45 protein-coding genes (1 of these 45 only partly in view) are annotated in these 46,276 nt (G+C 52.7%); 32 read left to right on the forward strand and 13 right to left on the reverse strand.

Features of this window, described 5'->3' with window-relative positions:
* Positions 1 to 56, forward strand: partial view of a class I adenylate cyclase gene (locus BL249_RS10855; protein ID WP_099705799.1) — the final stretch only. It extends 2,497 nt beyond the left edge of the window; the window shows 56 of its 2,553 coding nt (coding positions 2,498-2,553); the start codon falls outside the window, past its left edge; the stop codon is at positions 54 to 56.
* Between the two features lie 101 nt (positions 57 to 157).
* Here the strand turns inward: BL249_RS10855 and cyaY are convergent, their stop codons facing one another.
* Complete coding sequence (gene cyaY / locus BL249_RS10860; protein ID WP_099705847.1) at positions 158 to 487, reverse strand: iron donor protein CyaY; 330 nt, start codon at positions 485 to 487, stop codon at positions 158 to 160.
* Between the two features lie 175 nt (positions 488 to 662).
* Here cyaY and lptM point away from each other — a divergent pair, with 175 nt between their 5' ends.
* From lptM to uvrD, 6 genes are all read left to right on the forward strand, one after another.
* Complete coding sequence (gene lptM, locus BL249_RS10865; RefSeq protein ID WP_099705800.1) at positions 663 to 860, forward strand: LPS translocon maturation chaperone LptM; 198 nt, start codon at positions 663 to 665, stop codon at positions 858 to 860.
* Positions 861 to 888: 28 nt separating this feature from the next.
* The gene (gene dapF, locus BL249_RS10870; protein ID WP_099705801.1) at positions 889 to 1,713 is read left to right on the forward strand and encodes a diaminopimelate epimerase; all 825 of its coding nucleotides are present in this window, start codon (positions 889 to 891) and stop codon (positions 1,711 to 1,713) included.
* Positions 1,710 to 2,414 (forward strand): DUF484 domain-containing protein, encoded by a 705-nt coding sequence (locus BL249_RS10875; protein WP_099705802.1) that lies wholly within the window; start codon positions 1,710 to 1,712, stop codon positions 2,412 to 2,414. The genes dapF and BL249_RS10875 overlap by 4 nt, the downstream gene beginning before the upstream one ends.
* Complete coding sequence (gene xerC, locus BL249_RS10880; RefSeq protein ID WP_099705803.1) at positions 2,411 to 3,319, forward strand: tyrosine recombinase XerC; 909 nt, start codon at positions 2,411 to 2,413, stop codon at positions 3,317 to 3,319. Before BL249_RS10875 ends, xerC begins: the two co-directional genes overlap by 4 nt.
* A complete protein-coding gene (gene yigB / locus BL249_RS10885; protein WP_099705804.1) occupies positions 3,319 to 4,035 on the forward strand; it encodes a 5-amino-6-(5-phospho-D-ribitylamino)uracil phosphatase YigB in 717 nt (238 codons plus the stop codon). The genes xerC and yigB overlap by 1 nt, the downstream gene beginning before the upstream one ends.
* 108 nt (positions 4,036 to 4,143) lie before the next feature.
* The gene (gene uvrD, locus BL249_RS10890; RefSeq protein WP_099705848.1) at positions 4,144 to 6,306 is read left to right on the forward strand and encodes a DNA helicase II; all 2,163 of its coding nucleotides are present in this window, start codon (positions 4,144 to 4,146) and stop codon (positions 6,304 to 6,306) included.
* Positions 6,307 to 6,312: 6 nt separating this feature from the next.
* Here the strand turns inward: uvrD and BL249_RS10895 are convergent, their stop codons facing one another.
* The gene (locus BL249_RS10895) at positions 6,313 to 6,795 is read right to left on the reverse strand and encodes a WbuC family cupin fold metalloprotein (protein ID WP_099705805.1); all 483 of its coding nucleotides are present in this window, start codon (positions 6,793 to 6,795) and stop codon (positions 6,313 to 6,315) included.
* A gap of 452 nt (positions 6,796 to 7,247) precedes the next feature.
* Here BL249_RS10895 and corA point away from each other — a divergent pair, with 452 nt between their 5' ends.
* Positions 7,248 to 8,201, forward strand: coding sequence for a magnesium/cobalt transporter CorA (corA, locus tag BL249_RS10900; RefSeq protein WP_099705806.1), 954 nt, complete (start codon positions 7,248 to 7,250; stop codon positions 8,199 to 8,201).
* An 18-nt stretch (positions 8,202 to 8,219) separates the two neighbouring features.
* Here corA and rarD read toward each other — a convergent pair whose 3' ends face one another.
* Together rarD and BL249_RS10910 are read right to left on the reverse strand one after the other, a co-directional pair.
* Entirely contained in the window at positions 8,220 to 9,119 is a 900-nt protein-coding gene (gene rarD / locus BL249_RS10905; RefSeq protein ID WP_099705807.1) for an EamA family transporter RarD, read from the reverse strand.
* A 100-nt stretch (positions 9,120 to 9,219) separates the two neighbouring features.
* Positions 9,220 to 9,690 (reverse strand): thioesterase family protein, encoded by a 471-nt coding sequence (locus tag BL249_RS10910; RefSeq protein ID WP_099705808.1) that lies wholly within the window; start codon positions 9,688 to 9,690, stop codon positions 9,220 to 9,222.
* Positions 9,691 to 9,876: 186 nt separating this feature from the next.
* Here BL249_RS10910 and pldA point away from each other — a divergent pair, with 186 nt between their 5' ends.
* From pldA to rhtC, 3 genes are all read left to right on the forward strand, one after another.
* A complete protein-coding gene (gene pldA / locus BL249_RS10915; RefSeq protein WP_099705809.1) occupies positions 9,877 to 10,755 on the forward strand; it encodes a phospholipase A in 879 nt (292 codons plus the stop codon).
* Between the two features lie 62 nt (positions 10,756 to 10,817).
* Positions 10,818 to 12,644 carry an ATP-dependent DNA helicase RecQ gene (recQ, locus tag BL249_RS10920; RefSeq protein ID WP_099705810.1) on the forward strand — a complete coding sequence of 609 codons (1,827 nt, stop codon included), beginning with the start codon at positions 10,818 to 10,820 and terminating at the stop codon, positions 12,642 to 12,644.
* 72 nt (positions 12,645 to 12,716) lie between these two features.
* Positions 12,717 to 13,340 (forward strand): threonine export protein RhtC, encoded by a 624-nt coding sequence (gene rhtC, locus BL249_RS10925; RefSeq protein WP_099705811.1) that lies wholly within the window; start codon positions 12,717 to 12,719, stop codon positions 13,338 to 13,340.
* Between the two features lie 23 nt (positions 13,341 to 13,363).
* Here rhtC and rhtB read toward each other — a convergent pair whose 3' ends face one another.
* A complete protein-coding gene (rhtB, locus tag BL249_RS10930; protein ID WP_099705812.1) occupies positions 13,364 to 13,987 on the reverse strand; it encodes a homoserine/homoserine lactone efflux protein in 624 nt (207 codons plus the stop codon).
* Between the two features lie 113 nt (positions 13,988 to 14,100).
* Here rhtB and pldB point away from each other — a divergent pair, with 113 nt between their 5' ends.
* The gene (gene pldB / locus BL249_RS10935; protein WP_099705813.1) at positions 14,101 to 15,093 is read left to right on the forward strand and encodes a lysophospholipase L2; all 993 of its coding nucleotides are present in this window, start codon (positions 14,101 to 14,103) and stop codon (positions 15,091 to 15,093) included.
* A gap of 49 nt (positions 15,094 to 15,142) precedes the next feature.
* Entirely contained in the window at positions 15,143 to 15,946 is an 804-nt protein-coding gene (yigL, locus tag BL249_RS10940; RefSeq protein WP_099705814.1) for a sugar/pyridoxal phosphate phosphatase YigL, read from the forward strand.
* Positions 15,947 to 15,993: 47 nt separating this feature from the next.
* Here yigL and glpQ read toward each other — a convergent pair whose 3' ends face one another.
* Together glpQ and glpT are read right to left on the reverse strand one after the other, a co-directional pair.
* The gene (glpQ, locus tag BL249_RS10945; RefSeq protein ID WP_099705815.1) at positions 15,994 to 17,046 is read right to left on the reverse strand and encodes a glycerophosphodiester phosphodiesterase; all 1,053 of its coding nucleotides are present in this window, start codon (positions 17,044 to 17,046) and stop codon (positions 15,994 to 15,996) included.
* Positions 17,047 to 17,063: 17 nt separating this feature from the next.
* Positions 17,064 to 18,410, reverse strand: coding sequence for a glycerol-3-phosphate transporter (gene glpT / locus BL249_RS10950; protein WP_099705849.1), 1,347 nt, complete (start codon positions 18,408 to 18,410; stop codon positions 17,064 to 17,066).
* A gap of 317 nt (positions 18,411 to 18,727) precedes the next feature.
* Here glpT and BL249_RS10955 point away from each other — a divergent pair, with 317 nt between their 5' ends.
* Positions 18,728 to 19,591, forward strand: coding sequence for a carboxylate/amino acid/amine transporter (locus BL249_RS10955; RefSeq protein ID WP_099705816.1), 864 nt, complete (start codon positions 18,728 to 18,730; stop codon positions 19,589 to 19,591).
* Between the two features lie 5 nt (positions 19,592 to 19,596).
* Here BL249_RS10955 and metR read toward each other — a convergent pair whose 3' ends face one another.
* Positions 19,597 to 20,538 (reverse strand): HTH-type transcriptional regulator MetR, encoded by a 942-nt coding sequence (gene metR / locus BL249_RS10960; RefSeq protein WP_099705817.1) that lies wholly within the window; start codon positions 20,536 to 20,538, stop codon positions 19,597 to 19,599.
* Between the two features lie 149 nt (positions 20,539 to 20,687).
* Between metR and metE the strand changes: the two genes are divergently transcribed.
* The gene (gene metE, locus BL249_RS10965) at positions 20,688 to 22,958 is read left to right on the forward strand and encodes a 5-methyltetrahydropteroyltriglutamate--homocysteine S-methyltransferase (protein WP_099753254.1); all 2,271 of its coding nucleotides are present in this window, start codon (positions 20,688 to 20,690) and stop codon (positions 22,956 to 22,958) included.
* A 56-nt stretch (positions 22,959 to 23,014) separates the two neighbouring features.
* Here the strand turns inward: metE and BL249_RS10970 are convergent, their stop codons facing one another.
* Together BL249_RS10970 and BL249_RS10975 are read right to left on the reverse strand one after the other, a co-directional pair.
* The gene (locus BL249_RS10970) at positions 23,015 to 24,124 is read right to left on the reverse strand and encodes a DNA-methyltransferase (protein ID WP_099705819.1); all 1,110 of its coding nucleotides are present in this window, start codon (positions 24,122 to 24,124) and stop codon (positions 23,015 to 23,017) included.
* Between the two features lie 162 nt (positions 24,125 to 24,286).
* On the reverse strand, positions 24,287 to 25,144 hold the full coding sequence (locus BL249_RS10975; protein ID WP_099705820.1) for a dienelactone hydrolase family protein: 858 nt from the start codon (positions 25,142 to 25,144) through the stop codon (positions 24,287 to 24,289).
* A gap of 277 nt (positions 25,145 to 25,421) precedes the next feature.
* Between BL249_RS10975 and udp the strand changes: the two genes are divergently transcribed.
* The 11 genes from udp to hemB all read left to right on the forward strand — a co-directional run bounded on the left by udp (position 25,422) and on the right by hemB (position 35,309).
* The gene (gene udp, locus BL249_RS10980; protein WP_099705821.1) at positions 25,422 to 26,183 is read left to right on the forward strand and encodes a uridine phosphorylase; all 762 of its coding nucleotides are present in this window, start codon (positions 25,422 to 25,424) and stop codon (positions 26,181 to 26,183) included.
* Between the two features lie 94 nt (positions 26,184 to 26,277).
* Positions 26,278 to 27,048, forward strand: a complete 771-nt coding sequence (locus tag BL249_RS10985) for a tyrosine-protein phosphatase (protein WP_099705822.1) — start codon at positions 26,278 to 26,280, stop codon at positions 27,046 to 27,048.
* A gap of 82 nt (positions 27,049 to 27,130) precedes the next feature.
* The gene (gene rmuC / locus BL249_RS10990; protein WP_099705823.1) at positions 27,131 to 28,627 is read left to right on the forward strand and encodes a DNA recombination protein RmuC; all 1,497 of its coding nucleotides are present in this window, start codon (positions 27,131 to 27,133) and stop codon (positions 28,625 to 28,627) included.
* Positions 28,628 to 28,710: 83 nt separating this feature from the next.
* On the forward strand, positions 28,711 to 29,466 hold the full coding sequence (ubiE, locus tag BL249_RS10995) for a bifunctional demethylmenaquinone methyltransferase/2-methoxy-6-polyprenyl-1,4-benzoquinol methylase UbiE (protein WP_099705824.1): 756 nt from the start codon (positions 28,711 to 28,713) through the stop codon (positions 29,464 to 29,466).
* Between the two features lie 12 nt (positions 29,467 to 29,478).
* A complete protein-coding gene (gene ubiJ, locus BL249_RS11000) occupies positions 29,479 to 30,084 on the forward strand; it encodes a ubiquinone biosynthesis protein UbiJ (protein ID WP_099705825.1) in 606 nt (201 codons plus the stop codon).
* Positions 30,081 to 31,718, forward strand: coding sequence for a ubiquinone biosynthesis regulatory protein kinase UbiB (ubiB, locus tag BL249_RS11005; RefSeq protein ID WP_099705826.1), 1,638 nt, complete (start codon positions 30,081 to 30,083; stop codon positions 31,716 to 31,718). Before ubiJ ends, ubiB begins: the two co-directional genes overlap by 4 nt.
* Before the next feature lie 117 nt (positions 31,719 to 31,835).
* Positions 31,836 to 32,093, forward strand: a complete 258-nt coding sequence (tatE, locus tag BL249_RS11010; RefSeq protein ID WP_099705850.1) for a twin-arginine translocase subunit TatE — start codon at positions 31,836 to 31,838, stop codon at positions 32,091 to 32,093.
* Between the two features lie 3 nt (positions 32,094 to 32,096).
* Positions 32,097 to 32,621, forward strand: a complete 525-nt coding sequence (gene tatB / locus BL249_RS11015) for a Sec-independent protein translocase protein TatB (RefSeq protein WP_099705827.1) — start codon at positions 32,097 to 32,099, stop codon at positions 32,619 to 32,621.
* 2 nt (positions 32,622 to 32,623) lie between these two features.
* Positions 32,624 to 33,379 (forward strand): Sec-independent protein translocase subunit TatC, encoded by a 756-nt coding sequence (tatC, locus tag BL249_RS11020; protein WP_099705828.1) that lies wholly within the window; start codon positions 32,624 to 32,626, stop codon positions 33,377 to 33,379.
* Between the two features lie 89 nt (positions 33,380 to 33,468).
* Positions 33,469 to 34,248, forward strand: coding sequence for a 3'-5' ssDNA/RNA exonuclease TatD (gene tatD / locus BL249_RS11025; protein WP_099705829.1), 780 nt, complete (start codon positions 33,469 to 33,471; stop codon positions 34,246 to 34,248).
* Positions 34,249 to 34,283: 35 nt separating this feature from the next.
* The gene (gene hemB, locus BL249_RS11030) at positions 34,284 to 35,309 is read left to right on the forward strand and encodes a porphobilinogen synthase (RefSeq protein ID WP_099705830.1); all 1,026 of its coding nucleotides are present in this window, start codon (positions 34,284 to 34,286) and stop codon (positions 35,307 to 35,309) included.
* Between the two features lie 21 nt (positions 35,310 to 35,330).
* Here the strand turns inward: hemB and rfaH are convergent, their stop codons facing one another.
* Positions 35,331 to 35,825, reverse strand: coding sequence for a transcription/translation regulatory transformer protein RfaH (rfaH, locus tag BL249_RS11035; protein ID WP_099705831.1), 495 nt, complete (start codon positions 35,823 to 35,825; stop codon positions 35,331 to 35,333).
* A gap of 199 nt (positions 35,826 to 36,024) precedes the next feature.
* Between rfaH and ubiD the strand changes: the two genes are divergently transcribed.
* Entirely contained in the window at positions 36,025 to 37,524 is a 1,500-nt protein-coding gene (gene ubiD / locus BL249_RS11040) for a 4-hydroxy-3-polyprenylbenzoate decarboxylase (protein ID WP_099705832.1), read from the forward strand.
* A gap of 23 nt (positions 37,525 to 37,547) precedes the next feature.
* Complete coding sequence (gene fre, locus BL249_RS11045; RefSeq protein WP_099705851.1) at positions 37,548 to 38,249, forward strand: NAD(P)H-flavin reductase; 702 nt, start codon at positions 37,548 to 37,550, stop codon at positions 38,247 to 38,249.
* A gap of 91 nt (positions 38,250 to 38,340) precedes the next feature.
* Here fre and fadA read toward each other — a convergent pair whose 3' ends face one another.
* Together fadA and fadB are read right to left on the reverse strand one after the other, a co-directional pair.
* Positions 38,341 to 39,504: an acetyl-CoA C-acyltransferase FadA gene (gene fadA / locus BL249_RS11050; protein WP_099705833.1), complete on the reverse strand. Its 1,164-nt coding sequence runs from the start codon at positions 39,502 to 39,504 to the stop codon at positions 38,341 to 38,343.
* 10 nt (positions 39,505 to 39,514) lie between these two features.
* Positions 39,515 to 41,701, reverse strand: a complete 2,187-nt coding sequence (fadB, locus tag BL249_RS11055; protein ID WP_099705834.1) for a fatty acid oxidation complex subunit alpha FadB — start codon at positions 41,699 to 41,701, stop codon at positions 39,515 to 39,517.
* A gap of 181 nt (positions 41,702 to 41,882) precedes the next feature.
* Between fadB and pepQ the strand changes: the two genes are divergently transcribed.
* From pepQ to hemG, 4 genes are read left to right on the forward strand one after another with little or no spacing between them, the layout of a single operon-like run.
* Positions 41,883 to 43,214 (forward strand): Xaa-Pro dipeptidase, encoded by a 1,332-nt coding sequence (gene pepQ / locus BL249_RS11060; RefSeq protein ID WP_099705835.1) that lies wholly within the window; start codon positions 41,883 to 41,885, stop codon positions 43,212 to 43,214.
* A complete protein-coding gene (locus BL249_RS11065; protein WP_099705836.1) occupies positions 43,214 to 43,825 on the forward strand; it encodes an IMPACT family protein in 612 nt (203 codons plus the stop codon). The genes pepQ and BL249_RS11065 overlap by 1 nt, the downstream gene beginning before the upstream one ends.
* A 17-nt stretch (positions 43,826 to 43,842) precedes the next feature.
* On the forward strand, positions 43,843 to 45,294 hold the full coding sequence (gene trkH, locus BL249_RS11070; protein ID WP_099705837.1) for a Trk system potassium transporter TrkH: 1,452 nt from the start codon (positions 43,843 to 43,845) through the stop codon (positions 45,292 to 45,294).
* A 15-nt stretch (positions 45,295 to 45,309) separates the two neighbouring features.
* Positions 45,310 to 45,846, forward strand: coding sequence for a menaquinone-dependent protoporphyrinogen IX dehydrogenase (gene hemG / locus BL249_RS11075; RefSeq protein WP_099705838.1), 537 nt, complete (start codon positions 45,310 to 45,312; stop codon positions 45,844 to 45,846).
* Positions 45,847 to 46,276 lie beyond the last annotated feature (430 nt).

A 46,276-nucleotide genomic window follows, 5' to 3' on the forward strand; every position in this document is an offset into this window, starting at 1 on the left:
TACCGGCAAACAATCCGGAGCAGGGCCTGCAGGCACCGCGTTACCAGCTACATTAACCTGTCGGACCCGGAATGTCCGGTGCGGCAGTGCGGCCATCAGGCAATGGTTGCGGGTGCAGATGACCGCCAGCGCCGCCTTTCTGTGGGTGAAACCGGAACTAGCCGGTTGCGCGAAGCTGAATCCTGTCACCTGACTGCGTGCTGCAAGCCTGTGAAAGCATCTGCCAGAATTCGCCACCGCTGCGGTTGCAAATCCACTTTTCCCCTTTTAGATCATAGTGATAACCACCGGAGCGGCTAGCCAGCCAGATCTGATGCAGGGGTTCCTGTTTGTTGATAATGATTTTGCTGCCGTTAGCAAAGCTAAGCGTCATGACGCCGGCGTGAATCTGATAGTCGATATCGGCATCGCCCTGATAGTGGTCGAGCTGTTCTTCAACACTGAGCATCAGGTTTTCCGCCAGCTGGTGAAATTCGCTGTCATTCATGGTGGTAATCAGCCTCATTTTTTTCTTAGTATATCATGCAGGCGTACTTTGCCCAAGGGCGCAGGCGTCTTGCGACGATGATTAGCCCGATGGCAGATTACCTTTAACTATTGCTTTTCAACGTTCAGCTGCGATGATAGATAACCAGTATGGATTAACCACGAGCAGGATCTGCATGAAGACGACAATGTGCCGGGTGGCAATGGCGGCGGCGCTGTTTAGCCTGGCGGGCTGTGGATTAAAAGGCCCGCTTTATTTTCCAGCGGAAAAACAGCCAGTACAACCCCAGCAACCGGCGGCAAAAAATGCTGCAGCGCAACGTAGTGCCGGTACCACCACCGGCGGCGGGGTGGATAACAAGGCCAGCCAGTAATCCGGTCCCGGACCGGCGGAGCAGGAACATGCAGTTTTCGAAAATGCACGGCCTCGGCAATGATTTTATGGTTGTTGACGCTGTTACTCAGAACGTCTATTTTTCGCCGGAGCTGATACGCCGTCTGGCCGATCGCCATTGTGGGGTCGGTTTTGATCAATTACTGATCGTCGAGCCCCCTTACGATCCTGAACTGGATTTCCACTACCGTATTTTTAATGCCGATGGTAGTGAAGTTGCGCAATGCGGTAATGGTGCCCGCTGCTTTGCCCGTTTTGTTCGCCTTAAGGGGCTGACTAATAAGAACGATATTCGCGTGAGCACGCAGACTGGTCGCATGGTGCTGAGCGTCACGGAAAACGAACTGGTAAAGGTTAATATGGGGGAACCCAATTTTGACCCGCAGCAGATACCCTTTCGTGCCAACAAAGCGGAAAACCTTTATCTGATGCGGGTTGCTGAGCAAACCATCATGGCTGGTGCGGTGTCGATGGGTAATCCCCATTGCGTCATTCAGGTTGACAGTGTCAGGTCGGCGCAGGTTGAAACCCTGGGGCCGCTGCTGGAAAGTCATGAACGTTTCCCCGAGCGGGTAAACGTTGGTTTTATGGAAATTGTTAATCGCGAGTTTATCCGTTTGCGGGTGTATGAGCGAGGAGCAGGTGAAACTCAGGCCTGCGGTAGCGGTGCTTGCGCCGCTGTAGCCGTGGGTATCCAGCAGACGCTGCTGGCTGAGAAAGTACGTGTCGATTTGCCAGGTGGGACGCTGCATATTGCCTGGAAAGGGCCCGGGCAACCGCTCTATATGACCGGGCCAGCCACTCACGTTTATGACGGATTTATTCATCTATGAAAAACCCCGGAGAACAGACAGCCAGCGAATTTCAGCCGGACGATCAGGCTGTAAGCGACTATCTGCTACGCCACCCGGACTTCTTTATTCGCAATGCGCGTCAGGCCGAACAGATGGTTGTGCCTCATCCGATTAGAGGAACCGTCTCCCTGGTTGAATGGCAGCTTTCCCGCCAGCGTAAGCACATTGCTGAACTGGAAGAAGAGATCACGCTGTTAATGGAACAGGCACATGCTAACCAGCAGCTGTTCGATCGACTGCTGGCGTTACAACGTCGCCTGGCTTCGGCGCCCAGCCTGCAGGAAATGCTCAACCGGCTGCATCGCTGGGCGCGGGATTTAGGCCTGGCAGGCGCGAATATTCGTTTGTTCAGCGATCGCTGGCGTCTGGGGGCCCCTTCTGATTTTACCCAGCTGGCGTTGTCGCCACAGGCGTTCGAACCGGTACGTATTCAGCGTTTTGGCAAGCAACAACATTATCTGGGTAGCCTGAATGGCCCGGAGTTGTTGCAGTTACTGCCGCAGGCAAAAGCTATCGGCTCGGTGGCGATGTCGCTAATGGGGGAACAGGGTGAACTCGGTGTGCTGATTTTCAGCAGCCGTGATGCACAACACTACCAGACCGGCATGGGGACGGTATTACTGCAGCATCTGAGCGCAATGATGCCTGATTTGTTATTGCGTTGGGTTGAACAGGTATGAATAGCGCTTCGACGTTGCTGCCGGCCGTCGAAAACTTTCTGCGTTATCTTAAGGTCGAACGCCAGTTAAGCCCGCTGACGCAGCAAAACTACCGTCGTCAGCTGCTGGCTATCATCACGCTTGCCAGCGAAATGGGCGTGACGCAGTGGCCACAGCTGGATGCTGCACGCGTGCGGGCACTGGCTGCCCGCAGCCGACGCCAGGGGTTGCAGGCGTCGAGCCTGGCGCTGCGCTTATCGGCACTGCGTAGTTTCCTCGACTGGCTGGTGCGACAGGGCGAGCTGAAAGCCAATCCGGCAAAAAGCGTCACCACGCCTGGAACGGCACGCCATCTGCCAAAAAATATGGATGTTGATGAAGTTAATCAGTTACTTAATATCGATTTGAACGATCCACTTTCGGTCCGCGACCGGACGATGCTGGAAGTCATGTATGGGGCAGGACTTCGTCTCTCAGAACTGATTGGTATCGATACCGGCCATCTTGATCTGGCCATGGGTGCAGTCTGGGTGATGGGTAAAGGCAGCAAAGAACGCCGTCTGCCGGTTGGCGCAACGGCGGTCAGCTGGCTTAAACGCTGGCTGGAAATGCGTGAACTGCTGGCACCGGAGGATAACGCGCTGTTTTTGTCGAAAAACGGCAGCCGGCTTTCTGCACGCAGCGTACAGAAGCGTTTTGCGCAATGGGGAGTCAGGCAGGGAGTCAGTAGCCATATTCATCCGCATAAACTGCGCCATTCTTTTGCCACCCATATGCTGGAATCAAGTGGTGATTTGCGTGCGGTTCAGGAGTTACTGGGCCACGCTAATCTGACCACTACCCAAATCTATACGCATTTAGACTTTCAGCACCTGGCGGCGGTTTACGATGCAGCCCATCCGAGGGCAAAACGAGGAAAATCCTGATGCGCTTTTATCGCCCGCTGCGCCCTGTTGCCGCGATCACCTTCGATCTTGATGATACGCTTTATGACAATGGGCCGGTGATCCGTAAAACCACCACAGAATCACACGCCGCATTGCAGGCCTGGCATCCCAATATGCAGGATTTCAGCGTCGATGCTTATCAGGAAATACGTGACCAGTTACTGGCTGAAGACCCGGAAATCTACCATGACGTCACCGAATGGCGGCGGCGTGCGGTGGTGCGAGCGATGACGACGAAGGGATTAACCGCCGATCAGGCTGAGACCGGTGCAGCTGACGTTATGTCGGTGTTTGCCCGCTGGCGCAGTGAAGTAGAGATACCGGCAGAAACCCATACTACCCTGGCCGCGCTATCACAGCGTTTTCCGCTGGTGGCAATCACCAATGGTAATGCCGATCCGGCGCGTTTTGGTCTCGAATCCTATTTTCAGTTTGTACTGCGTGCCGGTCCGGACGGCAGGGCAAAGCCTTATCAGGATATGTACCAGAGCGCGGCGCGGCGCCTCGGCCTGTCGCCACCACAAATCCTGCATGTCGGGGACGATCTGACCACCGATGTTGCCGGCGCTGTTAATAGTGGTCTGCAGGCCTGCTGGATCAATTCTGGTGGGGGAAATCTGATGAAGATTGCCGATGCGCGTCTGCTGCCCACCCTTGAAATCAGCCGGCTGTCAGCGCTGACTGCATTGATATAAATGCAGTCGTGCGGCGTAATTGACGTGACATATGCGCGCGGGCGGGATAAAGTTTAGTGGATATATATCCAGTGATGCGGCGGATGCTGCGCAACTCTGATGGTGCTTATGGACGTTTCTGACCTGCTTAACAGCCTTAACGATAAACAACGTGAAGCCGTCGCAGCGCCGCGCAGTAATATGCTGGTGCTGGCCGGGGCAGGCAGTGGTAAAACCCGTGTGCTGGTACATCGTATCGCCTGGTTACTGTCGGTAGAAAACAACTCACCCTATTCAGTGATGGCGGTAACCTTTACCAACAAAGCCGCGGCGGAAATGCGCCATCGTATTGAACAGCTGATAGGTACCAGCCAGGGGGGGATGTGGATTGGCACTTTCCACGGGCTGGCGCACCGTTTGTTACGGGCCCATCATCCGGATGCCGGTTTACCGCAGGATTTCCAGATTCTGGACAGCGAGGATCAGCTGCGTTTGCTAAAACGCCTGATCAAAGCAATGAACCTGGATGAAAAGCAATGGCCAGCGCGTCAGGCAATGTGGTACATCAATGGCAAAAAAGATGAGGGACTGCGCCCTGATCATATCGAAAGTTATGGTAATCCGATTGAACAAACCTGGCTGCGCATTTATCAGGCCTATCAGGAAGCCTGCGATCGTGCCGGGCTGGTGGACTTTGCCGAATTACTGTTGCGCGCCCATGAACTCTGGCTGACCAGACCCCATATTCTTAATCATTATCGCGAACGCTTCACCAATATTCTGGTGGACGAATTTCAGGACACCAACAGCATTCAGTATGCCTGGATCCGCCTGCTGGCGGGCGAAAGCGGCAAGGTAACTATTGTCGGCGATGACGACCAGTCAATTTACGGCTGGCGCGGTGCCCAGGTGGAAAATATTCAACGTTTTCTCAACGATTTTCCCGGCGCACAAACTATCCGCCTTGAGCAAAATTATCGCTCTACCAGTAATATTCTTACCGCTGCAAATGCCCTGATTGCCAATAATCACGGCCGGTTAGGCAAAGAATTATGGACCGATGGCAGCGACGGGGAACCGATCGCCCTTTACTGTGCCTTTAACGAACTGGACGAAGCGCGTTTTGTCGTAAACCGTATAAAAGTGTGGATGGAAAATGGCGGGGCACTTAACGACTGCGCCATTCTTTACCGCAGTAACGCCCAGTCGCGCGTACTGGAGGAAGCGTTGTTGCAAACCAGTTTGCCTTATCGCATTTACGGTGGCATGCGCTTCTTCGAACGTCAGGAAATTAAAGATGCCCTGGCCTACCTGCGTCTGATTTCCAACCGAAATGATGATGCCGCTTTCGAACGCGTGGTCAATACGCCGACACGCGGTATTGGCGATCGCACTCTTGACGTTGTGCGGCAGGCCTCGCGCGATCGTGGCGTGACGCTCTGGCAGGCGACCCGCGCATTATTGCAGGAAAAAGTGCTGGCGGGTCGTGCGGCGTCGGCGCTGCAACGCTTTTGCGAACTGGTCGATGCGCTGGCAGAAGATACTGCAGCATTGCCGCTGCACGTGCAGACCGATCGGGTTATCAAGGATTCCGGATTATGGTTGATGTACGAAGAGGAAAAAGGCGAAAAGGGTCAGGCGCGTATTGAAAACTTAGAGGAGCTGGTTAACGCTACCCGCCAGTTCAGCTATAAGGACGAAGATCAGGACCTGATGCCGTTACAGGCCTTTCTCTCCCATGCGGCACTTGAAGCCGGTGAGGGGCAGGCCGATAAATGGCAGGATGCGGTACAGCTGATGACGCTGCATGCGGCCAAAGGGTTGGAGTTTAAGCAGGTGTTTATCGTCGGTATGGAAGAGGGTATGTTTCCCAGCCAGCTATCACTGGAAGAAGGGGGACGACTGGAAGAAGAACGCCGGCTTGCTTATGTGGGCGTCACCCGCGCTATGCAGAAGCTGACGCTGACCTACGCTGAAACTCGCCGGCTGTATGGCAAAGAGGTTTATCATCGTCCTTCACGGTTTATTGGCGAGCTGCCGGAGTCCTGTGTGGAAGAGGTGCGTCTGCGTGCCAGCGTCAGCCGGCCGGTCAGCCATCAGCGCATGGGAACGCCGCTGACACAAAATGACAGCGGTTTTACCCTTGGTCAGCGGGTGCGTCACGCCAAATTTGGCGAAGGCACCATTATCAATCTTGAAGGCAGCGGCGACCATAGCCGGCTGCAGGTGGCGTTTCAGGGCCAGGGCATTAAGTGGCTGGTGGCCGCTTACGCCAGGCTGGAAACGGTATAAATTGCCTCAGCTATTCTGCTCACTGAATCGCTGACCGACCGTGGCATGACGGTACCAGTTAATGACTTCGCTGACGCCGGCTTCGCCTTCAGGTGGTGCCCAGCGCTGGCAATGTTCTTCGCTCAGCGCCAGATACGGGCCCTGTTTCACTTCAAAAATCACCCCGCCATTATCCAGTGACAGTACTGCATGCCAGACGCCAGCGGGAATTTCAATCAGCCGGGTTTCTTCACCCAGTACGGTACGTTGCAATACGCTGCCATCCGGATTAAACAGCAATACCACAAAACGGCCGCTCAGCGGCGTCAGGACTTCCCAGGTTTGCAGATGACGATGCGGACGAATGTAGGTGTCCGGCTCCATGGCAATCGCCAGGCGCTGAACCGGATCATCAAGTTTGCCGTGCAGGTTGAGATTGCTGCGTAAACGCGCCGCACCGGCTGCCTGTTGGCTCAGGGTGGCTAAATCATGGCGGGTTATCTGTTTCATACAAGGGTCCATTGCGTCAGTATCGTCAGAAAGAGGCTAACATAGCAGAAATTTATCAGATAAGGGGCGTCACGCTGCGATTAATTGCCGGCGGCGCTGTGGGTAAAAACGCCGGCATGTTAGATCGCAAAAAGTGGTTGGATGGGACAGGTTAATGAATAATCAGCCTTTCTCCGCAGTGGCGGTTGACGATGATTTCATCCCGGCGTAACATGCGCGCACCATTATCCTGAGAGGACAATTGCCTTGGACACACCCAGTAGATGCTGGCTCAACCACCTGGTCAACAGGTGCAACCCCTAAGGCTACCCTCTTACGCTGATAGCCTTAGGGGTTGTCGGCGACCGTTTTTCCGTCGCTCTGAGTCCGCACTACATACTGAGCGAAACGACCGTTTCCCCCGGTGTTCAAGCGTAAAACCCCCTCTGTGACCATGAGCTGGGAGTACTGCAATGCTGAGCGCTTTTAAACTGGACAACAGCCGTCTGACTCGCCTGGAACTGGATGAACAGCCGGGTGATTTACAACTCTCTGTCTGGGTGGACTTAATCGAACCCCAGGATGATGAGCGGGATCTGGTGCAAAACCAGCTTGGGCAAAGCCTGGCGACGCGTATTGAACTGGAGGATATCGAAGCTTCTGCGCGTTTCTTTGAAGATGAAGATGGCCTGCATATTCACTCCTTTTTCTTTTATGAAGATGCCGAAGACCACGCCGGCAATAGTACGGTCGCCTTTACTGTCCGTGAGGGCCGGCTTTACACGTTGCGTGAGCGTGAGTTGCCGGCTTTCCGGCTTTACCGGATGCGTGCCCGCGCTCAGGCGATGATTGATGGTAACGCTTTTGAACTGCTGCTGGACCTGTTTGAAACCAAAATTGAACAGCTGGCCGATGAAATTGAAAGCATTTATACCGCGCTGGAGAAACTGAGCCGGGTATTGATGGAAGGCCATCAGGGGGATGAATTTGATGAGGCGCTGGCGCGCCTTGCCGGCCTGGAGGATATTGGCTGGAAAGTCCGTCTTTGTCTGATGGATACCCAGCGGGCACTGAATTTTCTGATACGTAAGGCCCGTTTGCCGACCAATCAGCTGGAGCAGGCGCGTGAAGTCCTGCGCGATATCGAATCGCTGTTACCCCATAATGAATCGCTGTTTCAGAAGGTGAACTTTCTGATGCAGGCTGCGATGGGCTTTATCAGCATCGAACAGAACCGTATTATTAAGATTTTCTCCGTGGTGTCGGTGGTATTTCTGCCTCCGACGTTGGTGGCTTCCAGCTATGGCATGAACTTCGACTTTATGCCGGAACTGCACTGGAGTTTTGGCTATCCTGGTGCCATTTCACTGATGATCCTCGCCGGGCTGGCACCTTACCTGTATTTCAAACGGCGTAACTGGTTATGAAACATGCTGGCGCAGCGTTTATACCCGGCGTTGCCGGGTACGGCGCATTGCCAGCATTGCATCAAGGATAAACAGGGCCAGGGCGCTCCAGATAAAGGCAAAAGTGATGGCTTTATCCTGGCTGAGGGTTTCGCCGTAAAACATAACTGCCAGTAAAAACATCAGCGTCGGCCCCAGATACTGAAAAAAGCCGACGGTGGATAAGCGTAAGCGCGCGCAGGCAGCAGTAAACAAGAGCAGCGGAATTGTGGTGACAATGCCCGCCGCTACCAGTAACAGGTTTAGTGTCAGGGGGTTCTGGTCAAGATGGCTGGTTGGGCTGTCGGCGAAGCAGAACAAATAGATGGCCGAAGGGATCAGCAGCCAGCTGGTTTCCAGCAGCATTCCGGTCTGGGCATCCACCGCCAGCTGCTTCCTTATCAGACCGTAGAAGGAAAAACTCAGGGCCAGCCCAAGAGAAATCCAGGGAACCGATCCAAACTTCCACAGCTGGATAAACACGCCGCAGCCGGCCAGTATCACCGCCAGCCATTGCAAACGCCGGAAACGCTCACCTAAAAACATCATGCCTATCAACACGTTAACCAGCGGATTGATAAAATATCCGAGGCTTGACTCCAGGATATGGTGGTTATTAACCGCCCAGATAAATAATAGCCAGTTGCCGCCAATGGTGACGGCAGTCACTCCCAGTAACAGCACTTTGCGCGGCTGGCGCAAAACGGTGCGGACCCGGGACCAGCTGCGGCTGATACTCAGCAGTATCAGCATAAAAAAGAATGACCAGATAACCCGGTGAGTCATGATTTCATCGGCGGCAACCTGCTGGATAGTTTTGAAATAGGCAGGGGCGATGCCCCAGATAAAATAAGCGCCAAGTGCAAACAGAATACCCTGGCGGGTTTGTCGTGTGTCCATTGAGAAAACTCTTGTAAATCAGAGCCTGAGTCTAACCTTTGTTGCACTGATTAAACAACAGGTAAACAGATTATGTTGTCCGACGGTAGCCGCCACGCTATCAGCCCACCATATAAGTTGCGGTGGCGCTGGCGATATGTACCCCGGCGTCGTTGTGCAGTTCCACCCGTGCCACCGACACTTTATTGCCAGCGCGCAGAAGGCTGCTGCTGGCAATAAAGTACTCGCCGCGCCCAGGGCGCAGGTAGTCAACCCGCAGATCGATGGTACCCATGCGGGCCAGACGCTGTTTTAACTCGTCTTCGTCAATATGTTCATAGCGGGTTAGGGCAGCGGTGACGCATACCAGACCAGCCGCCACGTCAAGAACGGCGGCAATGGCGCCACCATGTAATATTTTTTGTGCCATGTTGCCAACCAGCATTGGCTGATTGGCTATCTGTAATTCGGCGAAATGCGCTTCAAGGCGCAGTAATGTCATGCCCAGAGCCTGATTAAAGGGCATGTGATAAACAAAGATATCGCCAATCATCTGGCGGGCTTGCTGAGCACTGAGCAGATTGCCGGACATTGCAGCTTTTCCTTGCGGGCATGGAGGTAATTATGATGTTAATGATTGTGGCATTTTAGGCAGATGTCGCGGCGCTTTCCAGTTTCAGAAAACAGCGCTGATGAAACGGCAGGATTCTGTGTAGAATAGCCTGCTTTTTGATGACCTTGTTAATTATTTTGCAGCCATTTTACTCTGGAGAGAATGATGCGGATGTTCAAAGGATTGCTGGTGGCAGCTTTCCTGCTACCCGTGATAGCCCATGCCGAAGAAGCAACGCTAAAAGAGGTGCATGATAAACCGGTTGTTGCCGGGAGTATCATCGCTAATTTACTGGAAAAACACGATAATCCATTTGTACTTTACCCCTACGAAAGCAACTATTTACTGTATAGCTATACCAGTAATATGAACAAAGAGGCGATAAGTTCTTATAACTGGGCAAATAAAGCAAAAAGCGATGAAGTTAAATTTCAGTTGAGCCTTGCCTTTCCTTTGTGGCGAGGCATTCTGGGTGACAATTCTGTACTGGCCGCTTCCTACACCCAGCGTTCATGGTGGCAATTATCTAACCGCAGTGCGTCTTCCCCCTTCAGAGAAACTAACTATGAACCACAGCTCTTTCTCGGCTGGGCGACCGATTATGATTTTGCCGGCTGGACACTGCGTGATATTGAAGTCGGGCTTAACCATCAGTCCAATGGACATTCTGAACCCACATCCCGTAGCTGGAATCGACTTTACGCCCGTCTGATGGCGCAAAATGGTCACTGGCTGGCAGAAATTAAACCCTGGTATCGCCTTCCTGAAAGTGAAAATAATGACGATAACCCTGATATCACTAAATACATGGGATACTATCGTCTGAAGGTTGGCTATCAGTGGGGTGAAAGTATTTTCAGCCTGCAGGGTAACTATAACTGGAACAGTGGCTATGGTGGCGCGGAACTGGGCTGGAGCTACCCGATTAGCGAGCACGTTCGCTTTTATAGCCAGTTATTCAGCGGTTATGGCGAATCACTTATTGATTACAATCATCGCCAGACGCGCATTGGCGTTGGTGTGATGCTAAACGATCTGTTTTAATTGTCAGGCGGACGTACTGGCGTTCGCCTGTAACATTTTATACACGTCATGATGGGGAGCATGTGTCTACGGCTGCCGTTCTAAGTCAGGAAACACGGGTACAGCAGGTATTACGCGATACCTTTGGCTATCAGCAATTTCGTCCGGGTCAGGAAACGATTATTCAGGCGGCGCTTAACGGCCGTGATTGTCTGGTCGTGATGCCCACCGGCGGGGGGAAATCCCTGTGTTATCAGATACCAGCGCTGGTGCGGGATGGGCTGACGCTGGTGGTGTCGCCACTGATTTCGCTGATGAAAGATCAGGTCGATCAGCTGCTGGCAAATGGGGTAGCCGCCGCTTGCCTTAACTCCAGCCAAAACCGTGAAACCCAACAGGCGGTATTGGCTGGCTGTCGCAGCGGACAAATCAGGCTGCTTTATATCGCGCCTGAACGACTGATGATGGATAACTTCCTCGACCAGCTCGCTCACTGGCGTCCGGCTATGCTGGCGGTTGATGAAGCGCACTGTATTTCTCAATGGGGGCATGATTTCCGGCCGGAATACGGCGCACTTGGCCAGTTACGTCAGCGTTTTCCGATGTTGCCGGTGATGGCATTAACCGCTACCGCCGATGAGACAACCCGCCAGGACATTATCCGCCTGCTGAAAATGCAGGACCCGCTGGTTGGGATCAGCAGCTTCGATCGTCCGAACATTCGCTACACCCTGGTGGAAAAGTTCAGGCCTACCGATCAGCTGTTGCGCTATGTACAGGAGCAGCGGGGCAAATGTGGCATTATTTACTGCAACAGCCGGGCTAAGGTGGAAGATACCGCCGCACGTCTGCAAAGCCGCGGTCTGAGCGTGGGCGCCTATCACGCCGGGCTGGATAATGACCACCGTGCCAGGGTGCAGGAAGCGTTTCAGCGCGATGATTTACAAATAGTTGTCGCTACCGTGGCATTTGGTATGGGAATTAATAAACCGAATGTCCGTTTCGTGGTGCATTTCGATATTCCGCGTAACATTGAATCTTATTATCAGGAAACCGGACGCGCCGGACGTGATGGTCTGCCTGCCGAAGCGCTCTTGTTTTATGATCCGGCCGATATGGCCTGGTTGCGGCGCTGTCTTGAAGAGAAAGCGCCGGGGCCATTGCTGGATATTGAACGTCATAAGCTTAATGCGATGGGGGCGTTCGCTGAGGCGCAGACCTGCCGGCGGCTGGTGTTGCTAAACTATTTTGGCGAAAACCGGCAAACAGCGTGTGAAAATTGCGATGTCTGTCTCGATCCGCCGCGGCGCTATGACGGTTTAGTCGAAGCGCAAAAAGCATTATCAACCATCTACCGCATTGGCCAGCGCTTTGGTCTTGGCTATGTGGTGGAGGTGCTGCGTGGTGCAAATAATCAACGCATACGCGACCTGCAGCATGACAAGCTACCGGTATACGGTATAGGCCGTGAAGGAAGCCAGGAGCACTGGACCAGTGTGATACGTCAGCTAATACATCTGGGACTGGTAACGCAGAATATTACCCAGCATTCTGCACTGCAGTTGACCGAGGCCGCCCGGCCGGTACTGCGTGGTGAGGTAGCGCTGATGCTGGCGGTACCGCGTATCAGTAGCATTCGCCCACGCAGCAATCAGGCTCGCAGTTATGGCGGCAGCTACGATCGCAAACTGTTTGCCAAGCTGCGTAAGTTGCGTAAAGCCATTGCGGATGAAGAGAATATCCCGCCGTATGTGGTTTTTAACGATGCGACGCTGATCGAAATGGCTGAACAGATGCCGCTCACCGCTGCTGAAATGCTGAGCGTGAATGGTGTTGGTCAGCGTAAGTTGGAGCGCTTCGGTAAACCCTTTATGGTGATGATTCGCGAACATGTTGACGGTGAAGCGTAAATAGCGGCAACCGGCGGTTTTTGCCGGCTGAATTAATTTAAATTTGTTCACTGAATAAGCGGGATGAATGTCATGCTTACCCTGTTTTTAACCGTTGCCACGGTGCAGTTGTTTGCACTGATGAGTCCCGGACCCGATTTCTTTTTTATTTCACAAGTGGCTGCCAGCCGTTCACGTAAGCAGGCGATGTCCGGGGTGCTGGGGATTACCCTTGGCGTGCTGATCTGGGCCGCAGTGGCATTACTGGGGTTGAATCTGGTGTTACAGCGCATGGCATGGTTGCATCAGATTATTATGGTGGCGGGTGGGGTGTATCTGTTGTGGATGGGCTGGCAGCTGCTGTGCGCGGCGCGCCAGCAGCATAAACAGGGGATAGCGCCACCCTGCGTGCCGTTGGAAAAAAGCCGTGGGGGATATTTTCTCAAAGGTCTGCTGACGAACCTCTCTAATCCGAAAGCGGTTATCTATTTTGGCAGCGTATTTTCCCTGTTTGTCGGTAACGATGTGGGTACGGGGGCACGCTGGGGTTTGTTTGCATTGATTGGCGGCGAAACATTCGCATGGTTTACCCTGGTGGCCTTTATCTTTGCGCTACCTAAAATGCGTCGCGGCTATCAGCGTATTGCGAAATGGATTGACGGATGTGCCGGGGTGTTGTTTGCCGGTTTTGGCCTGCATCTGATTCTCTCGCGCTAACGCGCCGGTCACCCAGCGCCCGGTCAGGCGATGCGCCGGGCTGATGCAAGCAGTACGCCAACTGCCATAAATATGCTGCCGAAGAGACGGTTGAGTAACCGCATCTGACGGGGACCTTTAATCCACCGGGCAATGTGGTTTGCCAGTACCGCATAGCCAATCATAACGACAATATCAACAGCGACAGTGGTGACACCGAGCACCAGATATTGCAGTGTTTGTGGCCGGTCTGGCTGGATAAACTGCGGGAACAGTGCCGCCAGAAATACGATGCTTTTGGGATTGGTTACATTCACCAGAAAGGCGCGCTTAAATAGTTTGCCGGGTGGCAGGGTTCGGGCAACGGCTTTCAGATCAATGGCGCCAGCGGCGCGCCACTGTTTTATTCCCAGCCAGAACAGGTAAGCTGCACCTGCCCATTTTAGTGCTTCAAAAGCAAGCAGGGATTGGGAAAACAGAGCGCCCAGACCAATACCAACCAGGGCAATCAGCAGTATCAGTCCGGCCTGCAACCCCGCGATGGACATCCAGGCGCCGCGATAACCATGGCTGATGCCGGTGCTCATGGTCGTAATGGCGCCGGAGCCGGGTGAAAGGCTAAGTATTAGGGTTGTTAACAAATAAGCCAGCCACCACTGGATGGTCATGGTTATGCTCCCTGTGTGTAGCAAATTGTGACACAATACGTCATTGTTGAACGGCATGCTATGGATGCGTGCAGCTTGTTCAGCCGGGGGATCGTTTAAGGATACGCCTTCCAATGATAAATCATAAGCAGACCTGGCCAGAACGCGAAAAAGCGTTTGCGGCGTTTGTTAACGGACCGCTGCTGGATTTCTGGCAGGGCCGTGAAGAGCTGCAATTTAGCGGCGTCGGTGGCGTACCGATTCATTACGTTCGTTTTATTTCCGCGCAGCACCAGCGGGTGATCCTGCTTTGCCCCGGACGCAATGAAAGCTATGTGAAGTACCCGGAGCTGGCTTACGATCTGTTCCACTGCGGTTATGATGTGGTCATTATCGATCATCGCGGGCAGGGGCGCTCCGGCCGGCTGCTGGACGATACGCAACGTGGCCACGTTGAGTCATTTTCTGATTATGTTGATGACTTAGACAGACTGTGGCAGCGGGAAATTGCCCATCCGCATTACCAGCGTCGCTTTGCCCTGGCGCACTCAATGGGAGGGGCGATTACAACCCTGCTAATGATGCGCCGGCCGGATGCCTTTGACGCCGCCGCGTTGGTTGCGCCAATGTTTGGCATTTTTTTGCCGTTGCCCCGTTGGCTGGCGCTTCCTATCCTTGCCTGGGCGGAAAAACATCCGGTCCTCAGTCAGACTTACGCGCTGGGAACCGGACGCTGGCGACCCCAGCCATTTGGTCCGAACGATTTGACCCACAGTCTTGAACGTTACCGCCGCAACCTGCGTTTTTATGCTGATGAACCGCAACTGCGTGTAGGCGGTCCGACGCATCACTGGGTGCGAGAGGGTATTCAGGCCGGAGAGGATATTTTGCGTCATGTCTCATCACTGAAAACCCCGTTGTTATTGCTGCAGGCTGAAGATGAAAAAGTGGTGGATAACCAGGCGCAGAATAAGTTCTGTCACATGCTGAATAAGGCAGGAAACCCCTGTGTCGGTAACGCCCCGCTGATCATTCGTGGTGCTTACCACGAAATTCTTTTTGAAAGTGATGGTATGCGAGCGCAAGCGCTGAATGCCATCACCGCTTTTTTTGACCGGTTCCATTAATAATATTCTGTTGCTGTGAACACGGAACCAACAAGGAGAATCCAGAGGAATGTACTATCCAATTGTTGCATCTGATTTAGATGGGACGCTGCTTAACCCCGATCACCGCCTGGCTCCTTTTACCCGCGAGACCTTACAGTTGCTGGTGAAAAAAGGTATTCACTTTGTTTTTGCCACCGGCCGTCACTATGTCGATGTCGGACAAATGCGCGATAATCTTGGTATCAGCGCTTATATGATCACCTCAAACGGCGCCCGGGTTCACAGTACTGAGGGCGAGCTGGTATTCAGCCAAAATCTGGATGAAGATATTGCCGATGAGTTGTTTGCCATGCAGTACCATCATCCCCATGTGTTTACCAATGTTTATCGTGATGAGACGTGGTTTTTAAACCGGGAGCGGCCGGAAGAAGAGGACTTCTTCCGCGAGTCTGATTTTAATTATCAGATTTACCGGCCGGGCGCTCTGCCAACTGATGGCATTAGCAAGGTTTTTTTCACCTGTAGCGATCCCGGCCAGCTTGAACCGATAGAGCAGGCGCTGCTGGCGCGTTGGGGCGACCGTATTAATACCAGCTTTTCTTTGCCAACCTGTCTGGAAGTCATGGCGGGAGGGGTTTCTAAAGGCCATGCGCTGGAGGCGGTAGCCAGAAGGCTGGGGCATTTGCTAAGCGAGTGCATTACGTTTGGTGATGGGATGAATGATGTTGAAATGTTGTCGATGTCGGGCAAAGGATGCATCATGCAAAACGGTGCGCCGGCACTGAAAGCCCGGTTACCGCAACTGGAAATTATTGGCAGTAATGCGGATGAGGCGGTATCACACTATCTGCGCAAATTGTATCAGGTGTGAGGTCAGGCCCCTGTTTTCCCGTTCAGGGGCCGATATTTAATGTGAGATCACCGATGTAAAAATGAAACGGCTTTATCGGGAAAATCGGTAAATAATGCCTCTACGTTGGCCTGATGATAAAGGGCATCATAGACGTCGTCGATGCTGGTGGCCCAGTCCGGAAGCTGATCGGCGCGCACGGTATAGGGGTGAATTTGTAGCTTGTTGCTGTGTGCCGCCTGCACCATTGCTGTGAGCTGCAGATGGCCAGGCGTGCTGCCCTGGTCATTAATCAGCATGTGGTAGTCCGGACCAATACCATCAACATAGCGGGACAGGGTGGCCATTGCGCCCGGCTGGAACATCCAGTCGTACTGATAGTTTACCCATCTGCCATTTTTCAGTTCCTGCGTTTCATGCCAGTCGGTATAAGCAATCAGCTGGACCAGTTTCAGGTCCATGCCCATTTCAGGTTCCAGCCGGGTTTTGATGCGCCGCAGTTCGTTAAAGTCGAAACATTGTAGCCAGACGTTATCCTGCTTACCGCGATAGCCATATTGTCTGAGGGTTTTCAGTACCTGTGTGGAAATATCTTTTCCTTCCTGACGATGAAACCAGGGCGCTTTTATTTCCACGTACAGGCCAATATTTTTGCCGGTTGCGTGGTTCAGTCCCTGGATAAATTCGATCTCGTCTTCAAAGGTATGAATGCGGAAGTCAGATTTTCCCATCGGAAAACGGCCGGGAAAGGTTTGTACTTTTCGGCCGTTTTTTATCTCAAAACCTTCGGTAAAATGCAGGCTTTTGATCTCTGCCAGGGTGAAGTCGATGGCATAAAATCGGCCGTCCTTGCGTGCACGTCCCGGAAAGCGACGGGCGACGTCGGTGACGCGATCGAGGTAGTGATCGTGCAGTACTACCAGACGATTATCCCGGGTCATTACCAGATCCTGCTCAAGATAATCGGCGCCCTGGGCATAGGCCATCGCTTTTGCCGCCAGCGTGTGTTCCGGCAGATAGCCGCTGGCACCACGATGCGCAATGACCATCTTGCCGTTGGTTTCAGCGCCGGCAGTGAAAGCCGCCAGCAGCAGAGTAAAAATAATCACAGGGTAAGTCATGTTTGCTCTCTGTTTGCTCAGTGCGGATTAAGGGCACGTTTGTGCTTGTTTTCGCTAAGCATGGTAAGCAACAGCAGAATAACCGCCAGCACGCCACCAGCAATCATCACAATGAAGCCGCCATCCCAGCCAAAATAGTCGACGGTGTATCCGACAATGGCGCTGGCGGCAACGGAACCGCCAAGATAGCCGAACAGGCCGGTAAAGCCCGCGGCAGTGCCTGCGGCTTTCTTAGGTGCCAGCTCCAGTGCGTGCAGACCAATCAGCATCACCGGCCCGTAAATTAAAAAGCCGATGGTGATCATACAGGCCATATCCACGCCGGGGTTCCCCGCCGGGTTGAGCCAGTAAATGAGGGTGGCGACAGTGACCAGTACCATAAATAGCATGCCGGTTGCGCCGCGATTGCCTTTGAACACTTTATCGGACATCCATCCACATAGCAGGGTGCCGGGAATACCGGCGTATTCATAAAAGAAATAGGCCCAGGATGAGGTGTCGAGCGTGAAATGTTTCACTTCTTTCAGGTAAGTCGGTGACCAGTCAAGAATGCCGTAACGCAATAAATAAACAAACACGTTAGCCAGCGCGATATACCACAGCAGCTTATTGGGCAGAACATACTGCATAAAAATTTGTTTGGTGGTGAATTCCTGCTCATGTTTTTCGTTGTAATCTGGCGGATAGTCGTTTTTGTACTCTTCAATTGGCGGCAGGCCACAGGATTGCGGCGTATCACGCATCAGTGCAAAGGCAATCAGCGCAACAATAATCGCGCCAATGGCGGGCATATAAAGCGCGGCCTTCCAGTCGTTAAACCAGGCCATACCGAGCAGAAACAGCAATGGCGGAATGCCACCGCCAACGTTGTGTGCGCAGTTCCAGACCGAGACAATCCCGCCACGTTCTTTCTGTGACCACCAGTGAACCATGGTGCGTCCGCAGGGCGGCCAGCCCATACCCTGAAACCAGCCGCAAACAAACAGCAGCACAAACATCACCATGATGCTTGAAGTGGCCCAGGGAACAAACCCCATAAACAGCATAACCGCTGCCGCCATAATCAGCCCGGCTGGCAGGAAAACCCGGGGATTGGAGCGGTCTGATATTGACCCCATGATGAATTTAGAAAATCCGTATGCGATCGAAATACCGGAAAGTGCAAAACCGAGATCGCCACGGGAGAAGCCCTGATCGACCAGATAGGGCATCGCCAGTGCGAAGTTTTTACGTACCAGATAATAGGCGGCGTAACCGAAAAAAATACCAATAAAAATCTGCCAGCGCAGGCGGCGATAAAGCGGATCTACGCGGTCTGCGGCCACCTGTGGTTGGTGTGCGGCAGGTTTGAATATGCTAAGCATTCGGGCCTCCAATGGCATTTATTATTTCTTGCAATGCACCCCGTTATCAGAGTGGGTGAAATGTTACATTTTTATGAACGAAAAACCACATTTCTCGTCATTAATATGACATTTCGAACGTTATTTGATGTTTTAATGTGATTTAAATCACCATGTGGCTTTCGTTTTGTCTGGATATGTTCGTTTTGTGGATTTATTTGTTCTTATGATGATTATTTTATTTGATGAATTTATATTCAATTGTAAATTAAATATCGACGCGTAAAAATGACGCTTCAGGTAAAGTACGCCTATCCGATATTTACAGGTTATGAGCCGTGGCACTGCTTATCATTTCCACTTTGTTGTGGGCTTTTTCCTTTAGCCTGATTGGCGAGTATCTTGCCGGACAGGTAGATAGCTGGTTTTCCGTGCTGTTCAGGCTGGCCCTGGCGGCGCTGGTATTTCTGCCGTTTCTGCGCTGGCGAGGGTATCGTGCATCGACATTGCTGCTGTATATGGCAGTGGGGGCGTTACAGCTGGGCATCATGTATCTGATAAGCTTCCAGGCGTATCTCTATCTGAGTGTGACCGAATTTTTGCTGTTTACGGTGATGACACCGTTGTATGTCACCTTGATTTACGATCTGCTGCGGGGCAAGGGGGTCCGTCCTGGCTATGTTTTTAGCGCGCTGCTGGCGGTATTGGGGGCGGCGATAATTCGCTACGATAAAGTCAGCGATCACTTCTGGTTTGGGCTGTTGCTGGTACAGCTGGCCAATATTATTTTTGCTATCGGCATGGTGGGCTATAAGCGTTTGCAGGAAGTCCGTCCTATGCCGCAGCATACGGCCTTTTCCTGGTTCTATGTTGGTGCGGTGCTGGTGGCGGCACTGGCATTTGCATTCTGGGGAAATCCGCATCAATTACCGTCTACCCATTTTCAATGGGGTATTTTAGTCTGGCTGGGGGTGGTGGCTTCCGGACTGGGCTATTTTATGTGGAATTATGGTGCTACCCAGGTAGATGCCGGGACGCTCGGTATTATGAATAATATGCATGTGCCGGCTGGGCTGCTGGTGAACCTGGCTATCTGGCAGCAGCAGCCGCACTGGCCCAGCTTTTTACTGGGGGCGACGGTGATCTTCGCCTCACTATGGGTGCACAAACGCTGGATTGTCAGCCGCAAGGAGGCGGTTTAGCCGCGCTATGATGTGACATCGCGCTGCGGCAACGGCGTGCCGGGCCGCGATGCATCACGGACAAAGGGCAGGTGATCGCAGGCATGCTGACGGGCAGAGCGGATAAAGGCTTCTGTCACCGGCTGGCGTTGCTCGCCATCGCGCACCGCCGCATACAGGCGGCTCCACAAGCCATCTCCCAGCGTTTTGGTTACCACCAGCCCCTGACGTTCAAAACTTTCAACCACCCAGTGGGGCAAGGCGGCAATACCCATACGTGCGGCCACCATTTGGATCAACAACAGCGTATTATCCACACTTTTCAGCGTTGGACTGATGGCGGCAGGCTGGAGAAAGTGACGCCAGATATCCAGGCGCTGGCGCTGTACCGGATAGATCATCAGGGTTTCATCAGCCAGGTGCTGCGGGCGGATATGCTCGCTTTGTGCCAGCGGGTGATCCGGTGCCAGTACCAGCCGTACTTCAAAGTCAAACATCGGTGAATAGTGTAATCCACTGCGTGGCAGGATATCCGAGGTGAGTACCACATCCAGCTCACCTTGCTGCAGTGCAGGCTGAGGGTCAAAAGTGACGCCGGATTTAAAATCCATTTCTACCTGGGGCCAGCTGCGGCGAAAATTATCCAGTGCCGGTGTCAGCCATTGAATACAGCTGTGGCATTCAATGGCAATCCGCAAGGCGGACTGATGGGGTTGATGGCAGTGTTGTAACGCCTGCTGAATTTGTGGCAGAACCTGTTCTGCCAGCTGTAATAAAATTTCCCCCTGCGCGGTAAAGCGCAGCGGCTGACTCTTTCTGACAAACAGGCGAAAGCCCAGACGCTGTTCAAGATCGCTGAACTGATGTGATAAGGCAGATTGCGTCTGGTGAAGCTGTGCCGCGGCGGCGGCCAGGGAACCAGTATTGCGCAGCGCTTGCAGCGTCCGCAGGTGTTTGAGTTCAATCATGAGAGTCCTTCACATCGGCCATGAATAATTTGCGCTTGAGGATTAAACAATACCTGCAGATTATAGCAGTGTAAACATCTGGATGGCTAAATGAACCGAAGGCGTCGTAATAGTGACTCCCGGCATGCATCGTTAAAGAGGACAGCGTAATGACAATTCTTAACCATACCCTCGGCTTCCCTCGTGTCGGCTTACGTCGCGAATTGAAAAAAGCACAAGAGAGTTACTGGGCGGGCAATTCAACTCAGGAAGCGCTGCTGGCAACCGGCCGTGAGCTGCGCGCCCGTCACTGGAAGCAGCAGCAGGAAGCAGGGGTTGATTTGGTACCAGTGGGTGATTTCGCCTGGTATGATCACGTTCTGACAACCAGCCTGCTGCTGGGTAATGTGCCGGCACGTCACCAGAATAAAGACGGATCAGTCGATCTGGATACCCTGTTTCGTATCGGACGCGGACGTGCGCCGACCGGCGAACCGGCCGCCGCCGCTGAAATGACCAAATGGTTTAATACCAACTATCACTATATGGTGCCGGAATTCAGCCAGGGGCAGACTTTTGCACTGAGCTGGAGGCAGCTGCTTGATGAAGTGGACGAAGCGCTGGCGCTGGGCCATAAAGTTAAACCTGTGCTGCTGGGACCGGTCACTTATCTGTGGCTGGGTAAAGTAAAAGGCGCTCCGTTTGATCGCCTGTCGTTGCTCAACGCTATTCTGCCGGTTTATCAGCAGGTGCTGGCTGAGTTGGCCAAACGTGGTGTGGAATGGGTACAGATTGATGAACCCGCACTGGTGCTGGAACTGCCTCAGGAATGGCAGGCGGCCTTTAAACCGGCCTATGAGGCGCTGCAGGGGCAGGTCAGGCTGCTGCTGACTACCTATTTCGATAGCATTGGGCAGAATCTGGAGGTGATACGTCGCCTGCCGGTACAGGGGTTACATGTCGATCTGGTTCATGGTAAAGATGATCCGGCGGCGCTTAATGCGGCGCTACCCGCCGACTGGCTGCTGTCGCTGGGAGTCATTAATGGTCGTAACGTCTGGCGCGCCGATCTGAGTAGCTGGTTTAGCCGCCTGCAGCCGCTGATTGCGCAGCGTCAGCAGCTATGGATAGGTAGCTCCTGCTCATTGTTGCACAGTCCTATCGATCTTAGCGTGGAAACCCGTCTTGATGATGAGGTGAAAAGCTGGTTTGCTTTTGCGCTGCAAAAATGCGCTGAGCTGGCATTGCTGACCCGGGCGCTGAACAATAACGATCCGGCCTCACTGGCGGCGTGGAGTGCGCCTATCCGCGCCCGTCGCGACTCCAGCCGGGTACACAATGCTGCTGTGGCTAAACGCCTGGCCGCGATTACCGCCAGAGACAGTCAGCGTGCCAGTGTCTATCCGCTGCGTGCGCAGGCTCAGCGCGACCGTTTTCAGCTGCCTGCCTGGCCGACCACCACTATCGGGTCGTTCCCGCAGACCACCGAAATTCGCGGTCTGCGTCTTGACTTTAAGCAGGGGCGCATTGATGGCGGTAACTACCGTACCGGCATTGCTCAGCATATTAAACAGGCGATCGTTGAGCAGGAGCGCCTTGGTCTGGATGTGCTGGTCCATGGTGAAGCTGAACGTAATGACATGGTTGAGTATTTTGGCGAGCATCTGGATGGCTTTATCTTTACGCAAAATGGCTGGGTGCAGAGCTATGGCTCCCGCTGCGTTAAGCCACCGGTCATTATTGGTGATATCAGCCGCCCTGAACCCATTACGGTCGAATGGGCCAAATACGCTCAGTCGCTCACCGATAAGCCGGTTAAAGGCATGCTGACCGGTCCGGTCACCATCCTTTGCTGGTCTTTCCCGCGGGAAGATGTGAGCCGGGAAACCATCGCTAAGCAGATTGCGCTGGCGCTGCGTGATGAAGTAGCCGATCTGGAAAACGCCGGCATTGGTATTATTCAGATTGACGAACCTGCGTTGCGTGAAGGTCTGCCGCTGCATCGTTCAGACTGGGCGGCGTATCTGGCATGGGCGGTGGAAGCCTGCCGTCTTAATGCGGCCGTTGCCAAAGACGACACGCAGATTCATACCCATATGTGTTACTGCGAATTTAACGACATTATGGATTCGATTGCAGCACTGGACGCAGATGTGATTACGATTGAAACCTCACGGTCGGATATGGAGTTACTGGAGTCGTTTGAAGAGTTCGAGTATCCCAATGAAATCGGGCCAGGAGTCTACGATATCCATTCACCGAACGTTCCGGATGTTGCCTGGATGGAAGCGTTGCTGAGAAAAGCTGCGCAGCGTATTCCGGTGGAACGCTTGTGGGTGAATCCGGACTGCGGTCTGAAAACCCGCGGCTGGACGGAAACCCGTCAGGCCCTGGCAAATATGGTGAAAGCGGCGCAAAACCTGCGCACCAGCGTCGGTTAAGTTAGGCGGTTAACCTGAAGCATCCTGAAAAAGGGCATCCAGCGGATGCCCTTTTTTTAGCGTTTTTTCAGACGCAGTGCACTTAGCCGGGGAACCGCTTGCTGTGCCATCTGATAGAAGTCAGTATCAATTTCAATCCCGGTGCTGTGGTAGCCGACCGCGCTGGCTGCCGCCAGAGTGGAACCTGCCCCCATGAAAGGGTCAAGGACTTCACCTTGCTGTAGCGGCAGCACCGCCTGCACCAGCTGACGCATAAAATCCTGCGGTTTCAGCGAGGGGTGTGGGGCGATGCGTTTTTCACTGGCAGGCGTAGGATGCGAGCGGATGAGATCGCCGAACGGTTTATCGGCGGCAGGACGACGAAATCCGCCAGTATGCCAGCGTCGCAGATTATCCTGTACTCTGCCTTCCAGTGGTTTTCGTAGTAACACCCAGGGTTCCCATTGGGAGCGCGGTAATACCGAAACCATATCAAATTCATCGTGGGCATTTTTTGGCCGGTCGCCACCGCGCATGGTCATCACCTGACGAGCCAGATAGCCGCGCAGTTCCAGGCCAGAAGCGGACATGGCCGATGCCACCAGATGACAGAGTAAGGGATTGGAGGCCACCACGACATTGGCTCCGGGAACAATAACGCGCTGCAGGCTGGTGGCCAGTCTGGCAAAAAAGCACCACAGCTGTTCACGATCTGCCTCATTGAGCACGGTAAAGCGCGGGAGCGGGGCGCGCTGGCGGCCATCAAAAGATGGTGGCAGGCGCCAGATACCGCCTTTTCCCGCGCGAAGCTTGGCGGTTTCGGCCGGACTGTATTCCAGCAAGCTATAAGGCGGATCGGTGACAACTGCCTGAAAACGATTCTCCTGCTGCTGTGCCAGCCAGTGAAAACAATCGGCATGGATTAAACGCGCCCGGCCTATCCGGCTCTGGGTAAACCCGGGGTGGTCGCTCAGTGCGACGTCTGGGGATAAACGGTAGTGCCCCCGGGTGACCCGGATAAACAGGCCGGGCGTGTTCAGATTAAGGTAAGATCGTACCGATGACGAGGCCACCGGCCCAATCAGACGGCTGACGCCGAGCGTAATATCCCGGGTCGATGCTTCATGCTGCTGCTGCCTCAGAAAGGCGATAATGGCATCGCGAACAACGCCGGCGGCATAGGCCATGGTGGTATTCCCCTTGTGTGCGGGGATGATGTTAGAGCCAGGACGTCGTTGGGTCAACGCTGCGGCCGGCGTGGTCGGGGAAAATGTTCTGAATAATCGCTATGTGCCCTTCAGCGCGTCGGACAAGTGATTCCGACGCGGCTGTGGCGGTTTAACCTGATATCAGGACAAGACGTCCGCTGCAGTGTGCGGGGCGACACCGTTTTGCCGGAACCAGTCGAGCATACGTTGCCAGCCGTCTTGCGCGGAAGCCTGATGATAGCTGGGGCGATAATCGGCATTAAAAGCATGTCCGGCATCCGGATAAACCACGATTTCAGCTTTGGCATTAGCCGCACGCAGTGCCTGACGCATAGTTTCGATCGTTTCCTGGGGAATACTGTCATCCATGCCGCCATACAGACCCAGTACCGGTGCATTAAGGTCAACGGCCACATCTATCGGATGTTCAGGTTGTTTAATCGATTTTTCCCCCATTAGTTTGCCGTACCAGGCCACACAGGCTTTAAGCTGTGGGTTATGCGCCGCATAGAGCCAGGCAATACGGCCACCCCAGCAGAAGCCGGTCACCGCCATTTTGCGCATGTCGCCCTCGTGGCGTGAGGCCCAGTTAGCGACGTGATCGAGGTCGGCCAGCACCTGGGCATCCGGCACTTTACTGACCAGTTCCTGGAGTAGTTTGCCAATGTCGCTGTACTCTGTCGGATCACCCTGACGAAAATAGAGTTCAGGGGCGATGGCAAGATAACCTTCACCCGCCAGCCGGCGGCAAATATCGCGGATGTGTTCGTGGACGCCAAAAATCTCCTGAATGACTAATACTACCGGCAGCGCCTTGCCCCCTGTCTCCTTAGGCCGGGCGTAAAAGGCTGGCATGCTTTCACCCTGCGTGGGTATGGATGTTTCGCCTGACTGTATTGCCGGGTTACGAGTGATAATTGTTGACGAAGCGACAGGTGATACGGCCGGAGCAAACCCGCTGTGACCTGGCTTTTGGCTGACGTTTTCTTCGGTTTTCATCGGTCTCTCCATGTATGTCTTGAGCGCAATTTTTAACTATAGCCTGTCTTCACTGTCATGAGCAGCCCGCCTGCTCAGTTACTCTCTGCCGTCGTCACAAAGCGCACATCTTGTGTCAAACCGAAGCGGTATAACCGTTATATGTGATATATATCACGAGATAATTCTTAGGTTGCATTGCAAATATCATGGCCAGTGATTGTTATCACGTTTAACAATTATTCGTTCGCGTAGAGTACTGCGCCTGTACCTTTATCCGTGTCGACAGGAGTGTGATGTGGCACAGTCTGACGTTTTTCATCTTGGGCTTAGCAAAGCCGATCTCCAGGGGGCTACCCTGGCCATTATTCCGGGCGCGCCGGAGCGTGTTAAAAAAATCGCCGCACTGATGGATAATCCGGTGCCACTTGCTTCACATCGTGAGTTCACCTCATGGCGCGGGCAACTGGGACAGCAGTCGGTGATTGTGTGTTCGACCGGTATTGGTGGGCCTTCAACCTCAATCGCGGTGGAAGAACTTGCCCAGCTTGGTATCCGTACTTTCCTGCGGGTGGGCACCACCGGGGCGATTCAGCCGCATATCAACGTTGGCGATGTGCTGATTACCACCGGCGCGGTGCGACTGGATGGTGCCAGCCTGCACTTTGCGCCGATGGCGTTTCCGGCGGTAGCCGATTTTACCTGCACCACGGCGCTGGTGGCTGCGGCGCGTGATGCGGCTGCCAGCATGCACGTAGGTATTACGGCCTCGTCAGACACCTTCTACCCAGGCCAGGAACGCTATGATACTTATTCCGGTCGCGTGGTCAGACATTTCCAGCATTCTATGGCTGAATGGCAGCAGATGGGGGTAATGAACTACGAAATGGAGTCTGCTACGCTGCTGACCATGTGTGCCAGTCAGGGCTTGCGTGCCGGTATGGTCGCTGGTGTGATTGTGAACCGTACCCAGCAGGAAATACCCAACGAAGCAACCATGCTGCAAACGGAGAATGACGCGGTGAAAATTGTGATTGAGGCCGCGCGCAGACTGGTTTAAATCAGCAGTAAGGCACGCAATGTCACACACCTCCTGCCGGTTTGGCTTATTGAGACTGCTGTAGTTAAGCGACTTTCAATAAAAGGGACTAATTATGGCGCTTTTGTCATCTGTGAAGCCACAGCAAGGGATTAATTTTCGCGATATGGCGGGGCTGCCTGGCCGCGATGGCCGCCGGATTCGTGCTGGTTGCCTGTTTCGTTCCGGGGCGCTGAATGAACTGAATGAGGAAGACCTTGTTCAGCTGGCAGCTTTGCCTCTGATCCACGTGGTCGACTACCGTGATCACGTTGAAAGTGAACGGCATCCCGACCGTCTCTGGACCGGTGCTATTTACCACGCGGTGCCTGCTAATCCGCTTCATGCCACGGTGAGCGCCAGTCTGGACTCGCTGGTCAGCGAAGCCATTCATGATTTTGACGCCGTGGCGTTTATGCTGGAGCTGTATCGCCTGTTACCCTTCAAAAATCCTGCCTACCAGCATCTTTCTGCCCTGCTGCGCGATCCTGCCACCACCTCCCTGGTTCAGCACTGTGCCGTTGGCAAAGATCGCACCGGCATCGGCAGTGCACTGCTGTTGTTTGCCCTCGGTGCCAGTAAACAAACGGTGATGGAAGACTATTTGCTGACGCAAACAGCGCTGGCACCGTTTCGCGAACGCATGTTGTCAGGTTTTGCCGGCAAGCTGGATGAAGACAGTCTTGGCAAACTCAATTACGTCCTGTCAGTACACCCATCCTGTTTGCAGGTCGCAATTGACGAAATAGAGCGTCAGTATGGCTCAATTGACAGCTGGCTTGCGCTGGAATATCAGCTCGATGACGTCGCCTGCGCCGCGTTGCAGCAGCGCTTTTTATTGCCCTGATAGCACCGTAGAATGGAATTGTCTGGACATTTATACAGTGTCGCTCTACCTTTTCCGCTTAGCAGGGGATCGGGAGAGTCAGATGGATATAACGGTAATTTATATGATTGCAGCGGGTTTGACCGGGCTGGTGGCCGGTGTGCTGGTCATTTATCTCTACTATCAGCGGCGGCTGGCGCAGCTACAAAGCGAGCAGCGGGTACTGGCGCATAGCGCCCAGCTGTCGGAAGCAGAACGTCAACGGCTGCTGCAACTGTATGAAGCACAGCAGCTGGAACTGCGTCAGATACATGCGGCTCTCAGCGCTGCACAGGAAAAGCTCCATCATGCTGACCACTGGCGTAATGAGTGCGAACAGCTGAGCCGTGAACTGCGTAATCAGCTGGAGGTTAACAGTGCGCAGGAAGCCGAATTGCGTGAAGTCACTATTCGCCTTGAGGAAACTCGCCTCGCCGCGGAAGAGAAACAGCGGCTGCTGGTCAACAGTGAACAGCGCCTTAACGCACAATTTGAAAATCTGGCGCATCGTATTTTTGAAAACAGCGGCCGGCGGGTAGATGAACAGAACCGCCAGAGTCTTAATGCGCTGATAACGCCACTGCGTGAACAGCTGGAAGGATTCCGTCGCCAGGTGCAGGAGGGGTTTGGCCAGGAGGCGCGTGAACGCCATACCCTGACCCATGAGATTCGCCAGTTGCAGCAACTTAATGCCCGCATGGCCGAAGAGGCAGTCAATCTGACCCGGGCATTAAAAGGAGACAATAAAACTCAGGGAAACTGGGGCGAGGTGATTCTCAATCGGGTGCTGGAGGCATCCGGGCTGCGGGAAGGTTATGAATATGATACTCAGGTTGCTATTCAGCTGGAAAATCAGGGGCGTATGCAACCGGATGTGATTGTTCATTTACCGCAAAATAAAGACGTTGTTATTGATGCCAAGATGACACTGGTTGCCTATGAACGCTATTTTAATGCGCAGGATGACGCGACACGCGAGCTGGCAATGAGTGAACATGTCACTGCCATCCGCAGCCATTTACGTCAGCTGAGCCGGAAAGATTATCACCGCTTGCCGGGGGTTCGTTCCCTTGATTATGTGCTGATGTTTATTCCGGTTGAACCGGCGTTCCTGCTGGCCCTGGATCGCCAGCCGGAACTGATTAATGAAGCGTTGCAGCAAAATATTATGCTGGTCAGCCCAACCACGCTACTGGTGGCTTTACGCACTATCAGTAATCTCTGGCGTTACGAACATCAGAGCCGTAACGCACAGCAGATCGCGGAGCGGGCGTCCCGGCTCTACGATAAAATGCGCCTGTTTGTCGATGATATGAGCGCTATCGGCCAGAATCTGGACCGGGCCAGTGATAGCTATCGTCTGGCCATGAAAAAGCTCAGTGAAGGGCGCGGTAACCTGATTGCGCAAAGTGAACGTTTTCGACAGCTGGGCGTCGAAATTAAGCGCCCGATCGATCCGCGACTGGCACAGCAGGCGATGCCGGAAGAAGATGCAGAAAGTCTGGATGAAACCGATGAGGTTGCTTCAGCGCCTGAGGCGCTGCGCCGGCTTCAGCAATAGCCTGCGCTCAGGGTGCCAGGCAGGATGGACTCTGGTACACTGCTACAATACGTGAATAGCAAATAATTCAGCAGGTAAAACGCATGGCAGATAACAACGAGGAAACGACACATTTCGGATTTCGCACCGTGGCGAAAGAGGAAAAAGCCGGAATGGTTGCCGATGTTTTTCACTCTGTTGCGGCAAAATACGATTTGATGAATGACCTGATGTCGCTGGGTATTCATCGGATATGGAAACGTTTTACTATCGATTGCAGTGGCGTGCGGCGTGGGCAGAAAGTGTTAGATTTAGCTGGAGGAACCGGCGATCTGACGGCAAAATTTTCCCGTATTGTCGGGGAGTCCGGTGAAGTTGTGCTGGCAGATATCAATAGCTCCATGCTGAAGATGGGCCGGGAAAAACTCAGAAATAAAGGCGTACTGGGGAATGTCAGCTATGTGCAGGCAAACGCTGAGGCCCTGCCGTTTCCGGATAATACCTTTGATTGCATTACTATTTCGTTCGGTCTGCGTAATGTGACGGACAAAGATAAAGCGCTGGCCTCAATGTTTCGGGTGCTGAAACCGGGCGGACGTTTACTGATTCTGGAATTTTCCCGGCCACTTTTTGAGCCCTTGAGTAAAGCTTATGACGCCTATTCTTTCCACGTATTGCCGCGTATCGGTGAACTGGTGGCTAAGGATGCCGAAAGCTATCGTTATCTGGCCGAATCGATTCGTATGCACCCGGATCAGGAAACGCTTAAGCAAATGATGGGGGCAGTTGGCTTCGAAAACATCAGCTATCACAATCTTACCGGCGGTATTGTCGCTTTACACCGTGGATTTAAGTTCTAAGCAGGAAGGCTCATGACTATCATGCCGCTGTTGACCGCTGGACTGGAAACGGCGCTCAATTATGTTCTCTACCGCGATCGTGGTCTTAAGGCAGCGCGCCAGCGCCTGACCGGACGTAGTCTGGCTCTGGCGCTGCACGGCTTTTCCCATCCGTTAATTTTGTTGTTCAGCGAACAGCAGGTTGATGTTATCAGTGCCTGGCAGGATCAGGCCGATTGTACTGTGCGTACCCACCTTTCCACCCTGAGCCGGCTGCGCGACCGTCAGCAGCTGGCCACGTTAATTCGTCACGGTGAACTGGAAGTGGAGGGCGATCTGCAGGTGGTACAACAGTTTGCTGCGCTGATAGACCTTGCTGAGCCTGACCCGGCGGAATATCTCGCCCCCTGGCTGGGTGATGTCGTCGCGCATGGCGTGGGGACGATGCTAAAAAAACAGCTGGGATTTATCCAGCGCGATGCCGTGCGAAAGCAGCGTTATTTATCTGAAGCGATCACCGAAGAATGGCGTCTGGCCCCTGGCGCGCTGGAAGCAGCATGGTTCGCGGAAGAAGTGGAGGCGCTCGGACGTTCACTGACAGACCTGGATAGCCGACTCGACAAGCTGGAGGCGAAATGACCCCGGGCGAAATTCGTCGTCTCTACTACATCATCAGCGTTTTTCTCAGCTACGGCCTTGATGAACTGATTCCCAAAACCCGTCTTACGCTGCCGTTACGTTTGTGGCGTAAATGTCTGTTCTGGATTAAAAATAAGCATGCGAGCAAACCCTTAGGCGAACGTTTACGCCTGGCGCTGGAACAGCTGGGGCCGGTCTGGATTAAATTTGGCCAGATGATGTCGACCCGGCGTGACCTGTTTGCGCCGCAGATTGCTGACCAGCTGGCAATGTTGCAGGATAAGGTTGCCCCTTTTGAGGGATATAAAGCTCAGCAGCAGATTGAACTGTCACTGGGCATGCCTGTCAGCGCCTTATTTGATGATTTCGAGGTGACGCCCCTGGCATCGGCTTCTATTGCCCAGGTGCATACCGCCACGCTGCGCGAAAATGGTCGTGAAGTGGTTATCAAGGTTATCCGTCCTGATATTGTGCCAATCATCAAAGCCGATATGAAACTGATTTACCGGCTGGCACGCTGGGTACCGCGTTTGTTACCGGATGGCCGTCGGCTGCGGCCACTGGAAGTTGTCGCCGATTATGAAAAAACCCTGATGGATGAGCTGAATTTGCTACGCGAAGCGGCTAATGCTATTCAGCTCAGGCGTAATTTTGAAGCGAGCAGAATGCTGTATGTTCCGGAGATCTTCTCAGACTATTGCAGTGAGACGATGCTGGTTATGGAACGTATTTACGGAATTCCTATTTCTGACGTAACGGCGCTTGAACAGCATGGTGTTAACCTCAAGCTGCTGGCTGAGCGCGGAGTACAGGTGTTTTTTACTCAGGTGTTTCGCGACAGTTTTTTCCATGCGGATATGCATCCGGGGAATATTTTTGTCAGCTATGAACATCCGGAAGACCCGCAGTATATCGGTATTGATTGCGGCATTGTCGGCTCATTAAATAAAGAAGATAAACGCTATCTGGCGGAAAATTTTATCGCTTTTTTTAATCGTGATTACCGTAAAGTGGCGGAGTTGCACGTTGATTCTGGTTGGGTTCCACCGGATACCAATGTGGAAGATTTCGAGTTTGCTATTCGCACCGTTTGCGAACCTATTTTTGAAAAACCGCTGGCTGAGATTTCCTTCGGACACGTTTTGCTTAACCTGTTTAATACCGCGCGTCGTTTTAATATGGAAGTTCAGCCTCAGCTGGTGCTGCTGCAAAAAACGCTGCTGTATGTGGAAGGGGTCGGGCGTCAGCTTTACCCGCAACTGGACCTGTGGAAAACGGCAAAACCTTTTCTTGAAGAGTGGATTAAGGATCAAATTGGTCTGCCTGCGGTGCTGCGCGCCCTGAAGGATAAGGCGCCATTCTGGGCTGAGAAGCTTCCCGAGTTACCCGAGCTATTTTATGATAGCCTGCGGCAGCATAAGCTGTTACAACATAGTGTTGATAAATTAGCCAGTGATCTGAGAGAAGAACGCACGCGACATAATCAGTCACGCTATCTGTTTGGCGTGGGTGCCACGTTGTTGTTAGGGGGAGCGGCTCTTCTGCTGAAACGTCCTGAATGGGATCTGCTCCCGGCTTTGCTGATAGCAGGTGGTCTTGTTTCCTGGCTGGTGGGCTGGCGACGGACTGAATAATTGTCATAAAGCGTAAATAACCCATATCAACCCCTTCTGAACGTATTGATGCCATCGTCAGCGAGGTCTGAGCTGTTATATACTGCAAACAACATCCTTTATATATAGGGGCGAATGATGTTAGGTGGTTTAAGTTTTGGTCATTTACTGGTTGTTGCGATCATAGTGGTGTTGCTGTTTGGCACTAAAAAGCTGCGTACTCTGGGTTCCGATCTTGGTGCGTCACTGAAAGGTTTTAAGAAAGCCATGAGTGACGATGATGAAGCCGGGAAGAAGAACGGCCAGGATGCCGATTTTAACGCGCAGGTGACGCATAACCCGCCGCAGGGCACTGATGTTAAAGACGAGACTAAAAAAGATAAAGAGCAGGTGTAAACCGTGTTCGACATTGGTTTTAGCGAACTGCTGCTGGTCTTTATTATTGGTCTGGTGGTGCTTGGACCAAAGAGATTGCCGGTAGCGGTAAAAACCGTTGTGGGCTGGATCAGGGCGATGCGTTCACTGGCGGCCAATGTTCAGAATGAGCTGGCGCAGGAGCTGAAACTGCAGGAACTGCAGGATAGCCTGAAAAAAGTTGAACAGGCGGGGAAAGACAGCTTGTCTCCGGAACTGAAAGCCTCTATGGACGAACTCAGGCAGTCCGCCGAATCGCTCAAGCGTAGCTATCTGCACGATGCGGAAAAAGATCATGACGAACAGGCGCACACTATCCATAATCCGTTGATCAACGATCCGGCGGTCTCCCATGATGGCGTGACACCCGCCAGCGCCGACCATCAGGCAAGCGCCCCGCAGCAGGTGCCGGAAACGGTGACGCAACCTGAGTTATCCAAACAAACTGCGGATAAAAATAGCGCCGCCCGTCGCGCTTCGTCCCCTTCAGATGTCAGTGATGAACGTTAAATATGGCCGTTGAAGATACCCAGCCGCTCATCAGCCACCTGATTGAGCTGCGTAAACGCCTGCTTAACTGCATTATTGCGGTGGTAGCGATATTTTTCTGTCTGCTTTACTTTTCCAACGATATTTATCATCTGGTTGCCGCACCGCTGATCCACCAGATGCCGCATGGCGCAAGCATGATTGCGACCGGCGTGGCGTCCCCATTTTTAACCCCCATAAAGCTGACGGTCATTGTGTCAGTTTTTCTTGCCGTACCGATCATCCTTTATCAGGTCTGGGCATTTGTCGCCCCGGCGCTCTATCGTCATGAGCGTAAACTGATTATGCCGCTGTTATTTTCCAGCACGCTGCTGTTTTATATCGGGGTGGCATTCGCTTATTTTGTGGTGTTTCCTATCGCTTTTGGTTTTTTTTCCAAAACGGCTCCGCAAGGCGTTACCATTGCAACGGATATCAGCAACTATCTCGATTTTGTCATGACACTGTTTATGGCCTTTGGCGTTTCGTTTGAGGTGCCGATTGCCATTGTTTTGCTGTGCTGGACCGGGGTGACGACGCCGCAGGATCTCAAACAAAAACGTCCCTATGTTCTGGTTGGTGCGTTTGTGGTCGGTATGTTTCTGACCCCACCGGATGTTTTTTCTCAGACATTACTGGCTGTACCGATGTATCTGCTGTTTGAGGTTGGCGTGTTTTTCGCCCGTTTTTATGTTGGTAAAGGGCGGCAGAATGATGATGAGACGCAGCCGGAGCTATAATACGGACGCGCGCTTACCCGGTGTGGGTCGCGGGATGCGGCGGTGTGTTAAATAACCGCCCAGCAGGGTGGTTAATCTCTGGAAGCGTTATGTTTGATATTGGTGTTAACCTGACCAGTTCGCAGTTTGACCGGGATCGCCAGCAGGTCGTGACGCGCGCGCAGGCAGCGGGCGTTACCGGCCTGCTCATTACCGGAACCAATGCGCTGGAAAGCCAGCAGGCACAAGCGCTGGCGGCGGAACATCAGGGATATTGCTGGTCTACGGCTGGCGTGCATCCCCATCATGCCAGCGAATGGTCAGCGCAAGCGGAAGCGATATTGCGCCAGCTTACTCTGCTGCCCCAGGTGGTGGCGATTGGTGAGTGCGGGCTGGATTTTAATCGCAATTTTTCCCCGCCTGAACAGCAAATTGCTGCTTTCCATGCCCAGCTGGCACTGGCAAGCGAACGGCAAATGCCGGTTTTTATGCATTGTCGTGATGCCCATTCACGTTTTATGGCGGTGCTGGCGCCTTGGTTGCCGCAGCTTTCCGGTGGCGTTGTACATTGTTTTACCGGCAATCGGGCTGAACTGGACGAGTGCCTTGCCGCCGGCCTTTATATTGGTATTACCGGCTGGGTATGCGATGAACGACGCGGTCTTGAACTGCGTGCCTTGTTACCACACATACCTGCCGACAGACTGCTATTGGAAACTGATGCTCCCTGGCTGCTACCGCGAGATATGCAGCCGCCACCGGTTTCCCGTCGTAATGAACCCGGTTATCTGCCCCATATTGTTCAGCAGGTTGCCCGCTGGCGTGGCGAAGCGGCCGAAACAATAGCACAGAGAACCGAAGAGAATACGCGCCGACTTTTTCAGCTTTGATAAGGCCGGGCCTTTTGTAATCCGGAGAAAAGAAAATGAGTTATGTGTTTCCTGGTACCTTTCCCGGACGTCGCCTGCGTCGCATCCGTCGTCATGATTTTAGCCGTCGTCTGGTGGCAGAAAACCAACTTACCGTCAGCGATCTGATTTATCCGGTATTCGTGATGGAAGGACACAATATCAGGCAGGAAGTCCCTTCGATGCCGGGCGTATACCGTATGAGCATCGATTTGTTGTTGCAAGAAGCTGAACAGGTTACCCGGCTTGGCGTTCCGGTGCTGTCACTGTTTCCGGTAATTGAAGCAGATAAAAAATCATTACGCGCAGATGAAGCCTTTAATCCTGACGGTCTGGTGCAGCGCAGCGTCCGGGCTCTGAAAAATGCGTTACCGGAGCTGGGTGTGTTGACTGACGTGGCGCTCGACCCCTATACCACCCATGGCCAGGATGGTGTGATTGATGAAGATGGCTATGTCATCAACGATGTCACCAAAGAAATTCTGGTTCGTCAGGCGTTGTCACATGCGGAGGCCGGTGCTGAGATCGTGGCACCCAGCGATATGATGGATGGCCGTATTGCGGCGATTCGTGAACGACTGGAGGCCGACAAGCAGGTTAATACCCAGATTATGGCCTATTCGGCAAAATATGCTTCCTGCTATTACGGCCCCTTTCGTGATGCAATTGGCTCGGCAGGGAATCTGAAAGGTGGCAATAAAATGACTTATCAGATGGACCCCGCTAACAGTGATGAAGCCCTGCAGGAAATCGCACAGGATTTGCAGGAAGGGGCAGATATGGTGATGGTGAAACCGGGGATGCCTTATCTGGACGTTATTCGCCGGGTGAAAGATACCTTTGGCGTGCCGACTTTTGCTTATCAGGTATCCGGTGAGTATGCCATGCATATGGCCGCTATTCAGAACGGCTGGCTGGCTGAAAAACCTGCGATAATGGAGTCGCTGCTCTGTTTTAAACGGGCGGGGGCAAACGGTATTCTGACGTATTTTTCCAAACGGGTTGCCCAGTGGCTGCATGATGAAAGGATGCAGCCGCGTTAACTTTGTCGCCGCCCGACTGGTTTACTGGCCCAGCTTCTGGAACTGATTATTTTCCATGCTGCGGGTGACCTGTTTATTAAGCAGGTTCAGCAGCAATATTGAGCGCGCTTCACCGTCTGGTTCGGTGAAAATTGCGCGCAGTCCCTCAAAGGCGCCGGTGGTAATAATCACTTCATCCCCCGGCTGCGGCAGGGCCGCGTCAACGCCGGTTGCAGGGGTGTCTTTTTGCAATGCGTCAATTACATCCAGCGGTACGGTGGCCGGATTGTTACCAAAACGAATAAAATGGCTGACACCACGGGTAGCGCTGATCGTGGTGGTGTGAATGGTTTCCGGATCAAATTCTATAAAAAGATAATTGGGAAACAGTGGCTCTTTAACCTGAGTACGCTTTCCACGTACCAGTTTGTCCATGGTAATCATCGGACTCAGGCAGTTCACGGCCTGACGCTCAAGATGTTCTTTAGCGCGCTTCAGCTGGCCACGTTTGCAGTATAAAAGGTACCAGGATTCCATATATATCGCTTTTCACCTGTCTGGTAGCTAAGAATAGCAAACTCGCAATGATAGTTATAGCCATGGTTGCTGGCAACTTCTCTCTAATGGCGGGGTGAGGCTGATGCAAAACGGCTTTTACCGTTTGCTGCCGCGAAGGTATCGCGTCAGGAAATTGGATCCTATAATGGTGTCCCCATAGAGAGTAAAAAGAGAAGTCATGAAATACCACGACTTGCGCGATTTTATTGCCCTGCTTGAACAGCGCGGGGAGCTGAAAAGAATTAAGCAGCCGATTGATCCCTGCCTCGAAATGACTGAGATTGCCGATCGCACATTACGCGCTGGCGGTCCGGCGCTGTTATTTGAAAATCCTAAGGGTTACCACATGCCGGTGCTGTGCAATTTGTTCGGCACGCCGGGACGTGTAGCACTGGGTATGGGACAGGAAGATGTTACTGCGTTGCGTGACGTTGGCAGGTTGCTGGCTTTTCTGAAAGAGCCAGAACCGCCGCGCGGGTTTCGTGATTTTTTCGATAAAATTCCTCAGTGGAAACAAGTGCTGAATATGCCGACTAAACGGCTGCACAGTGCACCTTGTCAGCAGCTGGTGTGGCAAGGCGATGATGTTGATCTCCAGCGTATTCCAATCATGAAATGCTGGCCGGAAGATGCGGCACCCCTGATTACCTGGGGATTAACCGTCACCCGGGGGCCGGCTAAAGAGCGTCAGAATCTGGGCATATACCGTCAGCAGCTTATTGGCCGGAATAAGCTGATAATGCGCTGGCTGTCTCATCGCGGTGGCGCGCTGGATTTTCAGGAGTGGTGCCAGCAGCATCCCGGTGAACGTTTCCCCGTGGCGGTAGCGCTGGGTGCCGATCCGGCAACCATTCTCGGCGCGGTGACGCCGGTTCCCGATACGCTTTCTGAATATGCTTTCGCCGGCTTATTGCGTGGTACCAAAACGGAAGTAGTGAAGTGTATTTCCAATCAACTTGAGGTGCCGGCGAGTGCGGAAATTGTGCTTGAAGGCTATATTGACCCCACTGAGCTGGCACCGGAAGGCCCTTATGGTGACCATACCGGTTATTACAATGAAGTCGACAGCTTCCCGGTGTTTACCGTGACCCATATTACCCAGCGCAGTGATGCGATTTATCATTCCACCTATACCGGACGTCCGCCTGATGAACCGGCGGTATTAGGTGTGGCATTAAATGAAGTTTTTGTGCCGATTTTGCAAAAACAGTTTCCGGAAATTGTAGATTTTTATCTGCCGCCAGAGGGGTGTTCATACCGCCTGGCGGTGGTCACGATGAAAAAACAGTATGCCGGACATGCAAAACGCGTAATGATGGGCGTCTGGTCTTTTTTACGGCAATTTATGTATACCAAGTTCGTTATTGTTTGTGATGATGACGTTAATGCCCGTGACTGGAATGATGTTATCTGGGCCATTACAACCCGGATGGACCCGGCCCGGGATACGGTTTTAGTGGAAAACACGCCGATTGATTATCTGGATTTTGCCTCGCCGGTTTCCGGTCTGGGGTCAAAGATGGGCATGGATGCAACCAATAAATGGCCTGGTGAAACCACGCGCGAGTGGGGGCGTCCGATCCGTAAAGATCCTGATGTTACCGCACGCATTGATGCTATCTGGGATGAACTGGCAATTATGACTACGTCCGCTGCTAAAACGGACAAACTGATTTAATCATGACCCTGCAGAGCGAACGCATGACAACATTGAGCTGTAAAGTGACCTCGGTTGAGGCGATTACGGATACCGTGTACCGGGTACGCCTGGTGCCGGCCGCAGATTTTAGTTTTCGTGCCGGCCAGTATCTTATGGTGGTCATGGAAGAAAGTGATAAACGGCCTTTCTCGCTGGCATCGACGCCGATGGAAAAAGATATTATCGAGCTGCATATCGGGGCTTCTGAACTTAATCTGTATGCAATGGCAGTGATGGACCGTATTAAGCAGGATCGGGAGATCACGGTTGATATTCCCCATGGCGACGCATGGCTGCGTGAGGAAAGCGAGCGGCCACTTATTTTGATTGCCGGCGGTACCGGGTTTTCTTATGTACGTTCAATTCTGCTGACCGCGCTGGCGCAGCAACCCGATCGCCATATCGCTCTTTACTGGGGCGGGCGGGAATTAAAACATCTTTATGACCTGGATGAACTTAATGCACTGGCTGTGCGTCATACCCGTCTTAATATTATTCCGGTTGTTGAGCAGCCTGAAGCAGACTGGTCTGGACGTCACGGCACGGTACTGACGGCAGTGATGCAGGATTATGCCTCCCTGGCGGGTCATGATATTTATATTGCCGGCCGTTTTGAAATGGCCAAAATAGCCCGCGAGCGCTTTTGCGCCGAGCGCGGTGCGGAAGAGGCGACAATGTATGGCGATGCGTTTGCCTTTATCTGATCGCTGACAATGAAAAAACGCCGGACCAGCGCCGGCGGAAATCTTCAGCAAACATACGGCCACTTCGACATATTTAGCGGCTAATGGCAGGTTAAACCCGTTCAAATACCGTGGCGATCCCCTGGCCGAGTCCAATACACATTGCTGCGACACCAAACTGTACGTCGCGGCGTTCCATCAGATTCAATAGCGTGGTGCTGATGCGGGCACCGGAACAACCTAGTGGATGGCCGAGGGCAATCGCGCCACCATTAAGGTTGACCTTTTCGTCTAGCAGCCCGAGCAGCCCGAGGTCTTTAATACAGGGAAGTGTTTGTGCAGCGAATGCCTCATTCAGCTCAAACAGACCGATATCATTGACACTCAGTCCGGCGCGTTTTAAAGCCAGCTGGGTTGCGGGTACTGGCCCGTAGCCCATAATAGAGGGATCGCAGCCAACCACCGCCATTGCACGAACGCGGGCGCGAGCTTTTAGCCCCAGCGCCTTAGCACGCTGTTCGCTCATGATTAGCATGGCTGCCGCACCATCTGACAGTGCTGACGAGCTGCCGGCGGTGACCGTGCCATTGACCGGATCGAAGGCCGGTCTGAGAGCAGCCAGGCTGTCTGTTGTGGTTTCCGGGCGAATCACTTCATCACTGACATAACGTACCAGTGTCCCTTCTGCATCATGGCCGCTGGTGGGGATGATTTCCGCAGAAAAATGGCCGGCTTGTGTTGCGGCCCAGGCCCGTTGATGAGAACGGGCGGCAAAGCTGTCCTGCATCTCCCGGCTGATGCCATGTATGCGAGCCAGCATTTCGGCAGTCAGTCCCATCATACCGGCGGCTTTTGCCACAGTACGGCTCAGACCGGGATGAAAATCTACGCCGTGGTTCATCGGAACATGCCCCATGTGTTCAACGCCACCCACCAGACACTGATGTGCGTCACCGACCATAATGGCTCTTGCGGCATCATGCAGGGCCTGCATTGATGACCCACACAAACGGTTGACGGTTGTGGCGGGAACCGAATGAGGTATTTCAGCCAGCAAGGCGGCATTGCGGGCTATGTTAAATCCCTGCTCAAGGGTTTGCTGTACACAACCCCAGTAAATATCGTCAAGTTCTGCTGCTTCAAGGACCGGGTGACGGCTTAGCAGTGAACGCATCAAATGGGCTGACAGATCTTCTGCGCGTACCTGACGAAACGCCCCGCCTTTTGAACGGCCCATCGGGGTGCGGATTGCGTCAACAATGACTACCTTTTCCATGTTTTTTTCCTCAGGCCGTTTTTAAAATGTTGTCAGTCATCGCCTCAGGCAGCGGATACCACTGGCTGCCGCGAGCGGCTTTTTCGCGTAGTGCCTCAGGTGCCTGGTAGAGGGGGCCCAGTGCGACGAAGCGTTCGGTTAACGCCAGCACTTTTTCAGCACCCAGGGTATCCATATAGCGGAATGCACCGCCGTGGAACGGCGGGAAACCCAAACCATAGACCAGCGCCATGTCGGCTTCCGCCGGTGTGGCGATGACATTTTCTTCCAGGCAACGTATCACTTCGTTGAGCATAGGGATCATCATCCGGCTGATAATTTCTTCGTCGGTAAATATCCGGCGTGGCTGGCAGACCTGTTGCAGTAGCTGGTCAACCTGCGGATCACTTATCTTCTGCTGTTTGCCTTTTTTATCGGTTTCCCACAGATAAAAACCACGCTGATTTTTCTGGCCATAACGTTTTTCCTCAAACAGGACTTCGATAGCATCGCGATATGTTTTTTGCATGCGTAATGGGAAGCCTTGTGCCATGACCTGTTGGGCATGGTGTGCGGTGTCAATGCCGACCACGTCCAGCAGGCGTGCCGGGCCCATCGGCCAGCCAAACTGTTTTTCCATCACCCGATCAATCTGGCAAAAGTCCGCGCCGTCACGCAACAGCAGGCTGAACGCGGAAAAATAAGGGAACAATACACGGTTTACAAAGAATCCCGGACAATCGTTGACAACAATGGGCGTTTTGCCCATTTTGCTGGCCCAGGCGACCACTTTTGCCACGGTGCTGTCTGCGGTTTTTTCGCCACGGATCACCTCAACCAGCGGCATACGTGGTACCGGGTTGAAAAAATGCATACCGCAGAATTGCGCCGGACGCTTCAGGGCTTGTGCCAGCTGGCTGATGGGAATGGTCGAGGTGTTGGATGCCAGGATAGCCTCTTCCGGCAGGGCGGCTTCAGTCTCCGCCAGGACCTTCATTTTTACCGCTGGATTTTCAACCACGGCCTCTACCGCAATGTCGGCGTGCTGAAATTCGCTGTAGTTCAGGGTTGGCCGGATGCTTCCCATAATTTGCGCCAGTTTCAGTCCGTCTATTTTTCCGCGCTCAAGCTGCTTGTTAAGCAGCTTAGCCGCTTCGTTCGTTCCTAATGCCAATGCGGCGGAATTGATGTCTTTCATGATGACCGGCACGCCTTTCCATGCTGACTGCCAGGCAATGCCACCGCCCATAATGCCTGCGCCTAATACTGCCGCTTGCTGAGGGAGCGAAATCCCCTGCGTCAGTTTTTTCGCTTTATTTTTAACATATTGATCGTTGAGGAAAATTCCTACCAGCGCTCGCGCCTGACTACTGCGAGCCAGTGCGACAAAGCGGGCGGTTTCCAGTTTCAGCGCCTCGTCACGTCTCAGGCCAGCGGCTGCTTCGATGGTTTCAACCGCGCTCAAGGGTGCCGGATAATGTTTTCCGGCAGTTTGCATCACCAGCCCTTTTGCCATGGTAAAACTCATGGCCGCTTCCACCTGATTCAGTTTCAGCGGAGCCAGCTTAGGTGCCCGCCGGGTTTGCCAGTCCAGTGCTCCGTTGATGGCAGCTTTCAGCATTTTCAACGCCGCCTGATGCAGATTATCGTTGGAAACCACTGCGTCAATCAGCCCCAGTTTCAGTGCTTCATCGGCAGAAATATCTTTGCCAGCAGCAATAATTTCCAGTGCGCTATCGACACCCAGTAAGCGGGGCAGGCGCACCGTGCCGCCGAAGCCTGGTATGATCCCGAGTTTGGTTTCTGGCAATCCAATACGGGCATCCGGCGTTGCCAGCCGCAAGTCGCAGGCAAGGATACATTCGCAACCGCCACCGAGGGCATAGCTATTTATTGCTGACAGCGTGGGGACCGGCAGGTCTTCAAGGCGTGAAAAAATGCGGTTGGCATGGTTCAGCCAGCCGGTCAGTTTTTCGGCTGGTGCATCAAATAAAGAGAGAAATTCTGTAATATCAGCACCGACAATGAATGCCGCTTTACGTGAACTGAGTAGTACCCCTTTGAGGTGGGGTTGTTGCTCAAGTACCTGAATGGCCTCGTGCAGACAGCTTATCGTTAGCGTATCCAGTTTATTCACTGAACCGGGTGCATTGAATACTAACTCTGCAATGCCCTCGTCAATCCATTCTACAGAGAGGGTGTCGCTTTGATAAAGCATGGTGTTCTCCTGAATCTACCCAAAGGATCTGGTCTTACCAGTTGAGGTAAGTGTGAGATTGATGTTAATAAAATGCAAAAAAACATCTGTAAATTGCTGTAACGATCACATCGACCAGAGAGGGCTAATGGCGTGCGGGCTATGATAAGATGCTGGCAACAGACTGAACGGGAGGTGTGTGATGGATTCACTGGTGGCGCTGTATCAGGAGCATCTGCAAGTTTTACAGCGCAGAGCGCAACAGGCACTGGCACGTGCATCGCTGGACGCGATGTTGATACATTCTGGTGAACTGCTAACGGTTTTTCTTGACGATCATGACTATCCATTCAAAGTAAACCCACAGTTTAAGCACTGGATACCGGTCACAGATCTGGCTAACTGCTGGTTGTGGGTTGATGGGGTGAATAAACCCAAACTGTGGTTTTATTCTCCGATTGATTACTGGCACAAAGTGCAGCCAGTGCCACAAGATTTCTGGACGGCTGAAATCGATATTATGGTGCTGCGTGATGCCAGTGAAATTGGCCGTTTACTGCCAGCCCAGCGTGAAAATATTGCGTATATTGGCCCGGCTGTGTCGCGTGCCTCTCAGTTGGGATTGCCTGCTGAACATATCAACCCACAGGGGCTGATTGATTATCTGCATTTTTATCGTGGGTATAAAACTCCCTATGAACTGACCTGTATGCGCCAGGCGCAGAAAATTGCCGTACTTGGACATCAGGCAGCGAAAGAGGCTTTTCTGTCGGAAATGAGTGAGTTTGATATCAACATGGCCTATCTCAGTGCGACGGGGCACCGTGACACTGATGTGCCTTACGGTAATATTGTGGCATTGAATGAACATGCAGCCATATTGCATTATACCCAGCCTGAACAGCAGGTTCCCCGACAGCTGCGGAGTTTCCTGCTGGATGCAGGGGCTGAATATAATGGCTATGCGGCGGATATTACCCGCAGTTATGCCGCCCAGCCGGACAGTGAGTTCGCGGCACTGGTAGCGGACATGGATGGCGAGCAACAGGCATTAATCGCCGACCTGAAAACCGGTGTGCGTTACAGTGATTATCATCAGCAAATGAATCAGCGTATCGCCCGCTTGCTGATCAGGCATGATTTGGTGAAAGGGTTAAGTGAAGAGGCGCTGGTGGCGGAAAATATCACTGCTGCTTTTATGCCTCATGGTTTGGGTCATCCGTTAGGTTTACAGGTACATGATGTGGGCGGTTTTATGCAGGATGATTACGGCACGCAGCTGGCTGCACCGCGACAATATCCCTATCTGCGTTGTACCCGGATACTGGAACCTGGCATGGTACTGACTATTGAACCCGGTATCTATTTTATCGGGTCGTTGCTGGCGCCCTGGCGGGAAAGTCGTTTTAGCTCATTGTTTAACTGGGGGCGTATTGACACCTTTAAAGCCTACGGTGGTATTCGCATTGAAGATAACGTGGTATTCCATGATAACCGCATTGAAAATATGACCCGCGCGCTTAATTTGCACTGATGGACGCTTATGATATTCCTGCTGAAACGGTCAGTTTTAGCGAAGAGATAAAAAAAAGCCGCTTTATTACGCTATTGCAGCATACTGAAGGCGTGATGGCCGCGCGTGAGTTTGTACAACATATTCGTCAGCAACATCCGGATGCCCGGCACCATTGCTGGGCCTGGGTTGCCGGTGCGCCAGACGACTCACAACAGCTGGGTTTTTCCGATGATGGTGAACCGTCGGGTACTGCCGGTAAGCCTATGCTGGCACAGCTGATGGGCAGCGGTGTAGGGGAGGTTACCGCCGTGGTAATACGTTATTACGGCGGTATTCAGTTGGGAACGGGCGGACTGGTAAAAGCATACGGAAACGGTGTTCAGCAGGCATTAAAGCAACTGGTGCGCCAGCGGAAAGTACCGATGCTCACTTTCAGGTTATGCTGTGATTACGCACAATTGTCTGATATTGAAAGGCTAATTCAATGGGCGTCGGGCACGCTGCTTGCCTCTGAGTTCACTGAGCAGGTCACATTGCGACTGGCATTGCCTTACGGTCAGATCGTCGGTTTTACAATGCGCCTGAGCGATCTCAGCCGTGGCGGGCTCAATCTTGAGCCGTTGAATTAATGAGTTAAGGAACTCTCATGCATTTTCGTGCCATCACCCGTATTGTCGGTTTGCTGGTTATTCTTTTCTCTGGGACCATGATCGTACCAGGTCTGGTGGCGCTTATTTATCGCGACGGTGCCGGAAGGGCTTTTACCCAGACTTTTTTTATGGCGCTGGCGATTGGGTTATTGTTGTGGTGGCCTAATCGTAAGCAGCGTAGTGAACTGAAATCCCGCGAAGGGTTTTTAATCGTCGTGCTTTTCTGGACGGTGCTGGGTAGCGTGGGGGCGATGCCCTTTATTTTTTCCGAGCACCCCAATCTGTCTATTACCGATGCATTTTTCGAGTCTTTTTCCGGGCTGACGACGACGGGGGCAACCACTCTGGTTGGGCTGGACTCTTTACCTAAAGCCATTTTGTTTTATCGTCAGATGCTGCAGTGGTTTGGCGGCATGGGTATTATCGTTCTGGCGGTGGCTATTCTGCCTATCCTCGGTGTAGGGGGAATGCAGCTTTATCGTGCAGAAATGCCCGGTCCGTTAAAAGATAATAAAATGCGTCCACGAATTGCGGAAACGGCGAAAACGCTCTGGCTTATCTATGTGCTACTGACCGTTGCTTGCACCCTTTCACTTTGGCTGGCTGGAATGTCTTTCTTTGATGCGATAAGCCACAGCTTTTCTACTATCGCGATAGGGGGATTTTCCACCCATGATGCCAGTATCGGTTATTTTGCCAGTCCGACGATTAACACCATTATTGCTATTTTTTTACTGATTTCCGGCTGTAATTATGGCCTCCATTTCGCCTTGCTGAGCGGGCGCAACCTGAAAGTTTACTGGCGTGATCCAGAGTTTCGCATGTTTATTGGCGTCCAGCTGACGCTTGTGCTGGTCTGTACGCTGGTACTTTACTTCCACAATGTCTATGTCAGCGTCGGGCAGACAATTAATCAGGCATTTTTTCAGGTAGTGTCGATGGCAACCACCGCAGGTTTTACCACCGACAGCATTGCCCGCTGGCCTCTGTTCTTACCGGTATTGTTACTATGTTCTGCGTTTATCGGTGGCTGTGCGGGCTCAACCGGTGGCGGTTTGAAAGTGATTCGTATTCTGCTGTTATTTAAGCAGGGATATCGTGAATTAAAGCGGCTGGTGCATCCGAATGCGGTATATACCATTAAGCTGGGGCATCGTGCACTGGGCGAGCGAATTCTTGAAGCCGTATGGGGGTTTTTCTCTGCCTATGCGCTGGTATTCATTCTTAGCATGCTGGCCATTATTGCGACTGGTGTTGATGACTTTTCGGCCTTTGCCGCTGTTGCTGCAACGCTGAATAATCTTGGCCCTGGATTAGGCGTGGTGGCGGATAATTTCACGTCAATGAATGATGTTGCAAAATGGATTCTTATTTCAACTATGCTGTTTGGACGACTGGAGGTTTTCACGTTGCTGGTACTGTTTACCCCGACCTTCTGGCGTGAATAACAGGGAGTATAAATATTGAAAACGCTGATTATATTTTCCAGCCGTGATGGACAAACTCATGCAATCTCTGCGGCAATTGCTTCGGAAATTAAGCATATCCAACCTTGCGATATACTTAATATCATGCACGCCAGCAGTATTGAATGGGAACAGTATGATCGTATATTGATTGGTGCCTCAATACGTTATGGACACTTTCATCCCGCGCTGGCTAAATTTGTTGCCGCTAACCTTACGGCTCTCCGTGAACGTGTGAGCGGTTTTTTTTCCGTCAATCTGACGGCGCGGAAACCTGAAAAACGTAGCCCACAAACGAATGCCTATACCCGTAAATTTCTGCTCAGTACCCCCTGGGCGCCAGACTGTTGTGCTGTTTTCGCCGGTGCATTACGTTATCCGCGTTATAGCTGGTATGACCGTATTATGATCCAGTTCATCATGCGCATGACCGGCGGGGAAACTAACGCCAGTAAAGAAGTAGAGTATACCGACTGGCAACAGGTCAGGCGATTTGCTCAGGATTTTGCCGCCCTGCCAGGTAAAACGGCCTGAAAATAAACAGGCTGGTGAAAATTAAAACGGTCAGCGTTATTTTCGCAATTAGCACTTGTCAGCGCGTCTGAAGTCCCTATAATGCGCCTCCACTGACACGGCATGGCGGTAACGCAGGCCGGGTTAGCGGGGGATGAAATCGATAGATTTCCCGCAGATGAGACGGGAGAAAATCCTTGACTCTTCAGCGGCAAAGCGTAATATACGCAACCCGCGCCACACGAGAAAGTGGCACTGCTCTTTAACAATTTATCAGACAATCTGTGTGGGCACTCGCAGGATTGATATGGCAAAACTATTTGTAGTATCAAGTCTTGAAGAGTGAACGCGTAAATTCATTACGTAACCGTCGGGTTTAAATACCGGACGGAGAGTTTAATTCTTTGAGCATCAGACGCTTTTAAATTGAAGAGTTTGATCATGGCTCAGA

Source organism: Erwinia sp. OLFS4 (assembly GCF_002752165.1).
Lineage (GTDB): Bacteria > Pseudomonadota > Gammaproteobacteria > Enterobacterales > Enterobacteriaceae > Izhakiella.

Bases quoted from the DNA above. Each gene is read 5' to 3' on its own strand.
- lptM (WP_099705800.1), top strand. From the start codon at position 663: ATGAAGACGACAATGTGCCGGGTGGCAATGGCGGCGGCGCTGTTTAGC.
- corA (WP_099705806.1), top strand. From the start codon at position 7,248: ATGCTGAGCGCTTTTAAACTGGACAACAGCCGTCTGACTCGCCTGGAA.
- glpQ (WP_099705815.1), bottom strand. From the start codon at position 17,046: ATGACTTACCCTGTGATTATTTTTACTCTGCTGCTGGCGGCTTTCACT.
- fre (WP_099705851.1), top strand. From the start codon at position 37,548: ATGACAACATTGAGCTGTAAAGTGACCTCGGTTGAGGCGATTACGGAT.
- xerC (WP_099705803.1), top strand. From the start codon at position 2,411: ATGAATAGCGCTTCGACGTTGCTGCCGGCCGTCGAAAACTTTCTGCGT.
- rarD (WP_099705807.1), bottom strand. From the start codon at position 9,119: ATGGACACACGACAAACCCGCCAGGGTATTCTGTTTGCACTTGGCGCT.
- glpT (WP_099705849.1), bottom strand. From the start codon at position 18,410: ATGCTTAGCATATTCAAACCTGCCGCACACCAACCACAGGTGGCCGCA.
- fadB (WP_099705834.1), bottom strand. From the start codon at position 41,701: ATGCTTTATCAAAGCGACACCCTCTCTGTAGAATGGATTGACGAGGGC.
- BL249_RS10875 (WP_099705802.1), top strand. From the start codon at position 1,710: ATGAAAAACCCCGGAGAACAGACAGCCAGCGAATTTCAGCCGGACGAT.
- pldA (WP_099705809.1), top strand. From the start codon at position 9,877: ATGCGGATGTTCAAAGGATTGCTGGTGGCAGCTTTCCTGCTACCCGTG.
- rfaH (WP_099705831.1), bottom strand. From the start codon at position 35,825: ATGGAATCCTGGTACCTTTTATACTGCAAACGTGGCCAGCTGAAGCGC.
- rhtB (WP_099705812.1), bottom strand. From the start codon at position 13,987: ATGACCATCCAGTGGTGGCTGGCTTATTTGTTAACAACCCTAATACTT.
- metE (WP_099753254.1), top strand. From the start codon at position 20,688: ATGACAATTCTTAACCATACCCTCGGCTTCCCTCGTGTCGGCTTACGT.
- rmuC (WP_099705823.1), top strand. From the start codon at position 27,131: ATGGATATAACGGTAATTTATATGATTGCAGCGGGTTTGACCGGGCTG.
- trkH (WP_099705837.1), top strand. From the start codon at position 43,843: ATGCATTTTCGTGCCATCACCCGTATTGTCGGTTTGCTGGTTATTCTT.
- yigB (WP_099705804.1), top strand. From the start codon at position 3,319: ATGCGCTTTTATCGCCCGCTGCGCCCTGTTGCCGCGATCACCTTCGAT.
- fadA (WP_099705833.1), bottom strand. From the start codon at position 39,504: ATGGAAAAGGTAGTCATTGTTGACGCAATCCGCACCCCGATGGGCCGT.
- uvrD (WP_099705848.1), top strand. From the start codon at position 4,144: ATGGACGTTTCTGACCTGCTTAACAGCCTTAACGATAAACAACGTGAA.
- BL249_RS11065 (WP_099705836.1), top strand. From the start codon at position 43,214: ATGGACGCTTATGATATTCCTGCTGAAACGGTCAGTTTTAGCGAAGAG.
- BL249_RS10970 (WP_099705819.1), bottom strand. From the start codon at position 24,124: ATGGCCTATGCCGCCGGCGTTGTTCGCGATGCCATTATCGCCTTTCTG.
- hemB (WP_099705830.1), top strand. From the start codon at position 34,284: ATGAGTTATGTGTTTCCTGGTACCTTTCCCGGACGTCGCCTGCGTCGC.
- pldB (WP_099705813.1), top strand. From the start codon at position 14,101: ATGATAAATCATAAGCAGACCTGGCCAGAACGCGAAAAAGCGTTTGCG.
- metR (WP_099705817.1), bottom strand. From the start codon at position 20,538: ATGATTGAACTCAAACACCTGCGGACGCTGCAAGCGCTGCGCAATACT.
- rhtC (WP_099705811.1), top strand. From the start codon at position 12,717: ATGCTTACCCTGTTTTTAACCGTTGCCACGGTGCAGTTGTTTGCACTG.
- tatC (WP_099705828.1), top strand. From the start codon at position 32,624: ATGGCCGTTGAAGATACCCAGCCGCTCATCAGCCACCTGATTGAGCTG.
- pepQ (WP_099705835.1), top strand. From the start codon at position 41,883: ATGGATTCACTGGTGGCGCTGTATCAGGAGCATCTGCAAGTTTTACAG.
- dapF (WP_099705801.1), top strand. From the start codon at position 889: ATGCAGTTTTCGAAAATGCACGGCCTCGGCAATGATTTTATGGTTGTT.
- tatE (WP_099705850.1), top strand. From the start codon at position 31,836: ATGTTAGGTGGTTTAAGTTTTGGTCATTTACTGGTTGTTGCGATCATA.
- ubiD (WP_099705832.1), top strand. From the start codon at position 36,025: ATGAAATACCACGACTTGCGCGATTTTATTGCCCTGCTTGAACAGCGC.
- ubiE (WP_099705824.1), top strand. From the start codon at position 28,711: ATGGCAGATAACAACGAGGAAACGACACATTTCGGATTTCGCACCGTG.
- yigL (WP_099705814.1), top strand. From the start codon at position 15,143: ATGTACTATCCAATTGTTGCATCTGATTTAGATGGGACGCTGCTTAAC.
- BL249_RS10895 (WP_099705805.1), bottom strand. From the start codon at position 6,795: ATGAAACAGATAACCCGCCATGATTTAGCCACCCTGAGCCAACAGGCA.
- tatD (WP_099705829.1), top strand. From the start codon at position 33,469: ATGTTTGATATTGGTGTTAACCTGACCAGTTCGCAGTTTGACCGGGAT.
- cyaY (WP_099705847.1), bottom strand. From the start codon at position 487: ATGAATGACAGCGAATTTCACCAGCTGGCGGAAAACCTGATGCTCAGT.
- BL249_RS10985 (WP_099705822.1), top strand. From the start codon at position 26,278: ATGGCGCTTTTGTCATCTGTGAAGCCACAGCAAGGGATTAATTTTCGC.
- ubiJ (WP_099705825.1), top strand. From the start codon at position 29,479: ATGACTATCATGCCGCTGTTGACCGCTGGACTGGAAACGGCGCTCAAT.
- BL249_RS10910 (WP_099705808.1), bottom strand. From the start codon at position 9,690: ATGTCCGGCAATCTGCTCAGTGCTCAGCAAGCCCGCCAGATGATTGGC.
- BL249_RS10975 (WP_099705820.1), bottom strand. From the start codon at position 25,144: ATGAAAACCGAAGAAAACGTCAGCCAAAAGCCAGGTCACAGCGGGTTT.
- ubiB (WP_099705826.1), top strand. From the start codon at position 30,081: ATGACCCCGGGCGAAATTCGTCGTCTCTACTACATCATCAGCGTTTTT.